This window comes from Enterovirga sp. (genome assembly GCF_035325185.1).
Taxonomy (GTDB): Bacteria; Pseudomonadota; Alphaproteobacteria; order Rhizobiales; family Beijerinckiaceae; genus Enterovirga.
In genome coordinates, this window is sequence record NZ_DAOLAJ010000004.1 from 1 (window position 1) to 56289 (window position 56289).

Sequence of the window (56289 nt, forward strand, 5' to 3'; positions counted from 1 at the left end):
CGACCGGCTCGGCATTGACGAGGATCTGCATCTTCACGAGGTCGCCCTCGCGGTAGTCGGTGAGCTGGTAGTCGAAGGAGGCGTAGCCCTTCGAGATCGATTTCAGCCGGTCGTAGAAGTCGAACACCACCTCGTTGAGCGGCAGGTCGTAGACGACCATGGCACGCTTGCCGACATAGTTGAGGTCGACCTGGATGCCGCGCCGGTCCTGGCAGAGCTTGAGGATGCCGCCGAGGTAATCGTCGGGCGTGAGGATCGTGGCCCTGATCCAGGGCTCCTCGATGGTCTCGATCCGCATCACGTCCGGCATGTCGGCCGGGTTGTGCAGTTCCTTCATCGTGCCGTCGCGCATGTTGAGGTGGTAGACGACGGAGGGCGCGGTCGAGATCAGGTCGAGGTTGAATTCGCGCTCGAGGCGCTCCTGCACGATCTCGAGATGGAGCAGCCCGAGGAAGCCGCAGCGGAAGCCGAAGCCGAGCGCGGCGCTGGTCTCCATCTCGTAGGTGAAGCTGGCGTCGTTCAGGCGCAGCCTGCCCATGGCGGCGCGCAGGTTCTCGAACTCGGCCGCGTCCACGGGGAAGAGGCCGCAGAAGACCACCGGCTGGACGGGCTTGAAGCCCGGCAGCATCGCGGCGGTCGGCCGCTTGTCCTCCGTGATGGTGTCGCCGACGGCGGTATCGGCCACCTCCTTGATGGAGGCGGTCAGGAACCCGACCTCGCCGGGCCCCAAAGCCGCGACGTCCAGCATCTTCGGCCGGAACACGCCGACCTTGTCGACGCCGTAGACCGCGCCCGTGCCCATCATGCGGATGGTCATGCCCTTTCGGAGCATCCCGTCCACGATGCGCACCAGAACGACCACGCCGAGATAGGCATCGTACCAGGAATCGACGAGGAGGGCCTTGAGGGGCGCCGTCTCGTCACCCTTCGGCGGGGGCAGGCGGGTGACGATGGCCTCCAGCACGAGGTCGATGCCGAGGCCGGTCTTGGCGGAGATCGGCACGGCCTCGGAGGCGTCGAGCCCGATCACGTCCTCGATCTGCTGCTTGACCCGCTCGGGCTCGGCCGCCGGCAGGTCGATCTTGTTGAGGACGGGCACGATCTCATGGCCCGCATCGAGGGCCTGGTAGACGTTGGCGAGGGTCTGCGCCTCGACGCCCTGGGAGGCGTCGACCACGAGGAGCGAGCCCTCGCAGGCCGCGAGCGAGCGCGAGACTTCATAGGCGAAATCCACGTGGCCGGGCGTGTCCATGAGGTTCAGGACATAATCCTGGCCGTCCCGGGCGCGGTATTCGAGGCGCACGGTCTGCGCCTTGATGGTGATGCCGCGCTCCTTCTCGATCTCCATGTTGTCGAGGACCTGCTCGGTCATCTCGCGCGCGGAGAGGGCGCCCGTCTCCTGGATCAGGCGATCGGCGAGGGTGGACTTGCCGTGGTCGATATGCGCCACGATGGAGAAGTTGCGGATCTTGTCGATCGAATGGGTGGTCATCGGGAATCCGCGCGGAGCCGGTGAGCTTTGCGCTCAGGCGGGACACGCTGTGAAGGGATAAGGCGCAGATAGCAGCCGGAAGGGGCGGCGGGAAGGGGCGGGAAGGCGCAGCGCCCCCTCCCCCCTTCCACAAACACATCTGGCGGCTTCCACCGCGCCAACCCTCCCCGCCAGCGGGGAGAGGAGCGCCCGGCGCAGGAACCCGCGCCCCGTCCTCACTCCGGCAGGCCGCGCGCCTTCAGCACCACCGTGATCTCCTCGAACACGGTCGGGTCCTCGATCGTGGCCGGCATGGTCCAGTCGTCGCCGTCGGCGATCTTCTTCATCGTGCCGCGCAGGATCTTGCCGGAGCGCGTCTTCGGCAGCTTGCCGACCGCGATCGCGAGCTTGAAGGCGGCGACCGGCCCGATCTTGTCGCGCACATGGCGCACCAGCTCGCCCTCGACCTTGGCGACCTCGCTTTCGCTCCCGGCCTTGAGCACGACGAAGCCCGCCGGCACCTCGCCCTTCAGCGCGTCCTTGACGCCGATCACGGCGCATTCGGCCACGGCCGGATGGGAAGCCAGCACCTCCTCCATCGACCCGGTCGAGAGGCGGTGTCCGGCGACGTTGATGACGTCGTCCGTCCGCCCCATCACGAAGACGTAGCCGTCCGCGTCGATGAAGCCCGCATCCGAGGTCGTATAGTAGCCGGGGAAGGTCGAGAGATAGCTCTCCTTGAAGCGGGCGTCGTCGCGCCACAGGGTCGGCAGGTTGCCGGGAGGCAGGGGCAATTTGATCGCGAGCGTGCCCATCTGGCCCGCCGGCACGGGCTTGCCGCCCTCGTCGAGCACTTCGAGGATGTAGCCGGGCATCGGCACCGTGGGCGAGCCGTGCTTGATCGGCAGGAGGCCGAGCCCGAACGGGTTGCCGCAGATGGCCCAGCCCGTCTCCGTCTGCCACCAATGGTCGATCACCGGGATGCCGAAGGTCCGCTCCGCCCAGGCGACCGTGTCGGGATCGGCCCGCTCGCCGGCCAGGAACAAGGCCCGGAACCGCGACAGGTCGTGCGCCTTCACGAAGGCCCCCTCGGGATCCTCCTTGCGGATGGCCCGGAGCGCCGTCGGCGCCGTGAAGAGCGTCACGACGCGGTATTCCTCGCAGATGCGCCAAAAGGTGCCGGCATCCGGCGTGCCGACCGGCTTGCCCTCGAAGAGAACGGTCGTCGCGCCGCAGATCAGCGGCGCGTAGACGATGTAGGAATGGCCGACGACCCAGCCGATATCCGAGGCCGTCCAGAACACCTCGCCCGGCCGGATGCCATAGAGATTGGCCAGCGACCAGGCGAGCGCCACCATGTGGCCGCCCGTGTCGCGGATGACCCCCTTCGGCCGGCCCGTCGTGCCCGAGGTATAGAGGATATAGGCCGGGTCGGTCGCCTGGACGGGCACGCAATCGGCACAGACGCCTCGGGACGCCGCATCCCGCACGGCCGCGGCCCAGTCGCGGTCCCGGCCCTCCTGGAGGCTCGCCGCGGCCTGGGGCCGCTGGAAGATCAGGCAAGCTTCGGGCTTGTGCGCCGAAATCCCGATGGCCTCGTCGAGGAGGGGCTTGTAGGCGACGATGCGGTTCGGCTCGAGCCCGCAGGAGGCGGCGAGGATGAGCTTCGGCTCGGCATCCTCGATCCGCGCCGCGAGTTCGCGCGCGGCGAAGCCGCCGAACACCACCGAATGGACCGCGCCGAGGCGCGCGCAGGCCAGCATGCCGACGAGGGCCTGCGGGATCATCGGCATGTAGATGAGGACGCGGTCTCCCTTCGAGACGCCCATCTCGGCCATCAGCCCGGCCAGGACACGGACCTCGTCCAGCATCTCGGCATAGGTGATGCGCCGCTTCTCGCCCGTGACCGGGCTGTCGTAGAGGATCGCGGCCTGGTCTCCCCGGCCGCCCGCGACGTGGCGGTCGAGCGCGTTGTGGCAGGTATTGCAGACGGCGTCCGGGAACCAGCGGCCGTAGATGCCGAGGGAGCCGTCGAAGGCACGGCTGGGCGGCGAGATCCAGTCGATCGCCCTGGCGGCGTCGAGCCAGAACCTCTCCGGGTCGCGGCGGGCCGCCTCATAAGCCTCGCGATAGCCGCCGACGGTCGTGCTCATTCCGCTCCTCCCTGTTTCCGCGCCTCTAGGTGCCGCGCCGGAGCGAAGGAGGCAAGCATTCGTCACGCATCCCACACCAGACCTTGGACTGAGACGTCTCTCACTTCTATGGGACGGGGTGACAATCGGCGGCGGAACCGGCAGAACTTTTGCGGCGCGCCGGAGTTGACGCGGAGCAAGTCGCAGTTGACCATGCAAGACGACGATCGAACGCCCCCCGGCACGAAGCTGCCCCGCGATGTCCAGGAGCATCTGGGGCGCCGCCTGCGCAACGAGCTTCAGATCGAGGCGGGAAAGCCCTCCTTCCTGGGAGAGCCGACCGTTCCCCCGCAATTCGAGTCGCTGGTTCGCAAGCTCGAGGCCGGGCAGCAGCAAGGCGAGCGGGAGGGCTACGAGGCCGTGAAGCGCGCGATCCTCGGCGAGCCCCCGCCCGATCCGCAGGCCGCCCCGCCCCGTCCATCCACCGCCCCGTCCCCGCGGCCGCGCATCCCGAAGAGATCGGGATAGGAGATTTCCGGAAAGCCGGCGGCCTCAGTCCCGCGGTTTCTCCAGCACGCAGATCGCCTGGCCCAGCATGCCTTGGCCGGACAGCACTTCTCCCCCTTCGAGCCGGACGGGCTCCTTCAGGGGCACGAAGGGGTCGGCACCGTCGCGGATCTCGACCACGGGCAGGTTCAGCCTCTGGCTCCAGCACCGGATCACCGCCCGTTCGATGAAGACGTTCAAGGGGTGGACGTTCGGCCCTCGCGTATCGTCGAGGGTCGTCTCGAAGACCGCCCAGTGGCTCGGATCGGCGAATTCCAGGAACGAGAACACGATCCGCCCGCCCGGCTTCAGCACCCGCCGCGCCTCCTCCAGGTAGAGGTAGCTGTGCTCGTGCAGGACATGGGTCAGGACGGAAAAGAAGCAGACCATGTCCGCCGATTCGTCCGCGGCGGGAATCCTCACATGGTCGACCGCCTCGAAGCGCCAGTCGGGCCGGCCGCATCGGGCCCGCGCGTAATCGAGCAGTTCCTCGACGAGATCGGTGCCGAGATATCCGCCCCGATGCTCGCGCGACAGCGGAATGGCGAGTCGGCCGGAACCGCAGCCGACATCGACCAGGTCCTGATGGGGCTCGAGGCCGTAGAAGCGCAGCATCTCGCATTCGATGATGCCGAAAGCCTCGAACTCTCCGCCGATCGCGGTCTGCAGCGGCTCCGGGAGACCCGGATGCTTGCTGAGGAGACCGACGAAGCGCGAATAGGTCTCCTTGAGATTCAGCTTCGACACGATCCTCTCCGGCGGGGCGGGGGGCCTCGGCCCTTGCCATTTCGCTGCGTCGCAGCTTCGCTCCCCGGCGGGTGCGGAGCGCGGGGAATGTCCTCTATCCCGCCGGGCCGCCGAACGGCAACTCGGGCTGCAATTCCTCGCGCGCCTTCCCGCCCGCCCAGCGCCGGCGCAGGCCCTCGAAGCCGAGATAGATCACGGGCGTCGTGTAGAGGGTGATGAGCTGGCTCAGCAGCAGCCCGCCGATGATGGTGATGCCGAGCGGGACGCGCAATTCGTGGCCGGGCCCGTGCCCGATGGCGAGCGGCACGGCCCCGAGAAGGGCCGCGAGCGTCGTCATCATGATCGGCCGGAAGCGCAGCCGGCAGGCGCGCACGATCGCCTCCAGCGGCTCGAGCCCATCCTGGCGCTCGGCCGCGAGGGCGAAGTCGATCATCATGATGGCGTTCTTCTTCACGATCCCCATCAGGAGGATGATGCCGATCAGCGCGACGATGGAGAGGTCCTGCCCGAAGGCCATCAGGGCGAGGAGCGCGCCCACCCCCGCCGAGGGCAGGGTCGAGAGGATCGTGAGCGGGTGGATGAAGCTCTCGTAGAGCATGCCCAGCACGATGTAGATCGTCACCGCGGCGGCGAGGATCAGCCAGGGCTGGCCGGCCAGCGCCCGCTGGAACTCCGCCGCGTCGCCCGAGAAGGAGGCGGTGATCGAGCTCGGCACACCGAGCTCGCGCTCGATCCGCGCGATCGATTCGACGGCCGTGCCGATGGCCGAGCCCGGCGCCACGTCGAAGGAGATGGTCGCGGCCGGGAACTGCTCCTGGTGGGCGATGGCGAGGGGCGCCGTGGTCCGCTCCAGCCGCACGAAGGTCGAGAGCGGGATCTGGGGCACGCGCGCGCCCTGGACGGTGGTCGGCGTCGCCCCATTGGCCGAGAGCGCGACCTGGAGGCTCGCGGGCAGGTAGAGCTTGGTCAGGACGTCGGGGCTCGACTGGTAGTGCGGCGCCGCCTCCAGGATGACCCTGAACTGGTTCGACTGGCCGTAGATCGTCGAGATCTGGCGCTGGCCGAAGGCGTCGCTGAGAATGTCCGTCACGGACTGGATCGTGATGCCGAGGCGGCCCGCGGTCTCGCGGTCGACGATCAGGTTCGCCCGCAGCCCGCCCTCCTGCGTCTCGAGGGCGACGTTGCGCAGGGCGGGGTCCTCGCGGAGCGCCTGGGCGAGGCGCGCGGCCCAGGCCGAGACCTCGGCGGCATCGGAGCCGGAGAGCGTGTACTGGTATTGCGAGCGGCTCGCGCGCGTCGCGATGCGGATATCCGGCACCACCTGGACATAGAGCGTGACGCCGGGGATGGCGGCGGCCGCCGCGCGCAGGCGCTCGCCGATCTCCCCCGCCGAGGCGCGGCGGCGGTCGAGCGGCTTCAGCACCGCGGTCAGCCGCGCGACGTTGGGCGTCGGGTTGAGGGCGCCGACGCCGACCGCCGCCATCACCGAGGCGACGTCGGGATCGCGCCGCGCGAGCGCCGAGACCTCCTCCTGGAGGCGCAGCATCTCGGCGAAGGAGCTGTCGGGGGCCGCCTCGACGGTGATGGTGAGCAGGCCCGTATCCTGGTCGGGCAGGAAGCCCTTCGGGATGACGAGATAGAGCCAGCCCGTGAGCGCGAGGGTCCCCGCCGTCACGAGCAGCATCAGGGCCGGGCGCCGGAGCGCCCAGAGCAGGCTCGCGTCGTAGGCGCGGCTCATCCAGGAGATCGGGGCCTCCGCCATGCGCTGCCAGCGGCTCTCGGCCTGCGGGCGGCGCAGCAGGACGGCGCACATCATTGGCGTCAAGGTGAGCGAGATCACCGCCGAGACGACCACCGCGATGGTCAGGGTGAGGGCGAATTCCCGGAACATGCGGCCGACGAGGCCCGTCATGAACAGGAGCGGGATGAAGACCGCGATCAGCGAGACGGTGAGCGAGATGACGGTGAAGCCGATCTCGCGCGCCCCCGAGAGGGCGGCCTCGAAGGGCCGCTCGCCCTCCTCGATCTTGCGCACGATGTTCTCGATCATGACGATGGCGTCGTCCACGACGAAGCCCGTGCCGATGGTCAGTGCCATGAGGGAGAGGTTGTCGAGGCTGAATCCGGCGAGCCACATCACCCCGAAGGTGGCGACGATCGAGAGCGGCAGCGCGACCCCGGCGATGATCGTCGCCCGCACGGTGCGCAGGAAGAGCAGCACCACCAGCACCACCAGCACGCAGGACAGGACCAGCGTGAGCTGCACCTCGTGGATGGAGGCGCGGATGGTCTCGGTGCGGTCCTGCACGAGGCGCAGCTCGACGCCGGCCGGCATGGCCTGGGAGAGGCGCGGCAGCTGGGTGCGGATGCGGTCGACGGTCTCGACCACGTTGGCGCCGGGCTGGCGCTGGACGTCGAGGATGACGGCGACGTCGGCGCCGAACCGTCCCGCAACCCGCGCATCCTCCAGCCCGTCGACGATGACGGCGACGTCCTTCAGCAGGATGGGCGCCGCGTTGCGATAGGCGACGGTGAGCTGGCGGTATTCTTCGACGGCCGCGAGCTGGTCGTTGGCGGCGATCGTATAGGACTGGGTGGGGCCGTCGAGCGCGCCCTTGGGGCCGGCGACGTTCGCGGCCGCGATGGCGCTGCGCAGGTCTTCCAGGCTCAGCCCGTAGGCGGCGAGGCGGGCGAGGTCGGCCTGGATGCGGATCGCGGGCCGCACGCCGCCCTGGATCGTGACCGCGCCGACGCCGGAGACCTCGGCGAGACGCTGGGCGATGAACGTGTCGGCGAGGTCCGACAGCTCGCGGAGCGACACCGTCGAGGAGGTCAGGGCCAGCGAGACGATGGCGGCATCGGCCGGGTTCACCTTGTTGTAGGTCGGCGGAAAGGGCAGCGTGCGCGGCAGGGTCGAGCCGGCCGCGTTGATCGCCGACTGGACGTCCTGGGCGGCCGAATCGATGTCGCGGTCCAGCTCGAATTGCAGCGTCACCTGCGACAGGCCGAAGCTCGAATTCGACGACATGCCGGCGAGGGCCGGGATCTGGCCGAATTGCCGCTCGAGCGGCGCGGTGATGGTCGAGGCGACGGTGTCCGGGTTCGCGCCGGGCAGGCGCGTCGTCACCTGGATCGTCGGGAAATCGACCTGCGGCAGGCTTGCCACCGGCAGCTTCAGATAGCCCAGCACCCCGCAGATCAGGATGGCGACGGCGAGAAGCGAGGTCGCGATCGGCCGCCGGATGAAGGGCGAGGAAACGCTCACGGCCGCGCCGCGCCTCCGGCAGAGGATCCGCCCCCGGCGGGGGGCCCGCTGCCTGCGGAGGGTCCGCTCCCAGCGGAGGGTCCGCTCCCAGCGGGGCCGACGCGCCGGGGCTCGCGCCCTCCTCCCCCTTCGCGTGAGCGGAAGGGGCGCTCATGCGCGGGCCGGGGTCCCGCCGCCGGGGCCGGGCTCTCCGCCGGGGGCGTCGCGGCGGGAGCCGGCGCGCCCACGGCCGGCTTGCCGGGCTTCGGGGCCTCCCCAGCCTCGGCGACCGTGACCTGCGCGCCGTCGGTGAGGCGCGCGAAGCCGGTCGTGACGACGGGCTCGGGCGGCGTGACGCCGGAGGCGAGGACGGTGATATCCTCGGTCTGCCGCGTGATCGCGACCGGCCTCAGCACCGCCTTCCCCCCCTGGACCACATAAACGAAGGGGCCGTTGGGACCACGCTGGACCGCGCCGGTCGGCACGACCACGACCTGCTTCAGGATGTCCGTCCGCAAGCGGACATTGACGAAACCGCCGGGCCAGAGCGGCAGCTTCTCGTTGGGAAAGACCGCCTTCAGCTTGACGGTCCCGGTCTGCTGGTCGACCTGGTTGTCGACCACCTCCAGCCGGCCGCGATCGATCACCGTGCGGTTGTCGGCCTCCAGCGCCTCGACCGGCACCTCGCCGCGCGCCATCGCCGCCGTGACGGCGCGCAGGTTCTGCTGGGGCAGGTTGAAGACGAGGGCGATGGGCCGCAACTGGGTGATGACCACGATGCCGGTGGCGTCGCTCGCATGGATCAGGTTGCCCTGGTCGACGAGGCGGATGCCGAGCCGCCCGTCCAGCGGCGCGCGGATGGTCGTGTAGTCGAGATAGGCTCGCGCATTGTCGATCGCGGCCTGGTCGGCCTGGACCTGGGCCTGGAGCTGGGCGACGAGCGCCTTCTGCGTGTCGGCCTGCTGGCGCGAGCCGGCATTGGTCGTGGCGAGGGCGACGTAGCGCTGGAGGTCGAGGCGCGCATTGGCCAGCGTCGCCTCGTCCTGCGCCTTCTTGGCGACCGCCTGATCGTATTGCGCCTGGTAGACGGCCGGGTCGATCCGCGCCAGGAGGTCGCCGCGCTTGACGTCCTGCCCCTCCTTGAAGGCCAGCTCGACGAGCCGGCCGTCCACCTGCGAGCGGATCGTGACGGTGTTGAGCGCCTGGACCGTGCCGACCGCGTCCAGGGTCACGGGCACGTCGGCGATGCGCGCGGGCTCCGCCAGGACGGAGGTCGGCCCCTCGGCGCCGCCGCGCCGCCCGCCGCCTCCGCGCCGGGGCGGACGGCCGTCGCCCTGGGCCACCCCGGGACTCGGGGGCGCGGAGGTCTCGCGCCAGACGAAGACGGCCGCCCCGGCCACGAGGAGGGTCAGGACCAGATAGCGGACCGCGCGCCTCATCTTGCGTCGGCCCCGATGGGGAGCGTCAGCCTGTCGACCCCTGTCGCGACGGGATCGGAGCGCGCCTGGGTGAAGCCGCCGCCGAGCGCCTGGTACAGCGAGACGGAGGCGTTGAAGCGCTGGAGCTTCGCCAGCGCCAGGTTGTCCTGGGCGCTGAACAGGGTCGTCTGCACGGTGAACAGGGTGACGACGTCGATCGTGCCTTCCTTCAGGCGCGCCTCGCTGAGATCGAGCGCCTTGCGGGAAGCGACGACCGAATCGCGCTGGCGCGCCTCCAGCTCCGCGCTCTGGCGCACGGCGACCAGCGCGTTCTCGACATCCGTGAGGCTCTGCACGATGGCCTTCTTGTAGATCGCCGCGAGTTCGGCGGTCCGTCCGCGCTCGAAATCGAGCTGGCCCTTGAGGGCGGCGCCGTCGAAGATCGGCTGGGTCAGGCCCGCGGCCACCGAATAGATGGCCGTATGCGGTCCGAACAGGCTGCGCAGGGCGGCGCTCTGGACACCGCCCGAGCCCGTGAGCTGGATCGTCGGGAAGAAGGCCGCGCGGGCGGAGGCGACCGAGGCCTCGGCCGAGGCGAGGTTCGCCTCCGCCGAGGCGATGTCGGGGCGGCGCAGGAGGAGGGCGGCCGGCAGGCCGGGGCGGGGCGCGGGAAGGCGCAGCCGGTCGAGGCTGCCGCCCTTGACCGAGAGGCTCTGCGGCGGGCGCCCGACGAGGAGGGCGAGCGTGTTGCGGTTCTGCTGCACCGCCTGGACGAGCGGGGGAATGCGCGCCTTCTGCTGCGCGACCACGCTTTCCTGCTGGGCGGTGTCGAGGGCGGTGCCCGTCCCGACGGAGAGCCGGCTTTGCAGGGCCTCGAGCACGCGGGTCGCGATGCGGACATTCTCCTCGGCGATCCGCAGGCGGTCCTGGGACGAGGCGAGGGCGAAATAGGTGTTGGCGACCGAGGCCATGGTGGCGAGCGCGACGGTGTCGCGATCGAACCTGGCGCCCCGCGCCGTTTCGTCGGCCGCGCGGGCCGCGTAGCGGTTCTTGCCGAAGAGATCCAACTCGTAGGAGGCGGTCAGGCCGAGGCCGACCCGGTTGGAGATGAGAGGGCCGGCGCCCGATTGCGTCTGCGTGCGGGAGGCGTCGGCCGTCCCGCCGAGGAAGGGGAACAGGGCCGCGCTGGCGACGACGGCCTGTGCCTCGGCCTCGTTGATGCGGGCGATGGCGGCCTCGATGTCGAAATTCTGGCCGAGCGCGCCCGCGACGAGCGCATTCAGCTCGGCCGAGCCGAATCCCGTCACCCAGTCGGGCCGAGGCGCCGGCGCAGGCACGGCCCCGCCCGCCTTGTAGGCGGCCGGAATCGGCACTCCCGTGTCGGGCGGGGTCAGGTCGCAGGCGGTGAGCGCCAAGGCCGCCGTGCCTGCGAGCAGGATGCGCAGCGGCACGGGGTGCCGGCGGAATATGAAGCGGGGCGGTTTCGGCATCAACGCAAGGGCCCGGACCGGACGGGTCCAGGGACCGAACCGTCTCATCGCAAACCCGGCCGATTTTACGGACCGGACCCACGGCTGAGAAGAGGCGGCGCCGTCACATGAAGAAGAATTAATCGTCCAGCCCGGCCCTCTCGCCGGCCCCGCTATCGCGCGCTCCCCTCCAGCGTGGCGTCGAAGGCGAGCACGGCATTCAGGAGAACCTGCGCGCCGGCGGCGCATTGGGCGGGCGTGCTCTCCTCGGCCTCGTTGTGGCTGATGCCCTCGCGGCAGGGCACGAAGATCATGGTCGTGGGCGCGACCTTCGCGACATAGACGGCGTCGTGGCCGGCGCCCGAGGCGATGTCGCGATGCGGCAGGCCCAGCCGTTCGGCAGCCTCCCGCACATGGCCGATCAGCCTCTCGTCGAAATGGACGGCGGGCGAGACCCAGATCCGCTCCAGCTCGAAATCGAGCTTTCCCTGCACGGCGGCGAGCCGCCCGCGCAGGTCCTCCTCCATGCAAGCGAGGGTCGAATCGAGGGGATGGCGCAGGTCGACGGTCAGGAAGACCTCGCCGGGCACGACATTCGTCGAGCCGGGGCGGCATTCCAGGATGCCGACCGTGCCGACCCCGTCCGGGCCGTGGGCCAGCGCGACCTCCTCGACCGCCAGGACGGCCCGGGCCGCCCCGGCCAGCGCGTCCCGCCGGTTCCGCATGGGCGTCGCCCCCGCATGGGCGTCGGCGCCCCGGATGGTCAGCTCGAACCAGCGGATCGCCTGCACGCCGGTGACGACGCCGATCGTCTTGCCCTCGGCCTCGAGGATCGGCCCCTGCTCGATATGCAGCTCGAACATGGCCGAGAAGGGCCTGCCGCCGACCGGCGCCTCGCCCCGATAGCCGATCGCCTCGATCGCCTCGGCGAAGCTCGCCCCGTCCCGGTCGCGCCGCGAGAGGACGTAATCCTCGGTGAAGACGCCGGCAAAGGCGCCCGAGGCCATCATGGCGGGGGTGAAGCGGGCGCCCTCCTCGTTGGTCCAGTTGATCACCTCCAGCGGCGCATTGGTCTCGTAGCCGATCGCATGCAGGCTGCGCAAAGCCTCGAGGCCCGCCAGGACGCCGAGCACGCCGTCGAACTTGCCCCCGGTCGGCTGGGTGTCGAGATGCGAGCCCATGCAGATCGGCGGCAGGCCCGGATTGCGGCCCTCGCGGCGCGCGAACATGTTGCCGATCCGGTCGACGGTGACCGTGCAGCCGGCCTCCTCGCAGGCGGCCTTGAACCAGTCGCGCACGCGCCGGTCCTCGTCGGACAAAGTGAGCCGCCGGATGCCGCCCTTCGCGGTCGCGCCGATCGCGGCCGTCTCCATGAGCGTGCCCCACAGCCGCTCGCCGTCGATGGTCACGTTGGTCATGCCCGCCATCCGCCGAAAACCGCTCGCCATCCTCGCCGCCGATTGCTAGCGGGTTTCGCGTCAGGTGTCTTGGTCCCTGTCCTCTCTCCGGCGCGGAGGCTTTCGATGCCGATGATCGATCCACAGGCCGGCCCCCGAACCGTGGACGAGGGCACGAGCATCGCTCAGCAGCGGACGGGAATCGTCCTCGGGCTCCTGCTCCTGCTCGCGGGGCTCTGGACCATCCACACCTTCCTGCCGGCCCTCGGCTGGGCCGCGATTCTCGCGGTCGCGACCTGGCCTCTCTACGTGCGCCTGCGGCGCGCCTTCCCGCCGCGCGGCCACGACATCCTCTGGCCCGCCCTCGCGACGCTCGCCGTCGCGCTGCTCTTCCTGATCCCGCTCGGCATCGCCGTGGTCCAGCTCGCGCGCGAGGCCCGGGTCGTGATCGCCCTGGTCGAGGAGGCGCGCCGCTCGGGCCTCGCCCCGCCGGACTGGCTCGCGAACCTGCCCCTCGTCGGACCGGCCGCGACGGCTTGGTGGGCGCAGAACCTCTCCAGCGGCACGGCGGCCTCGGGCCTGATCGAGCGCCTGAACCACGGCGCGCTGGCCGATCTGAGCCGCTCCTTCGGCGGGCAGATCCTGCACAGGAGCGTCATTTTCGGCTTCACGATCCTGACGCTGTTCTTCCTCTACCGGGACGGCGAATGGCTCGCGCGCGAGTTGCTGCGGGCGAGCCACCGCGCCGTCGGCCCCCACGGCGAGCGCGTCGGGCGGCAGATGGTCGCCTCCATCCACGGCACGGTGGACGGGCTCGTGCTGGTCGGCCTCGGCGAAGGCGTCCTGATCGGCATCGCCTATTGGCTCGGCGGGGTGCCGCACCCGACGCTGTTCGCGGCCGCGACGGCCATCGCCGCCATGATTCCCATCGGGGCCGCGATCGTCTTCTGCGCCGCCGCGCTCATCGTCCTGGCCCAGGGTTCCCTGGGAGCCGCCGTCGCCATCGTGGCGACGGGCACGGTCGTGGTCTTCCTGGCCGACCACGCCGTGCGGCCCGCCCTGATCGGCGGGGCCACCAAGCTGCCCTTCATCTGGGTGCTGCTCGGAATCCTCGGCGGCGTCGAGACCTTCGGCCTCCTCGGCCTGTTCCTGGGCCCGGCGCTGATGGCGGTGATCCACCTCCTCTGGCGGGATTGGACGAAAACGGAGAACGACGCTCCCCCGCCCGCGGAACGAAACCTCCCCCCCGCGCGTTGAGCCTTGCCCCATGGAACGCCAGCGCCGGGGAAGGTCATGCGAATCGGCAGCCGCGACGCGGCCCCGCCATCAATCGGGATCGCAGGAAGGCAGCCGCGAAAGCGGCTTGCCGTTCTCGGTGGCGCCCTCCTGATCTGCGCCGCGGCTTTCGCCGGAGCGACACCCGCGGCCGCCTTCCTCGAATTCCTCTTCGGAGGAGGCCAGGCGCCGAGCCCGGCACCCACCTACTCGGTGCCGTATTCCCGCTCTCCCCTCGACATCTCGGTCCGCCCCAAGCGCGGGGCTCACGGCCACGCGGAGCGCCCTCGCCATCACAAGCGCGAGTTGGGCCGCCGCAGCGCCCCCGGCCGTGGCGAAGCCAGGCATGCGGTCGGCGAGCAGCCCGACGGAAAATCCAGAACGGCCGGCCGCCAGCGGAGCATTGATCCCGAGAAACATCCCGACTGGTTCCTCATCGATCCCAATATCCGCCGCGGGGACATTCTCGTCCTCAAGAGCGGCCCTGTGGTCTATCTGGGCGATTCCCACGGCGCGCGGACGCGGTCCCGGGAGGATTTCGTCTCGCTCGGCCAGAGCCGCACCTTGTCGAGATCCGGGCTGCGGGACATCCGCATGAGGGTCTCGGGGGTCTGGACCCCGCCCGAGGAGGGCGCGGCGGCCGAGCCGGCGGCCGGGAAGCGCCAGCGCCGGGCGCACCGCTGAACGCCAGGCTCCGTACACCCCGGAAAGAGGGTCGCTTCCTTGACCCCGCATCGCGGCGTTCCTACCTTCGCGCTTCGCATTGCGGACCCGCAAAGGAACGTTCCATGGCAACCGTGAAGGTCACCGATCAGAGCTTCGAGACCGACGTCCTCAATTCCAAGGAGCCCGTCGTCGTCGATTTCTGGGCCGAGTGGTGCGGGCCGTGCCGCATGATCGGACCTGCCCTGGAGGAGATTTCCGCCGAGATGGCCGGGCGGGTGAAGATCGCCAAGATCAATATCGACGAGAACCCGAAGATCGCCGCCAAGCTCGGCATCCGCTCGATCCCGACGCTCTTCATCTACCGGGACGGCCAGAAGGTCGACCAGATGGTCGGCGCCAAGCCCAAGGGCGACCTCGCCCGCTGGATCTCCAAGAGCGCGGGCGCCGCGGCCTAGGGACGCCGGGAGCCCCTCCCGCTCGCCGGGGCGGCCGTGAGCGGGCGGGCGCCGCTCCTCTTCCGTGCGCTGCATGCATGGTTCCTGGTCTCGCGCGGCCTGACGCTGGGCGTGCGGGGCGCGGTGATCGACGAGGCGGACCGGGTCCTCCTGATCCGCCACACCTATGTGAAGGGCTGGCACCTTCCGGGCGGCGGGGTCGAGATCGGCGAGACGGCGCTCGACGCGCTCGGCCGCGAGCTGCGGGAGGAGGCCAATATCGAGCTGACCGCGCCGCCCGTCCTGCGCGGCATCTGCTTCAATACCCGCTCCTCCCGGCGCGACCATGTCCTCGTCTACGAGGTGCGCGCCTTCCGGCAGACCGGCCCGAAGCGCGCGGACCGCGAGATCGCCGAGGCCGCCTTCTTCGACATCGAGGCGCTTCCGGAAGGGACCACGGAGTCCACCCGGACCCGCCTCGCCGAAATCCAGGCGGATGCGCCCGTCGCCGTCCGATGGTGAGAGACGTCTCGCCTCCGGCGCGCCTCGATGGTAGAGCACGGGGGATGGGGGAAGGGCGCATGTCGCGCAGGGCGAGGCGGGCCGGACGGTCCGCGCGGTCCCCTGGAGGATGCGACGGCCGGCCGTGACGCTCGACGACCCCAATCCCGAAGCGGTCGCCATCCTGGCCTCGCCCGCGGGCGAGGCGGCCCTGATCGCCGACACGCTGAGCCAGGCCGGCCTCGCTTCCGTCACCTGCGCCGATCTCGGCTGCCTCGTCTCGCGGATCGCGCGTTCCGGCCTCGCCGTCCTGACCGGGCCCGCCATCGATTCGGCCGATCTCTACGACCTGTCCACCCTCGTCTCCGCCCAGCCCGACTGGTCGGACTTTCCCTTCATCCTGCTCACCTCCGCCGCCGGCGACGAGGCCGCCCGCGACACGGAGGCGGAGAGGCTGATCCGGCTCCTCGGCAACGTGACCGTGCTCGAATGGCCGTTCCATCCGATGACCTTCGTCAGCATCGTGCGGACGGGCCTCGCGAGCCGGCGCCGGCAATACCAGCTCCGCGACCGCATGGAGGCGCTGGAGCGCAGCCGGGCGGCGATCGCCGAGGGCGAGGAGCGGCTCAAATTCGCGGTGGCGGCGGGGCGCCTGGGCCTCTGGGAGCTGAGCCTCCCCGACCACCGCCTCCTCGCCTCGCCTCTCTGCAAGGCGAATCTCGGCCTCCCCGCCGACGCGCCGCTCGACTACGAGGGGCTGCTCGCGATCATCGAGCCGGAGGACCGCGAGCGGCTGCTCCGGGCGGCCCAGGCGGCCATCGAAAGCCGGGCCGACTATGCGGTCGAATGCCGCCTCTCGACCGGAAGCGGCCTGCCGCGCTGGGCGGAGATCCGCGGCCGGGCCACCTATGACGGCGACCGCCCGACCGGGCTGGTCGGCCTCTGCCTCGACATCACCGAGCGCAAGGATGCGGAGGACCGCCAGCACCTCCTGATCCGCGAGCTGCACCACCGGGTGAAGAACACGCTCTCGACCGTCCAGGCCATCGTCGGCGCGACGGCGCGAGGCGCCACGAGCATCGACCAGTTCTATCACGACTTCACCGGCCGGATCATCTCCCTCGCCAACACGCATACGATCCTCACCGAGGAATACTGGCAGAAAGCCTCCATCCACGAGCTTCTCGCCAAGGAGCTGGACCTCTACGACAACGGCAGCGCCCGGGTGCGGGTGAGCGGCCCCGTGCTCGAACTGCCCTCGGGCTATGCGGTGCCGCTCGGCATGGCCTTCCACGAGCTGACGACCAATGCCGCCAAATACGGCGCGCTCGCCCATGGCCAGGGCTATGTCGCGGTGGATTGGACGGTCCAGGCCGAGACGGAGCCCGCGCGGGTGCATCTCGCCTGGACCGAGCATGACGGCCCGCCCGTCGCGCCGCCGACCCGCCAGGGCTTCGGCACGCGGCTCCTCCAGCGCATCCTGACCGCGCAGATGAGCGCCGAGGTCGGCATCGATTACGATCCCGGCGGTTTGCGGGTATCGGTGACCTTTCCCCTGCCCGACGCGGGACAGGGCGGGGCAGCTTAGGGGTTCTCATGGATCGGGAGGAACGGCGGGGGCCGCTCGCCGGGATCAAGGTCGTCGAGCTGGGCCAGCTCATCGCCGGGCCCTATGCCGGGCGGCTTCTGGCCGAGTTCGGGGCGGATGTCGTCAAGATCGAGCCGCCGGGCATCGGCGACCCCTTGCGCAAATGGCGCGTCATGCACGGCGATACCTCGCTCTGGTGGTATCTCCAGGCCCGCAACAAGCGCTCGGTGACGGCCGATCTCAGGACGCCGGAGGGGCAGGAGATCGTGCGCCGCCTCGCCGCCGAGGCCGATATCCTGATCGAGAATTTCCGCCCCGGCGCCATGGAGAAATGGGGCCTCGGCTGGGAGGCCCTGTCCGCCCTCAATCCGCGGCTCGTGATGCTGCGCATCTCGGGCTACGGGCAGACCGGGCCCTATGCGGAGCGGCCCGGCTTCGGCGTGATCGGCGAGGCGATGGGCGGCATCCGCTACACGACCGGCTCGCCCGACCGGGCGCCGTCCCGCGCCGGCATCTCGATCGGCGACACCCTCTCCAGCCTCTACGGGGTGATCGGGGCGCTGATGAGCGTGATCCACGTCGTCAGGAACGGCGGCAAGGGGCAGGTGGTGGACGTGGCGCTGACCGAGAGCGTCCTCTCGGTGATGGAGAGCCTGATCCCGGAATACGGCGTCGCGGGCACGATCCGCGAGCGCTCGGGCGGGGCGCTCCCGGGCATCGTGCCGACCGACGCCTACCCTTGCGCGGACGGCTACGTGCTGATCGCCGGCAACGGCGACAGCATCTTCAAGCGCCTCATGGTCCGGGTCGGCCGGCCCGACCTCGCCGAGGATCCGCGCCTCGCCCGCAACGACGGCCGCGTGGCGCAGGTCGCGGCCATCGACGCGGCGATCGCGGACTGGACGCGCGGGCGGAGCATCGCCGAGGTCATCGAGGCGATGACCGAGGCGTCCGTGCCCGTGGGACGCATCTACAACGCAGCCGACATCGTGGCCGACCCGCATTACCGGGCGCGCGACATGATCGTCGAGGCGAGCCTGCCGGACGGGACCGCGATGCCCGTTCCGGGCATTTCCCCGAAGCTCTCGGCGACGCCGGGCGCCATGCATGCGCTCGGCCCCGCCCTCGGCGCTCATACGGACGAGGTGCTCGTCGAACTCGGCTATCGCGCAGACGAGATCGCCCGGATGCGCCGGGAGGGAATCGTCTGATGGCCGGGCCGGAGGCGCCGCGCGTCGCGCTGCACGAGGTCGCCCCCCGCGACGGCCTCCAGATCGAGCCCGTCTTCGTGCCGACCGAGCGGAAGATCGCCTGGATCGACAGCCTGTCGGAGACGGGAATCGCAAAGATCGAGGCGACGTCCTTCGTCTCGCCGAAGCACGTGCCCGCTCTCGCCGACGGCGAGGAGGTGCTGCGGCGCATCCGGCGCAGGCCGGGCGTCCGCTACGCGGCCCTGATCCCGAATGCCCGGGGCGCGGAGCGCGCCGCCGCCGCGAAGCCCGACGAGGTGAACGTCGTCATCTCCGCCTCGGAGACGCATAATCGCGCGAATCTGCGCATGCCGCGCGCGGCCTCCTTCGCCGCCCTTGCGGAGATCCGGCGGGCTCTCGAGGGGTCGGGCGTCGACCTCACCTCGAGCGTGGCGACAGCCTTCGGCTGCCCCTTCGAGGGCCGCGTCGATCCGAAGGCGGTGCTCGACCAGGTCACCCGCCTCCTGGACGAAGGCTGCCTCGCCGTCACGCTCGCCGACACGACCGGCATGGCCAATCCGCTCCAGGTGAAGCGGCTCGTCGGCGAGGTGCTGGCGCGCCATCCCGGCCTCCCCCTGACGCTTCATTTCCACAACACCCGCGGGGTCGGCCTCGCCAACGCGCTGGCGGCCTGGGAGGCGGGCGCGACGCGGTTCGACGCGGCGCTCGGCGGACTCGGCGGCTGCCCCTTCGCGCCCGGCGCGACGGGCAATGTCTGCACCGAGGATCTCGCCAGCATGTTCGAGGAGATGGGCGTCGCGACGGGCATCGACCTCGACCGCCTCGTCGCCCTCTCGCAGGAGCTTCCGGGGCTCGTCGGCCACGACGTTCCCGGACAGGTCCGGGCGGCCGGCCGGCCGATGAAGCTCCACCCGCCCCCGGCCTACGCCGCCTGAGCCGCGGCCCGTCCATTCTGCCACAGGCCCGCCGGCACGGCTTGACGGCAGCGTCTTCGCGGCGCGAGGGTCACGCCCCCATGTTCCGCTTCGCCCACCTGACCGATCCCCATGTCGGCCCCCTCCCGCGGCCCGCCCTCAGGCAACTCCTGGGCAAGCGCCTGACCGGCTACGTCAACTGGCGGCGCGGCCGGCACACGGCCCATTGCATGGACGTCCTCGCGGCCCTCGTGAAGGATCTGCGCGAGCAGGAGCCGGACCACATCGTCTGCACGGGCGACATCTGCAATCTCGGCCTCGCCGGCGAATGGTCCTCCTCGCGCATCTTCCTGGACGGCCTCGGGACGCCCGAGACCGTGAGCTTCGTGCCGGGCAACCACGACGCCTATGTGCCGGGCTCCCTTGCCGGACTGCTGCTGGCGGTCGATCCTTTCACCCGCGGCGACGAGCCGGGAGCACACCGCTTCCCCTATGTCCGGCGGCGCGGGCCGGTCGCCTTCCTGGGCCTGTCCTCCGCCGTGCCGACGGCGCCCTTCATTGCGAGCGGCCGGCTCGGGCGGCGCCAGATCGAGGAGGCGGAGGCGATGCTCGCCGCGCTCGCCCGCGAGGGCCTCGCGCGCGTCGTCATGATCCACCATCCGCCGCATGTCGGGGGCGCACCCGCGACGCGCAACCTCGTCGATGCCGATCGCTTCGAGGCCATGATCGGCCGGGTCGGCGCCGAGCTGGTGATCCACGGCCACAACCATGTCGGCTCGGTCGCGATCCTGCGCGGGCCCGCCGGCCCCGTGCCCGTGGTCGGGGCTCCCAGCGCCTCCGCGCGCGGGGGGATCGTCGTCCACCGGGCCGGCTACCACCTGTTCAGCGTCGAGGAGGCCGGGGCGGGATTCGCGATCACGGCGGAGCTGCGGGGCCTCGGCCCCACGGGAAGCTTCACCTCGCAGGGCGCCGTCGACCTCACCACCGGCAGCGGCTGGGGCAGCCGCCGGCCCCGCCGCCGGCCCGCCTTGGCACCTGCCGCCTCGCCCTGAGGCGCGTTTGACGTCCCGGGCCGGGCGGGACACTAAGCGCCATGGATGCCTCCTCCCGGCGCTCGCCCGTCCCGATTCCCGCCGCCGACCCGGAACTGGAGGCGAGGCTGCGGGACGCCGTCGCGGCCAAGGCGAAGCCGCCCGGCTCGCTCGGGCGGATCGAGGATCTCGCCGTCCGGCTCGGAACGATCCGCGGCAGCGCCCGCCCCGCCGCCGGGAAGGCGACCCTGCTCCTCTTCGCGGGCGATCACGGCCTCTGCGAGGAGGGCGTCTCGGCCTATCCGCAGGCGGTCACGGCCGCCATGGTCGCGACCTTCCTCTCCGGCCGGGCCGCGGCCTCCTGCTTCGCCCGCACGGTCGGGGCGGAGGTCGTCGTGATCGATGCCGGCGTCGCGGCCGACCTGTCCGGGATGGCAGGCCTCGTCCACGCCAAGGTCCGGGCGGGTACGCGCAACGCCGCCCGCGAGCCGGCGCTCACGCCCGCCGAGGTCGAGGAGGCGCTGGCGCGCGGCGCGGCGGAGGCCCGGCGCGCGGTGCGGGACGGCGCCGACATCCTCCTGGTCGGCGAGATGGGGATCGGCAACACCGCCTCCTCGGCTCTCCTGATGCATCGCCTGCTGCCGGCCCCGCTCGCGCTCTGCATCGGCCGCGGCGCGGGCCATGACGAGGCCGGGCTCGCCCGCAAGCGCGCCGCGATCGAGAAGGCCGCCGCGCGCAGCGCCGCCACGGACCCGCTTCGCGTGCTGGCCGAATTCGGCGGGCTCGAGATCGTCATGATGGCCGGCGCGGTGCTGGGAGCGGCGACGGAGCGGCGGCCGGTCCTGGTCGACGGCTTCATCGCCAGCGTCGCCGCGCTCGCGGCTTTCCGGCTCGCGCCGGAGGCGGAGGCGAGCCTCTTCTTCGCCCACCGCTCGGCCGAGGCCGGGCACGACCTGCTCCTGCGCACGCTCGGCGCCGCGCCCCTGCTCGATCTCGGGCTGCGGCTTGGGGAGGGAACGGGCGGGCTCCTGGCCCTGCCGCTGCTGCGGGCGGCGGCCGCGATGCTGGCGGAGATGGCGACGCTCGACGAGGTCCTCGCGGGAGCCCCCGGTGGGGGTTGATCTGGCAGGAGAGGCCCGGCTGCTCGGCGCAGCGCTGACGACCCTGACCCGGTTGCCGTGCCCCTTGCCCCGGCTGCGGGCGGATTGGCTGGCCCGCGCCGCCAAGTTCTTTCCCTTGGTCGGCGCGCTCGTCGGCGCGCTCGCGGGCGCGGCGATGTGGGGGGCGGCGCTGCTCTGGCCGAGCCCCGTCCCGGCGCTCCTCGGCATCGGGGCGGCCCTTCTCCTGACCGGGGCTCTGCACGAGGACGGGCTGGCCGACGTCGCCGATGCCGCGGGCGCGCGGGAGCGGGAGCGCAAGCTCGCCATCATGAAGGATCCGCGGCTCGGCGTCTTCGGGGGGCTCGCGCTGATCGTGGTTCTCGGCCTGAAGGTCGCGGCGCTGTCGAGCCTGCCGCCCGAGCGCGCCGCGGCCGCGCTCGTCGCCGCCGGCGCCGCCTCGCGTCTCTGGGCCGTGGTCGTGATGAGCCGGGCCGGCTATGCGGGCAACCGGGACCTCGCGAAGCTCGACCACGGCATCGAGGGCCCGCGGACAGGCGAGGTCGCCCTCGCGGTCGCCTTCGCGCTCCCGCCCCTTCTCCTTCTCGGAGAGAAGGCGGCCCTCGGCGGCCTCGCCCTCTCCGCGCTCGCGGCGGGGCTCGTGGCCGTGCCCGTCTGCCGGGCGCTCGGGGGCTATAGCGGGGACGTGCTGGGCGCCGTGATCGCGACGAGCGAGACGGCCTTCCTCCTCGGCGCCGCGATCCGGCCGTGAGCCGCCTCCTCGTCTGCCCGACCGCCCATGCCGCCGCCGTCGCGCAGGAAGAGGCTCCTTCGCACGAAGCGGGCTTCGCCGCGCCGGGCGATCTTCCGGCCCCGCCGCGCGCAAATCCGGCCGGGACGCGGCGGCTGGACCTCGTCTTCCACGACATTGCCGAGCCCCGGCCGGGCCTTCTCACCCCGGCGCGGGCCGACATCGCCGCGCTGCTCGCCTTCGGGCGCTCCTGGGATGAAGCGCGCCCGCTTCTTCTTCATTGCCGCATGGGGATCAGCCGCTCGACCGCGGGCGCGCTGATCCTCGCGGCCGCCGCGCGGCCGGGGACGGGCGAGGAGAGGCTGGCCGCCGCCCTGCGCGCCGCCGCTCCCTGCGCCACCCCCAATGCGCGGATGATCGCGCTGGCCGACGACCTCCTCGGCCGGAGCGGACGCCTGATCGCCGCCGTGTGCGCGATCGGGCGCGGCGCGGATTACGCGCCCTACCGGATGCTCGCGCTCGACCTGCCCGCCAGGGACTGAGCCCAGGCGAGGGCGCGCTCCAACCGGTCATTGCCCCAGAACAATTCGCCGTCGGCGGCCACGAAGCTCGGGGCGCCGAAGATGCCGCGGGCGACGGCCGCCTCGTTCTGCGCGCGCAATCCCGCCTTTGCCTCCTCGGCCTGCGCTTGCGCGAAGACCGCATCCGCATCCTGGCCGGCCTCCTCCAGCGCCGCGCGCATCACCTCGGGCTCGGCGATGGAGCGGCCCTCGCCGAATTCCGCCCGGAACAGGGCGCGGGTGAAGGCCGGCCCCCAGTTCTCCTGCCCGAGGAGCGCGATCCGGGCCGCGAAGAGCGAGTTCTGGGGAAAGGGCGCGGGCCGCCGCAGCGGCAGGCCGAGCGCCTCGGTCTCGCGCTCCATGTCCCGCCACATGTGCCGGCCCTTGGCGGGGTAGAGGTTGAAGGGCGAGGTGTTCCAGCCCTGCTGCACGAAGATCGGGCCGAGAAGGAAGGGCCGCCAGAGCAACGCGACGCCCGCCTCCTCGGCGAGCGCCCCGATCCGCATGGCGGCGAGATAGGAATAGGTCGAGGCGAATTCGTACCAGAATTCGAGGGTGGGCTTCGCGGTCATCCAGGAGCCTCGGGGTCCGAAGGCGTCCGGCTTGGAACGGATGGGAGGCCCAGTCAAACCCCTGTCATTTTCGCTCCGGCCGAGGATGACAGAGGAGTCCCCGCCGCCGGGAAGGCGGCGGGGATGATGCTCAGTTCAGCGTCGCCCCTGCGGGACGCTTCTCCCCGCTCACCGTCACGTCGCCGATCATGAGCCCGGCCGGGCCGAGCTTGACCGGCACCGTCTCCCCGTCGTGGATCTCCCCGCCGAGGATCAGCTCGGCGAGCGGGTCCTGGACCGACTTCTGGATCACGCGCTTGAGCGGGCGCGCGCCATAGGCCGGGTCGTAGCCCTTCTCGGCCAGCCAGCCGCGGGCGGTGGGGTCGAGCTGGAGCGTGATCTTGCGCTCGTCCAGGAGCTTCTGGAGGCGGGCGATCTGGATGTCGACGATCGCCCCCATCTCGCTCCGCTTGAGGCGGTGGAAGAGGATGATCTCGTCGATCCGGTTCAGGAATTCGGGCCGGAAATGGCCGCGCACCACCGCCATGACCTCGTCGCGGACCGCATCCGTGTCCTGCCCCTCGGGCTGGGTCACGAGGAATTCGGCGCCGAGATTCGACGTCATGATGATGAGCGTGTTCCTGAAATCGACCGTCCGGCCCTGCCCGTCCGTCAGGCGCCCGTCGTCGAGCACCTGGAGGAGGACGTTGAACACGTCCGGGTGCGCCTTCTCGATCTCGTCGAACAGCACCACCTGGTAGGGCCGGCGGCGGACGGCCTCGGTGAGGGCGCCGCCCTCCTCGTAGCCGACATAGCCGGGAGGCGCGCCGATCAGCCGGGCGACCGAGTGCTTCTCCATGTATTCCGACATGTCGATCCGCACCATCGCGTTCTCGTCGTCGAACAGGAACGAGGCGAGCGCCTTGGTCAGCTCCGTCTTGCCGACGCCGGTCGGCCCGAGGAACATGAAGGAGCCGATCGGCCGGTGCGGATCCTGGAGGCCGGCGCGGGCGCGGCGGACGGCGGTCGAGACCGATTTCACGGCCTCTTCCTGCCCGACCACGCGCTTCGACAGCGCCCCCTCCATGCCGAGCAGCTTCTCCCGCTCGCCCTCCAGCATCTTGTCGACCGGGATGCCGGTCCAGCGCGAGACGACGCCGGCGATGTGGGAAGGCGTCACCGCCTCCTCCATCAGGCCCGAGCCGTTGCCGCGCGAGCCGTCCTCGCCGCGGGCCTCGATCTCCGCCAGCTCCTTCTCGATGCCGGGGATGATGCTGTAGGCCAATTCGCCCGCCTTCTGGTACTGGCCGGCGCGCTGCGCCTGGGCGAGGTCGTTGCGGGCCTCGTCGAGCTTCTTCTTCAACTCCGCGGCGCGGCCGAGCTTGTCCTTCTCCGCCCTCCAGCGGGCCGTGATGGCGGCCGACTGCTCCTCGAGATCGGCCAGTTCCTTCTCGAGCCGCCCGAGCCGGTCCTTCGAGGCCGCGTCGGTCTCCTTCTTCAGCGCCTCGGCCTCGATCTTCAGCCGCACGACCTCGCGGTCGATATTGTCCAGCTCCTCGGGCTTCGAATCGACCTGCATGCGCAGGCGCGAGGCCGCCTCGTCGACGAGGTCGATCGCCTTGTCGGGCAGGAAGCGGTCGGTGATGTAGCGGTTCGACAAGGTCGCCGCCGCGACGAGCGCCGAATCCTGGATGCGCACGCCGTGATGCTGCTCGTATTTCTCCTTGATGCCGCGCAGGATCGAGACGGTGTCCTCGACCGAGGGCTCGGAGACGAAGACGGGCTGGAAGCGCCGCGCCAGCGCCGCATCCTTCTCGACATGCTTCCTGTATTCGTCGAGCGTGGTCGCGCCGACGCAATGCAGCTCGCCGCGCGCGAGGGCGGGCTTGAGCAGGTTCGAGGCGTCCATCGCCCCGTCCGCCTTGCCGGCGCCGATCAGCGTGTGCATCTCGTCGATGAACAGGATGATGCCGCCCTCGGCCGCCGTGACCTCGGAGAGCACACCCTTCAGCCGCTCCTCGAACTCGCCGCGATACTTGGCGCCCGCGATCAGCGCGCCCATGTCGAGCGCGAGCAGCTTCTTGTCCTTGAGGCTCTCGGGCACGTCGCCGTTGACGATGCGCAAGGCGAGGCCCTCGACGATCGCCGTCTTGCCGACGCCGGGCTCGCCGATCAGGACCGGGTTGTTCTTGGTGCGGCGCGAGAGCACCTGGATGGTGCGGCGGATCTCCTCGTCGCGGCCGATGACCGGGTCGAGCTTGCCCTCGCGCGCCGCCTCGGTGAGGTCGCGGGCATATTTCTTCAGCGCGTCATAGGCGTTCTCGGCCGAGGCGTTGTCGGCCGTGCGTCCCTTGCGGAGAGCGTTCACGGCGGCGTTGAGATTCTGCGCGGTCACGCCGGCGGCCGACAGCATGCGGCCGGCATCGGTGTCCTTCTCGATGGCGAGCGCGAGCAGCAGGCGCTCGACAGTGACGTAGCTGTCGCCGGCCTTCTTGGCGATCTCCTCGGCCGTGTCGAAGACGCGCAGGATCTCGCGCGTCGCCTGGGGCTGCGACGCATTGCCCGAGACCTTGGGCTGTTTCGCGAACCAGAGGTCGACGGCCTTGCGCGCTTCCGCGGAACTCCCTCCCGCGCGATCGATCAGGCCCGCGCAGAGCCCTTCCGGGTCGTCCAGCAGCACCTTCAGGAGGTGAGCCGGCTGGAACTGCGGATGGCCCTCCCGCATGGCCAGCATCTGGGCGGACTGGATGAAGCCCCGCGCGCGCTCGGTATATTTTTCGATGTTCATGGAAACCCCTCGCCCGGCGAGCCGCCCGAACGAGGCACGGATCGCCGTACAAAGATGCCCGGCCGGCAACCGTGGCCCCGGACGAGCGCCGGCCCCGATGGGCGCCGGCTCGATACATCTGGTGTGTCCTTGAAGCTACACAAGGCCCCGCCGCGACAATCCTTCCCCGCCAGCACCTTGCGGATCTCTCCCCCTGTCATCCCGGCCGGGGATGACAGGGGGGATCTCGAACACCGTGGTGGACCGCTCGGAGCGCTTGCGGCGGCGGGCGGCTCGGCGCTAGTTTGCCCGGCCCGCGAGACCGGGCTGGACGGGACCCCCGAATGGCCGCCGACGCCGAGATGATCGCCGACCGCCGCAGGCTGCGGCGGAAGCTGACCCTGTGGCGCGTGCTCGCGGTGCTCGCGCTCATGGTCGCCGTCGGCACGGTCGGCCTCGTGGCGAGCGGCCGGGCGCGGGAGATCGGGCAGGGCAAGCAGATCGCCCGCATCAGCGTGTCGGGGATGATCACCGGCGATTCCCGCATGGCCGACCTCTTCCGGCGGGTCGGCGACAGTGCCGCCGTGTCCGGCGTCGTGATCTCGATCTCCTCGCCCGGCGGCACGACGACGGGGTCGGAGGAACTCTATCGCGGCATCCGCGTCCTCGCCGGCAAGAAGCCCACCGTCGCCTTCGTCGACGGCACGGCGGCCTCCGGCGCCTATATCACCGCGCTCGCGGCGGACCGGATCGTGGCGCGGGAGACCTCGCTCGTCGGCTCGATCGGCGTCCTGTTCCAGTATCCGGACGTCTCCAAGCTCCTCGGCACCCTCGGCGTCGGGGTGGAGGAGGTGAAGTCGAGCCCGCTCAAGGCCGAGCCCTCGGGCTTCAAGCCGACCTCGCCCGAGGCGCGCGCCGCCCTCCAGGCCGTGGTCAACGACACCTATGCCTGGTTCAAGGATCTCGTGAAGTCGCGCCGCGGCCTCACCGACCAGCAGCTCGCCGCGGTCTCGGACGGGCGCGTCTTCAGCGCCCGCCAGGCCATGCCGCTCAAGCTGGTCGACGAACTGGGCACCGAGCGCGACGCGATCGCCTGGCTGGAGCGCGAGCGGAAGGTCCCGGCCAACCTCCCCGTCCGCGACTGGAAGGCGACGGGGCCGTCCCGGTTCTCCCTGTGGTCGGCTGCGGCCTTCGGGGCCGACGCCGCAGGGCTCGCGGGGCTCGCCGAGGCCATCCGCACGGCCGCCGACCCGGCCGGCCGGGTCGAGATGAGCGGGCTTCTGGCCCTCTGGCAGCCCCGGCTCGACCCGTGAGGAGCGAAAGATGATCAAATCCGAGCTCATCCTCCGGGTCGCGGCCCGCAATCCGCACCTTTACCAGCGCGACGTCGAGACGATCGTCGGCGCGATCCTCGATACGATCGGCGACGCCCTCGCACGGGGCGACCGGGTCGAGCTGAGGGGCTTCGGCGCCTTCTCGGTGAAGAAGCGCGACGCGCGGGCCGGCCGCAATCCCCGCACCGGGGCCGCGGTCGAGGTCGGCGAGAAGCGGATCCCGGTCTTCAAGACCGGCAAGGACATGCGCGAGCGGCTCAACGCCGCCTCGCGCTAGAGCATGATCCCCAAAAGTGGATGCCGGTTTTTGGAAAAGATCATGCTAAAACAAAAAGATGGAGCGCGATGACGATTCAGCGAAGCGTCGTCGCGCTCCAGGACAACTCCAGCCCGCCGGACCGAACATGATCCAACTCCTCAAAGCCCTCCTGCTGCTGCCGATCGCACTGGTCCTCATCCTGCTCTCGGTGGCCAACCGGGCTCCGGTCCTGTTCTCGCTCGATCCCTTCGACCGCGGCACGCCGGAACTCGCCTTCCACATCCCGCTCTACATGCTTCTGCTCGGCGCGCTCGTGCTCGGCGTCCTGCTCGGCGGGACCGGCGCGTGGCTCGCGGGCGGCCACCACCGCCGCCGCGGCCGCGCCTCGCGGCGCGAGGTCAGCCGCCTCAAGCAGGAGACGGACCGGCTGCGCACCCATCTCTCCGCCACGCGCGCCGAGGCGCTGCCGCCGCCCGGCCGCCTCGCCTGAGCCGTGCGGCCGGACCCGGCCGCCGATCGGAATCGCGACGTGTCACGCACAGGCTCCGGCGCCTCCCGCCCGGCTTCGACCCTCCTCGCCGCCGAGGTCGACAAGTTCGACCGGCTGGCGCGCGAATGGTGGGATCCGGCCGGGCCCATGCGCCCCCTGCACCGCCTCAATCCGGTGCGGCTCGCCTTCCTGCGCGAGGAGGCGTGCCGGCATTTCGGCCGCGAGCCGCGCACGCCCTTCCCCCTGGCGGGGCTGATGGTGCTCGATGTCGGCTGCGGGGCGGGCCTCCTTTCCGAGCCCGCGGCGCGGCTCGGGGGCACGGTGACGGGCCTCGATCCCGCCCCCGGCATGATCGAGGCGGCGCGACGCCACGCCGCGGAATCGGGGCTCGCGATCGATTACCGGGCCGGCACGGTCGAGATGCTCGCCGCCGAGGGCGCGCAATTCGACCTCGTGGTCGCGATGGAGGTGGTCGAGCACGTGGCCGACGTGCCGCTTTTCCTGCGCGCCTGCGCCCAGGTGCTGCGGCCCGACGGCCTTCTCCTCCTCTCCACGATCAACCGCACCCTGCGCGCCTTCGCGCTCGCCATCGTCGGGGCGGAATACGTGCTGCGCTGGCTGCCGCGCGGCACGCATGACTGGGAGAAATTCGTCACGCCCGCCGAATTGCGCGAGGCCGCCGAGGCGGCCGGGCTCACGGATTTCCGCACGCGCGGCATGGCCTTCCATCCGCTCGAGGATGCCTGGCGCCTCTCGGGCGACACGGCGGTCAACTATCTCGCCGGCGCCGCGAAGCCCGCCGCGCCATGATCCCGGTCACCGCGCGCATCTCGCTCGACGAGGGCGAGATCGAGGAGAGCTTCGTGCGGGCCTCCGGGCCCGGCGGGCAGAACGTCAACAAGGTCTCGACCGCCGTCGAGCTGCGCTTCGACGCGGCGCGCTCGCCGAGCCTGCCCGAGGGGGTCCGCGCGCGGCTGCGGGGCCTCGCCGGGCGGCGCATGACGCGCGAGGGGATCATCGTGATCGACGCCCAGCGCTTCCGCACCCGCGAGCAGAACCGGGCGGATGCGCTGGAGCGGCTGCTCGAACTGATCCGGGCGGCGAGCATTGTCCCGAAGACGCGGCGGCCGACGCGCCCGACCCTCGCCTCCAAGGAGCGCCGCCTCGCCGGCAAGGAGAGGCGGGGCCGCATCAAGACGCTCCGCCAGTCCCGGCCCGAGCGGCACGACTGATCCTTCGAGAGCGTGACGGCGCTTCCTTGAAGCGCCGTCACGCTCTCTCTTGTTATTTTAGCATGGTCTTTTCCAAAAACCGGTATCCACTTTTTGGGATCATGCTCCAGGAGATCGCGACATGAGCGACGCACTGATCCTCTACACGAACCCGCAATCGCGCGGGCGCATCGCGCGCTGGATGCTGGAGGAGGTGGGGCGGCCCTACGAGACGGTGCTGCTCGACTACGAGACCACCATGAAGGCCCCGGACTATCTTTCCATCAACCCGATGGGAAAGGTCCCCGCCCTCCGCCACGGCGACGCGGTCGTGACGGAGACCGCGGCCATCTGCGCCTATCTGGCCGACGCCTTCCCGGAAGCCGGCCTCGCGCCGCCGCATGGCGATCCGGCGCGGGGCCCCTATTATCGCTGGATGTTCTTCGCGGCCGGGCCGCTCGAGGCGGCCGCCACCAACAAGGCCCTGGGCTTCGAGCTGCCGCCCGGCCGCGAGCGCATGGCCGGCTACGGCACCCTGGCGCTTGTCCTCGACACGCTCGAAGCCATGCTCTCGCAGGCCGAATATGTCGCGGGCGGGCGCTTCTCGGCCGCCGATCTCTATCTCGGCTCGGGGCTCGGCTGGGGCATGCTGTTCGGGACGGTCGAGAAGCGGCCGGCCTTCGAGCGCTATTGGGAGCGCCTCGCCGCGCGCCCCGCCTATAAGCGCGCCGCCGAGATCGACGACGCCCTCGCCGCGGGAGCCTGAGGGCGCCCTTCCTGCGCCGACCGGATCATCCGCCAAGCCACGGAGACATTTCCATGGACATCAAGCGCGCCGAGCAGAAGCCCACCAGTCGCGCCTCCGCCGACTGGTTCACCGGGATCGTCTGGCATGAGCCGGTCGTCGAGACGCCGCCCCCGGCCCGCACGCGCGCGGCCCGCGTCGCCTTCGCCCCCGGCGCGCGCACGAACTGGCACACGCATCCCCTGGGCCAGACGCTCTATGTCCTGCACGGCATCGGCCATGTCCAGAAGAAGGGCGGGCCGGTCGAGGTGATCCGTGCGGGCGACACGGTCTATATCCCGCCGGACGAGAAGCACTGGCACGGCGCTTCTCCCGGCCACGGCATGGTGCATCTCGCCATCCAGGAATTCGACGGCGAGAAGCAGGTGACCTGGATGGAGCCCGTCACCGACGAGGAATATGCCGTCGCTCCCGGGCCCTGATCCGAAGTCCGGCCGGCCGGGGCGGCCCGTCTCGTCGCGAGCGGGGCCGTTCGACCCCGCCGGCCTTCGAGAGAAGCCGCCCATGCCCGCCCGCCGGATCGAGGTCCCTTGCGTCCGGCCGGGCGATGTCGTCCCAGTGCTGGGGCAGGCTCCCCCGTCATGAACATCCTTTATCTCTCCGCCTTCCGGGCCATCATGCTGACCGGCACCGTCAGCGCCGCGGCGGAGCTTCTGGGCCGGAGCCAGCCTGCCGTCAGCCGCCTTCTCGACAAGCTCGAGCGGGAACTCGGGGTCGCCTTGTTCGAGCGCCGGCGCGGCCTGATCACGCCGACCTCGGTCGCGCAACTGCTTCTGGACGAGATCGAGAGGGCCTATGTCTCCCTGGATTCGCTGAAGAGCTTCGCGGCGCGGGTCGCCGAGGGAGAAAGCAGCCGCATCCTCACGGCCGCCATGCCGGCGCTCGCCCTTCAGTTCCTCCCGCGGGTGCTCGGCGAGTTCCGCAAGGAATGGCCGAACACCAAAGTCCTCATGAACGTGACCCTGTCCGTCAAGGTCGAGGAATGGGCGGCTTCCCAGCAGATCGATCTGGGCCTTGCGGAGACGCCGTTTCGCAGGTCTGGCTTCCGCGCCGAGACTTTCAGCGACTTCCCCTATGTCGCGGCCGTGCCGGCCGGCCATCCCCTGGCCGGCAAAGCCCGCCTGGAGCCCGCCGATCTCGCCGATTTTCCCTTCATCTCCTGGGCGCCGTTCACTTCCGCCGGCCAGCTGGTCGCCCAGGCGTTCCGGTCGTGCGGCGTCAAGCACGAGCCCGCCTATGAGACGAATGTCTCGGCGGCCACCTACGAAATGGTCAAGCAGGGCATCGGGGTCGCGCTGATCGACCCCTATACGGCGGTGGCGGGGCTCGACGAGCGCGTGCGCCTGATCCCCTTCTCCCCCGCGATCCCGTTCAATGTCGGCCTCCTGAGACCGGAATCGCGGCCGGCCAACCGGGCGCTGGAGGCATTGCTCGACCTGATGGCCGCCGAGCGCGACCGGCTCATGACGCGTCTGCCGCGCTAGAGGCTGCCGACATGCCTGATCGTCCCTCGAGGATCCTCATCGTCGGAACGGGCCGCCTCGCCGAAGTGCTCGCGCGGGCGAGCGTTCGCGCGGCCCCCTCGAGCGAGGTCGCGATCCTGGGACGCAATCCGGTCGCCCGGGACAATCTTCTCGCGTCCATTCCCGGCCTTTTGCCGGGGAGCGTCGCCTTCGCCTCCCGTGCCGAGTTGATCGTGCTGGCCGTCCTGCCGCAGGCTTACCGGGACGTCGTCCTGTCCCTCGCGCCTCACCTGTCCCCCTCGGCCATCGTGACGAGCGTGACCAACGGCGTCGCTCTCGACGAGATCGGGCATTGGACGCGCAATCCCGTCGTCAAGGTCATACCGACCATCGCCCAGTCGATCGGCCGGGGCTCGGCGCCGGTCGTCGCCGGGCCGCGCGCGACGCCGGGCGATCTCGCTCTCGTGTCGGGCTGGCTCGGAGGGTTCAGCCTTCCCGTCGCCGTCGAGGAGCAGGATATCCGCCTCGCCTCGAACGTCTCCGGATCGGCCGTGGCGATCGTCGCCCGCTTCGCCCGGGCCTTCGTCGACGCCAATGCGCGGCGCTCCTCCTCGCTCGGGCGGAGCGCCCTCGACGCGATGATGGCGGAAACCCTGGTGGCGGTCGGAGAACTGATGCGCGCGGGCGTCGATTTCGAGCAGGCCGTCGAGGCGACGGCGACGCCGGGCGGCGTGACCGAAGCGATGCTCCGCCCCCTGGCGGCATCCGTCGACGCGCTGTGCCGGGACATGGTGGATGCCGGTTTCTCGCAGCAGGCCCTGATGCAGGGCGGGACGCTCCCGGCCGATGGCGACGGACCGGTCGCCGCGACGTGATCATCCAGCCGCAGTTGCGGGCCCCCCGGCCCGGGGCGCGCGCCGCGCAGGGGCGGCCGTTCTTCCCGCCATATACTTTTTTAGCATAACGATCTCCGATAATTCGATTTTGAGCATTTCAATTTTGACGCTTAACTCTCTGGGCCGGCCTCTCGGAGAGCCGCCCGCAGGGCATGACGTTGGAATTCACCGCCCGAAACAGCTTCGATGTCGTCGTCATCGGCGGCGGCATCAACGGGACGAGCGCCGCGCGGGAGCTTGCCGCGTCTGGCTTCCGCATCCTGTTGGCCGAACAGGCGGATCTCGCCGGCGGCGCCTCGGGCCGATCCTCGCGCATGCTCCATTGCGGGCTGCGCTATTTCGAGACGCGCCATCCCGTCAGGACCTTCGCCCGCTTCCCCTCGCGGCTGGCGGGGGCGATCGGCATGGCGCGGGCCGCCATGCAGGCGCGCGCGGAACTCGTGCGCGTGCAGCCCGAGCGGTGCAAGCCGCTCACGATGTGCTTTCCGCTCTATCGGGGGGAGGAGGTCCGGGGCTGGCACCTCGATCTCGGCTTCGCCCTCCTCGGACGCCTCGGCCCGCCGGCGCCTCCCCTCGACTACCGCCGGGTGAGGAGCGCGATCGAGCGGCAGGTCCCGCTCGCGGCCGACCTGCGGGACCGGCAGAAGCTGGCCTCGATCGCGACCTATCGCGAATACATGATCGACTGGCCGGATCGGATCTGCGTCGATGCCGCTCTCGACGCCGAGCGGAACGGGGCGGAGCTTCGCCTGTTCACGCGGGCGAAGCTCGGCGAAAGGCGGGACGACGGCTGGACGGTCGACTTGACCGGCCGATCGGGAGAGACCGAGACCATCCGCGCACGCGTGGTCCTGAACCTGGCAGGGACCTGGATCGACGAGGTCTGCCCCCCGGCGCGGCGGAAGGCCGATTCGCCGCTGGTCCTGGGCACGAAGGGTGCGCATATCGTCGTGCGCCTGCCGGACCGCTACAGGGGGCACGGCGTCGCCACGCTCCACCGGCAGGGGATGCCGTTCTACTGTCTTCCCCTCGATGACGACTTCTTTTTCTTCGGCCCGACCGAGACATCTTTCACGGGCGACGCGGGCGAGGCGCATGCGACGCCCGCGGATATCGATTTCCTTCTCGGCGAGGCCAACCATCTCCTCCCCGGCCTGGGCCTGACCCGGCGGGACGTCGCCTTCACCTGGGCCGGCGTGCGGCCGCTGACCTACGATCCCGGGCAGCCCATGGGGCGCAGGACGCGCGAGATCCACGACCTCGGCACCGCCGGATTGCCGGGAATCCTCGCCATGACGGCGGGGCCGGTGATGAGCCACCGGAGCGCAGGCCGGGAGTTGCGGGACGCCGCCGCGGCCTTGCTCGGAGGCGAGCGCCCGAGCCCTGCCGCGCGGGCTTCGGAGAGCGCCGCGCCCGTGCCCGCCGCCGGGAGCAGGCCGTTTCCGCGGGATGCCTTCCGGCGGGCGGTATCGGCGGAACATGCGCGGGACCTGCCGGGTATCCTGTACACGCGGACGGCCTATGCCTGGGGGCGGCATCTTGGCCGCGACGAGGTCGAGGAGGCGGCCGACTGCGTCGCCGACCTGCTCGGCTGGGACGCCGACGAGGTGTCCGGGCAGGTCTCGGCGTTCCTCGCATACCAGGATCGAACGTTTCCCAAGGGAGGCGTCGACAAGAGCCCCGGCTCGCGAGCCGGGATCGCATGAGAGAGGGGAGACACAGGATGGCAACGACGCAATTTTCGGGGCGCTTCTGCGCCATGGCTGCCGCGCTCGTCGGATCCCTATGCCTGCTGGGCGCGGGACAGGCGCAGGCGGATGAAGGCCGTCTGAAGGAGATCCTCGACCGCGGCACGGTGAGGGTCGGCGTCCAGGGCGCGTTCAAGCCCTGGTCGTTCCCCGCCCCGGACGGCTCGCTCCAGGGCATCGAGGTCGATCTCGGCAAGAGCGTGGCCGACACGCTCGGCGTGAAGTTCGAGCCCGTCGTCGTCACCTCGGCGAACCGGATGCAGATGCTCCAGCAGGGCAAGATCGACCTGATCCTGGGCGGCATGTACGACACCGCCGAGCGCCGCAAGATCGTCGGCATCATCGAGCCTGCCTATTGGACCTCCGGCCCGAGCCTGCTCGCCAGGAAAGGCGTGATCAAGGACTGGAAGGACATCGCCAACAAGCCCGTCTGCGGCAAGCAGGGCAATTACTACAACAAGCAGATCGAAACCGAGCTGAAGGCCAAGCTGACCGCCTTCGCCGGCAACACGGAAGGCAAGGAAGCCTTGCGGGCGGGCAAATGCATCGCCTGGGTCTATGACGACGTCAGCATCATGGCCGATCTCGAATCCCCCGACTGGAAGGACTACGAGATGCCCGTGCCCGTGCTCTACAACAATCCCTGGGCCGCCGCCGTGCCGATCGAAGAAGTGAACAAGGGCTGGGGCGTCTTCATGACCGGCATGGCGTATCGCTGGCAGGCCGAGGGCAAGCTCATCGACCTGGAGAAGAAATGGGGGACGAAGCCCTCGGCCTGGTTCGTCGAGCAGCAGAAGAAGCTGAAGTGGGATACGACCTATCTCGCTCCGAAGAACTGACCGCATTCCCGGCAGCGCTCGTCCCTCATCGACGCCATGCTCAATCTCATCGCTCCATACTTCAAGCAGCTCCATGAGAGGACGGGGCTGAATTTCAATATTTTCTACGATCAATACGAATACGATCGTTTCATGACGGGCGCGAGCAATTCGCTGCAACTGATCTTCTGGTCGCTCTTGCTCTCGCTCGTCATCGGCGTGCTCGGCGCCTGGGCGCAAACCGCCCGGCGCCGCGCCGTGCGGATCGGCATGGACGCGTATATCCAAGCGTTCCGCAATACCCCGCCGATGATCCAGCTTCTGTTCTTCTTCTTCGGACTCGGGGCGTTCACGCCTTCGATCGACATGGGCGGCTATTCGCAGCCGATCATCTCGTCCTTTGCCTGGGCGGTCATCTCGCTCGGGATTTTCGGCGGCGCCTTCAACGTCGAGATTTTCCGCTCCGGCCTCGAGGCCGTGCCGGACTCGACCCTGGAGGCGGCGGAAAGCCTGTGCTTCTCGAAATGGCAGACCTATCTCTACATCACGCTGCCCCTGGCTTTCAGGATCAGCCTGCCGGCGCTGACGAATAACCTCGTCAGCCTCGCCAAGACGACATCGCTCGCCTACGTCATCGCCGTCCCGGAGATGACCTACGTCCTGAACCAGGTCTGGTCGGACAACGTCAATGTCCCCGAGATGATGCTGGTGCTGTTTCTCTTCTACATCACCGTCGTGACGCTGCTGGCGAGCGCCCTGCATTTTCTCGAGCGGAAGCTCGTCCTCCCGGGATACGGGCAATGACCCGGACGCCCTATCGCCTGAACCGCGAATGGCTCGGCGAGGCGCGCCTGTCGTCCTTCGTCGACGGGCGCCTCGGTCTCTGCCTGGCTCTCGCCTTCGGATTGTCCCTCGCCTCGGCCTCGGCACAGTCGGCGGGCGCCGCCCCGCCGTCCGCGCTCGAGACGCTGCTCGTGTGGCTTCCCTTCATCCTGAAGGGATTCGTGCTCAATCTCGTCATGAGCGTCTTCGCCATGGTGCTGGCGACGTTTTGCGGCATCGGCCTCGGGCTGATGCAGATCAGTCTCCTGTGGCCGGTCCGAACCTCGTCCCGCTTCGTGACGCATCTGCTGCGCAATTCCCCCTGGATCGTGATCCTGTTCATCGTGATGTACATGCTGCCGGCGGAGATCCGCATGCCGGGAGGCGCCAAGGTCGCGATCCCGGACTGGATCAAGGCCACCGTCGCCTTCGCCCTGCCGGTCATGGGCAGCATCAGCGAGATCGTCCGCGGCGCGGTGCGCTCCATCCCGACCGGGCAATGGGAATCCGCCGAAGGGCTCGCCTTCACGCGGGGGCAGACGCTGCGCCTGATCATCCTGCCGCAATGCGTGAGGCGGGCGATCCCGCCCTGGATGAACTGGTATGCGCTCCTGACGCTCTCGACGCCGATGGCCTCGATCTTCAGCGTGCACGAAGCCGTTTCGAACGCGCAGGCGGCGATGGAGGCGGCGGGAGCGAGGCCGGAACTGCTCTTCCCGTTCTACCTTTTCCTGCTCTGCCTCTTCTTCGCCTATATTTATCCCATCGCGCTTTGGACGCGAAGGCTCGAGCGTAAATATGCCGCCTGACAGCAAACCGGCCGTCTCGCCCCGCGCCTGGCCCGCGGACAAGCCGATCGTCTCGCTGCGGGACGTCCACAAGTCCTTCGGCACCGTCGAGGTCATCAAGGGCATCAGCTTCGACGTCGCCAAGGGCGAGGTCGTCTGCATCATCGGGCCCTCGGGCTCGGGCAAGTCGACCCTGATCCGCTGCGTCAACGGGCTGAGCCCGTTCCAGCGCGGCTCGATCACGGTCGAAGGCCAGGAGGTCAACGATCCGAAGCTGGACAAGCTCGCCCTTCGGCGGAAGGTCGGGATCGTCTTCCAGCAATACAACCTGTTTCCGCACAAGACCGTGCTGGAAAACGTCATGATGGCGCCGGTCAAGGTCCTGCGCGAGCCGAAGGCCGAGGTCGAGGAGCGGGCGAGGGCGCTCATCAGGAAGGTCCGGCTGACGGGCAAGGAGAATGCCTATCCGGGCCAGCTCTCCGGCGGCCAGCAGCAGCGGGTGGCGATCGCCCGCAGCCTCGCCATGCGTCCCGACGTGATGCTGTTCGACGAGGTCACGGCCGCGCTCGACCCCGAGACCGTCAAGGAAGTGCTCGTGACCATCAAGGAACTGGCCGCGGAGGGCATGACCTGCATCCTCGTCACGCATGAAATGGGCTTCGCGCGCGAAGTCGCCGACCACATCTATTTCACCGATGGAGGTGTCATCGTGGAGCACGGACCTCCGGCCGAATTCTTCACCAACGCCAAGGATCCGCGGACGAGGCAGTTCCTCAGCCAGGTTCTTTGAGCCGAAGCCGCCCGCAAATTCTTCAGATCACGGACAGGCCGTCAGGAAAGGGCTGGCGCCGGGAGGGGCTCCGCCCCCGGCGGCCTGCCGAGCCATGGAGGCGCATGTGTACGATTTCGATCCCGCGATCGTCGCCAGGGACCCGCTGCTGCAACCTTTTTCCATCAAGCACGTGACCTTCCGAAACCGCATCATGAGCACCAGCCATGCTTGCGGCCTCGAAGTGAACGGCATGCCCGAGGAAGCCTATCAGCGCTATCACGAGGAAAAGGCCAAAGGGGGCGTCGGTCTTTCGATGTTCGGCGGCTCCTCGAACGTCGATATCGACTCGCCCAATATCTTCCGCCAGCTCAATGTGGGCACCGACGCTATCATCCCGCATCTCCAGCGCTTCAGCGCGCGGATGCACGGGCGGGGCGCTGCGCTGATGTGCCAGATCACCCATCTGGGGCGGCGCGGCGATCCCTATGGCGGGGACCGCCTGCCGACGATCGCGCCTTCGCCGGTCCGCGAGACGGCCCACAGAAGCATCCCGAAGGAGATGGACGAGCACGATATCGACCGCGTGGTGCGAGCCTATGCCGCCGCCGCCCGGCGCTGCAAGGAGGGGGGCCTCGACGGCATCGAGACCCTGGCCGGCGGGCATCTGATCGGCCAGTTCCTCTCTCCCGCGACCAACCGGAGGACGGACAGGTTCGGGGGCTCCCTCGAGAACCGCTGCCGCTTCGCCCTCATGGTCCATGACGCGATCCGCAAGGCGGTGGGCGACGACTTCCTGGTCGGCATGCGCTTCGTCGTCGACGAGGGCCCGGACGGCGCGCTGCGCTTCGACGAATGCGTCCGCATCGCCCTGGTCCTGAAGGAGGCGGGCGGGATCGACTTCTTCAACGCCATCTACGGCACCATGGACACGCTCGCCGCGCTCACGGTCTACAACATGCCGGGGATGGGCTCGCCGCTGGCGCCCTGGGTCGAGCCCGTCGGGGCGTTCCGCCGCGAGGTCGGGCTGCCGGTCTTCCACGCCGCCCGCATCGCCGATCTCGCCTCGGCGCGGTTCGCCGTGCGCGAGGGCAAGCTCGATATGGCCGGCATGACGCGGGCGCAGATCGCCGATCCCCATATCGTGGCCAAGCTGGCGAGCGGCCGCGAGGAGGAGATCCGGCCCTGTGTCGGCGCCACGCATTGCCAGTCGCAGCACAGGCCGTCCTGCCTGCACAACCCGGCGACGGGGCGCGAGCTGACCTTCAGCCATGTCGTCGCGAAGACCCGAGGCCCGGCGCGCAGGGTCGTCGTGATCGGCGGCGGGCCGGCCGGCCTCGAAGCGGCGCGCGTGAGCGCGGAGCGGGGGCACGACGTGTCCCTCTACGAGGCGGCGTCCGAATTCGGCGGCCAGGTCCTGATCGGCGCCACGGGATCGTGGCGGCGCGACCTCAAGGGCATCGTCGAATGGCGGGTCGCCGAATTGCAGAGGCTGGGCGCCACGCTCCGCACCGACGCCTATATGGAAGGGGAGGACATCGCCGCCCTGAACCCCGACGTCGTCATCATGGCGACGGGGGGCCTGCCGCTGGCCGATCTGGAGCGGGGCGCGGAACTCTGCACGACGACATGGGACGTGCTGACCGGCCAGGCCGCGCTCAGCGGCGAAGTCCTCGTCTTCGACGGCACCGGGCGCCATCCGGGCCCGCTGGCCGCGGAGCGGGCGATCGGGATGGGCGCCCGGGTCGAATATGTCTCGATCGACGCGCAACTGGCGGAGGAGCTGACCTATGCCGAGCGCACCCGCTGGAAACGGCTCTTCCTCCGCTTCGGCATCCGGCCGGTCCCCGAGACGCGGCTGGTAGCCGTCCGGCGCCAGGACAATCGCCTGCTGGCGACGCTCGCGAGCGACGTCTCGGGCGAGGTCTCGACGCGCCTCGTCGATCACGTCGTGATCGAGCAGGGGACGATCCCCCTCGACGAGGTCTACCGGGACCTTCGGAGCCGTTCGGCGAATGACGGGGTCAGCGACCTGGCCGCGATGGTTCGTGCGGCGCCGCAGCCCCGGGGCGATCGCGAGGGGTTCGAGCTGCACCGGATCGGCGACGCCGTGGCGAGCCGGAACATCCACTCCGCCATGCTGGATGCGCTGCGGATCTGCAGCGCCCTCTGACGGCGCGTCGCCTACCGGCCGATGCGGTCGAGGAACTGATACCAGCCCGCCACCATGCGCACGGCGGGCTCGCGCAAAAAATAGAAGGGGATGGCCTCGGGGCGCGCGCGCCGCATCAGCCCCAGATCCGTTTCCTCTCCTAGGACAAGGTCGAGAACATGCCGGCCCAGCAGACTGGCCATCGCGATCCCGGTGCCGTTATAGCCGACCGAAAAGGCGGTGCGGGAATCGGCGAGCCCGATCTGCGGGAGGCTGTCCATCGTCATCGCGACGAGCCCCGACCAGCGATGCGTCACCGTCTTCCCGGCCAGTTGCGGGAAGATGTCCTTCATGGCGGCTTCCAGCGCGAGGAAGGCGCTCGCGGAATCGGATTTTCCGAAAGCGCCGCGGCCCCCGAACAGAAGCCGGTCGTCGATGCGGCGGAACCACCGCATCATCCGGCGGGTCTCGCTGTAGCTTCGGCCGTGCGGCACCAGCGTCTCGAAGAGGTCCGGCGGCAGCGGCTCCGTCGCCACCATCGCGCTGCGGAACGGGATCACCGCCCGGCCGACGGCCGCGCTTCCCGGGGCGAGGTCCGAATAGGCGTTCGTGGCGATGACCAGCCGGTCGGCGCGGAGCCTCCCCTGCGCCGTGGCGAGTTCCACGCCCGCCGGGCTCCGGCTCACGGCGACGACCGCGGATTGCTCGTAGATCTCGCCGCCGTTCCTGCGGACCGCCTCGGCCAGGCCGCGGACATAGTTGAGCGGGTGGATGACGCCCGCATGGCTGTTCAGGACGCCGCCGACAAAGGCCCCGGACCCCGTTTCGTGGCGGGTCTCGGCGGCGTCGAGAACCTTCAGGCAGGTCTCGCCGAAGGTCTCCCCGACGGTCCTCGCCTCCTCCACCAGCGCGGCGAGCGCGTGCGCGTTGTGGGCGCAGCGCAGGTTCCCGGTCTTCGCGAAGCCGGCCGCCCGGAGATCGAAAGCCTCGACATAGCGCTCGACGCAATCCATCGCGTCGTGTCCCAGCCGGCTCATCCGCCGGGCGCGCTCGACGCCGTGGTGCTTCGCCATGTCGCTTAGCGAGACGCGATACTTGGTCGAGACGACCCCGCCATTGCGCCCCGAAGCCCCGAAGCCGACCTCGCAGGCTTCCAGGACCACGGGCTTCAGGCCGCGCTCGATCGCCCGCAGGGCCGCGGACAGGCCCGTATATCCGGCGCCGATGATGGCGACGTCGGCGCTCGCCGCCCCGCTCAGGGAGCGAGGAGGAGGGGCCGGCGCCGCGGTCTCCCGCCAGAGGGAGCGCGGGGGCGTCAGGTTCGGCATTCGGAGGCTTTCCATCGCGGGCCCGCGGCCGGCCTCACTCCTTCTCCACCGCGTCCGCCAATTCGCGCAGCGTCGAGAAGTGGAAATCCGGCTTCGTCACCTCTTTCGGAACCGGCGTGCCGCCGAATCCCTGCTGTCCCTTGCGCCTTTCGATCCAGCACACCTTGTAGCCGAGTTCGCGGGCGACGCCGATATCGTGGTATTGGCTCTGGGCGACGTGCAGGATTTCCTCCTGCTTGTATCCGAAGGCCGATTGCCGGCCGAGGTTATAGGAGAAGAAGCGGGGATCGGGCTTCGGATATTGCGCCTCGTCGACCGTGACGCTGTCATGGAACGGCTGCCCGAGCTGGTTCGCGCATGCAGTATAGCCCACGCGGTCGAAATTGGTCATGGCCACGAGCCTGAACCGGCGCCTCAGCCTCTTGAGCGCCTCGGCGGAATCCTCGAAGGCCGGGAAATTGAAGAAGTGCCGCATGAAGGCGTCGCCGGCCGCATCGTCATGGGGAAGGCCGAGTTCCCGGGCGGCATGGAGATAGACGTTCCGCATGACGACGCTGGAGCGCCCCGGAAACTTTTCCCGCCCCACGAGATACGGCTTGAAGATCTGATCGTCGGTCAGCTTCCCGGCCGCCTCGCCGCCGATCGCGCGGAAGCCGTCGAGAATCCCTTTCTCGAAGTCGATGCATGTTCCGACGATATCGAATGTCAGGACCTTGAAATCGGCAAAGGACATGGGTCGCGCCTCTTCGCTCGGACAGTCGAGCGGATGCCAGGGGAAGGGTTCGCGGGCGACGATAGCCGTCGCGCGCGCATCCGCAATTCCACAAATAGTCAGCGAGGGGGTTACATTTTGTCATGTCCGAGCTTCGGCGCCTGCTCCCGTCCCTGAACACGCTGGTGGCCTTCGAGGCTGCGGTCCGCTGCGGCAGCTTCGCGCGGGCGGCGAAGGAACTCGGCGTCACGGGTCCGGCCGTGAGCCGGACCATCGGCCGGCTCGAACTCCATCTCGGCATGCCGCTCTTCCACCGGACCCCGTCCGGGGCCGTCCTGACGAAGGACGGAGCCGTGCTGTTCTCCGGGATCTCGAACAGCTTCGGCGAGATCGAGCGCACCCTGACGCAACTGAGGCGCGACAGGGTCGCGCTCCGGCCCGTCGTGCTTTCGGTCTCGTCGGCCTTCGCGACGCATTGGTTCATGCCTCGCCTTGCGAAATTCCAGTCGCTTTTCCCGGAAGAGGAGATCCGGTTCCACCTGATCAACGGCCCGCTTCAAGGCCCCGTCGAGGGGGCCGACATCGCGATGCGCTTCGATCCCCGGCCCGACGACCGGCACGCCGTCTATCCGCTCATGCCGGAACTGCTCCTGCCGGTCTGCGCGGGCCACTCCGCCGGCGCGAGGAGGGAGGCGGGCGCCTTGCTGCCGGCGGCCGCGAAAATGATCACGCTCAGCGGCTCCCCGTTCCGCTGGGCCGATCTGCTCGCGCCGGAATGGATCAGGAGCACGACCGCCGAAATCCTGCTCGGCGACTACACGCTCGTCGTGCAGGCAGCCCTCGTCGGACAGGGAATCGCCGTCGGCTGGTTCAACGTGATCTCGAGCCTGCTCGCCGAAGGCGCCCTCGTCCCCGCGGCATCCCACGTCGTGCGGACGGAGCGCCGCTGCGATCTCGTCATCAGGAAACCGCGCCCCAAGGTGGTCGACGACATCTGCGATTGGATCGCGAGCGAATATCGCGAGGATGCGATGCTCGTCGGGAAAGCCTATCCCGAGATCGGAGCGAGCCTGCGGTCTCACATGGCGAAAGGCGATTAATCCCCCATCCGCTCGCGCCATTGCCTCTCGCCGACCAGGCAATCGGCCGGCGGGCCGCTCTGGCGGGCGGGGACGACGAGGCTCTCGCGCAACGGCGCGGGGACGGGGCGCTCGGCGATCTCCATGATGATCTTGGTCTTCACCGCCTCGACGAACTGGTCGCGGCTGCGGACGGGCACGAGGAAGGCGCCCGTCCCGCCGATCACGCAGGCCCGGTAATAGCCGGCGAGGTCGGGGATATCGAAGACCCCGCTCGTCTTGAGCATGAGCGGCAGGCCGTTGATGGTGACGCCTCCCGCGAGCGCCTCGTCACGGGCGAGGATCACGGGCCGGCCCTGGTTGTTGGGGCCGTCGCCGGAAATGTCGACGACACGGCGGGAGGCTTGGAAGTCGCCCTCGGCGAGGAGCCTCGCGGCGAAGTCGATCGCGCCGGAGATCGAGGTGCGCGAGGCGCGGCGCGTCGGCTGCTGGGCGAGGCTCGCCGCGAAGGCCAGCGCCGCCTGCGGCCCGTCGATCATCGTCCAGGGCAGGATCACGCGCTGGTCGGCGGCCCCTGCCCATTCGACATAGGCGACGCCGATCCGGCCGAGCACGCCCCGTCCGATCGCGGCCTGGACCTCCTGCGAGCGGAAAGCCTGGATGAAGCCCTCGCGCTGAAGCTGCTGCTCTTCGGGATCCATCGAATAGGAGATGTCGACCGCGATCACGAGCGCGAGATCGACCTCCGTCTGGGCTCTCGCCGGAAGGGCGCAGAGCCACGCGGCGCCCGCAAGGCACAGGGCCGGCCAGCCCGAATTGAACCAGGAGCGTCGCAAGGCAGCCTCCGCGGCCCGACGGTCGGGACGGGGAATGTCGGTCCTGCGCGCGGCTTGCGCAAGGCCGGGGCCGCCGCCCGCGTCAGGCGCGCAGGCGCTTGCGCTCGCTCGCGGGCTGATAGGCGAGCCGGCAATGCACGAGGCAATAGGGCAGGCCGGTGGCGGTGCGGGCGCCGCAGAAGCCGAATTCTGGATTTTGCGGATCGCCGAGCGGCCAGCGGCACATGGTCTCGCGCAATTCGAGGATCGAGACCCGCTGCGAGACCGGAATCTCCGCCGCCTCGGCGGCGGGCGGCGCCTCCGGCACGGAAGGCGGAGCGAAGGCGGCCGGGAGGGCGGCCACAGGCACCGCGGCGAGGATGCGGGGGCGGGGCGGCTCGGGGGCCGCCGGCGCGGTGGCGGGCGGCCGTGCCTTGGCAGGCCGCGCGGCGGGCGCCGGCTGGCCGGCTTTCGTCCGGCCGGACAGGCCGAGGCGATGCACCTTGCCGATCACTGCATTGCGGGTGACGCCGCCGCCGAGGAGAGCGGCGATCTGGCTCGCGCTCAGCCCTTCTCCCCAAAGCTTGCCGAGAAGCTCGACGCGCTCGTCCGTCCAGCTCGTTGCCGCATCCGCCATTCCACCTCCTCATCCCCTCCTTCGAATCCGCATGCCCGCGGTCGAACCGGGGGGTCCGGCCGCGTGAACGAGCTCGCCTGGAGTTCGGGATCGCCGGACGAAAACGCCTGTCCGACGGGCGGGAAATTACCGCTACCCTGGACTCGGGCGCAAGAGTCCCCGAATCGCCGTCCCCGACAATCCCGACGGTCCCGCCTGGAGCCGGATGCCGCAGCCGTGCGCCTGTGGCCCGATCGCAACGCTCCGGAGGGGGGCGCGGAGGCACGGAACGCCGGTTCGAGGCTCGCGCGCATCGCGGATCTGCCCTACGAGGCGGCGGCCCCGGCGCGGGGCGTCGCGCCCGAGGAGAGGACATGAGCCGGCCCGAGCCCCCGGCCGAGGAGGAGGATCCGGCCGCCGGGGAACCCCTGCGCCTCGCCCTCCTGCGCGGCGAAAGAGCGCGCACCCGGCGCCGCCGCCTCTCCGTCCTTGGCCCGGCCGGCTTCTGCCTCGTCCTGGGCGGGGCGGCCGGATGGCATGCCCGCGATTTCGCCGGGGGGCCCCATCCCACGGCCGGGCGGGCCTGGGCGGCGCTGGCCGGCGACGCGCTCGCCGCCTACCGGGCCTATGCGCCCGAGACCGCCCATCCGGTCGAGGCCGGGGCCGGCGAGGCGCATCTGGCGCAATGGCTGTCGCAGCGCCTCGGATTCCCGCTCCTCGTTCCCGACCTGTCGGAGCCGTTCGGCCTCGCCCTCGTCGGCGGCCGCCTCCTGCCCGCCGGTCCCGGCCTCGCCGCCTTCCTCATGTATGCGGATGCGTCCGGCCGGCGCGTCATCCTTTATGTCCGGCCGGGCGAGCGGGGCGAGGCGGCCTTCAACTTCCTGCGGGAGGGCGAGGTTTCGTCCTTCTCCTGGATCGAGGGGGGCACGGGCTACGCGGTCGCCGCCGCGACGGACCGCGAGCAGCTCCTCAAGCTCGCCCGCGCGCTGCTCCGGGACTACGAGCTGGAGGCGGCCCGCCGCAGGAAGGCGCTTTGACGGAGGCGGTGCGGCCGGACCGTCGCTTTGTTGACAAGTCGCGGTGCGACAATAGAGTCCACAGAGCGCCGCCGTGGAGGCGGCGCTTGACGTTTTGGGCCCGAGCGCCCGAATGCGGAGAAGCCCCGTGACCTCGTCGATCCTGCCCGTCTATGCGCGCGCACCCCTCGCCTTCGAGCGGGGCGAAGGTGCCTGGCTCGTGGCGGAAGGGGGCCGACGCTATCTCGATTTCGGCTCCGGCATCGCGGTGAACGCGCTCGGCCATTCGCATCCCCATCTCGTCGCGGCGCTGACCGAGCAGGGGGCCAAGCTCTGGCACATCTCGAACCTGTACCAGAACCCGCTCGGCGAGAGGCTGGCGAAAAGGCTGGCGGAGGCGACCTTCGCCGATGTCGTCTTCTTCTCCAATTCCGGCGCGGAGGCCCTGGAAGCCTCCATCAAGATGGCGCGCAAATACCATGCGGCGAGCGGCCACCCGGAGAGGAACCGCATCGTCACCTTCGAGGGCGCCTTCCACGGCCGCACCCTCGCCACCATCGCGGCGGGCGGACAGCGCAAATACATGGAGGGCTTCGGCCCGGACATGCCCGGCTTCGACCAGGTGCCCTTCGGCGACGACGCGGCGCTCAAGGCCGCGATCGGCCCGCAGACGGCGGCGATCCTGCTCGAGCCGATCCAGGGCGAGGGCGGCGTCCGGCCCGTGCCGCCGGAGCGCCTGCGCGCGATCCGCGCCCTCTGCGACCAGCACGGCCTCCTCCTGATCCTGGACGAGGTCCAGTGCGGCGTCGGGCGTACGGGCAAGCTCTTCGCCCATGAATGGGCCGGCATCGCGCCGGACATCATGGCGGTGGCCAAGGGGATCGGCGGCGGCTTCCCGATGGGCGCCTGCCTCGCGACCGCCGAGGCGGCCAAGGGCATGGTGCCGGGCACGCACGGCACGACCTTCGGCGGCAACCCGCTCGCCATGGCGGTCGGCAATGCGGTGCTCGACATCGTGCTGGCGGAGGGCTTCCTCGACCATGTCCGGCAGACGGCGCTCCTGCTCAAGCAGCGCCTCGCCGAGATCAAGGACCGCCATCCGGCCGTGGTCGCCGAGGTGCGGGGCGAGGGGCTGATGATCGGACTCAAGCTCCACGTCCCGAATACCGACCTCGTCAAGGCGGCCGAGGCGGAAGGGCTCCTCGTGATCGGGGCCGGCGACAATGTCGCGCGCCTCCTGCCGCCGCTCACGATCGGCGAGGAGGAGGTGGCGGAGGCGATCGCCCGGCTCGACCGGGCCTGCGCGCAGGTCGAGGCCGGGATGAAGGCGCAGACCCAGGCCCCAGCCGCCAAGATCGTGGGGGCTGCGGCATGAGGAACGGCCATTCCGAACCGCGGCACTTCCTCGACATCGCCGATTTCACGGGCGCCGAGCTGCGCCGCCTGCTCGATTCCAGCGCGGCTCTGAAGGCACGCCGGCGCCGTGGCGAGGTGCCGGCGGAGCGTCCCCTCGCCGGCAAGATGCTGGCCATGGTCTTCGACAAGCCCTCGACCCGCACGCGCGTCTCCTTCGACGTCGCCATGCGGGAGCTCGGCGGCGAGACGATCATGCTGACGGGCGCGGAGATGCAGCTCGGGCGCGGCGAGACGGTCGCCGACACCGCGCGCGTCCTCTCGCGCTATGTCGACGCGATCATGATCCGCATCCTCGAGCAGGACATGCTGGCCGAGCTTGCCGCCCATGCCACGGTGCCGGTGATCAACGGCCTGACCAAGGTCTCCCATCCCTGCCAGATCATGGCCGACGTCATGACCTTCGAGGAGCACCGGGGGCCGATCACGGGCCGGACCATCGCCTGGACGGGCGATTCCAACAACGTGCTGGCCTCCTGGATCCAGGCGGCGGCGCGGCTCGGCTTCCGCATGCGGGTCGCCACCCCGGCGGAGCTGGCGCCGGGGCTGGACCTCGTCGACTGGGCCGCGCGCGAGGGGGCCGATCTCGCCGTCTCCCGCGACCCCTTCGAGGCGGTGGCCGAGGCGGATGCGATCGTGACCGATTGCTGGGTCTCGATGGGCGACGAGGACGAGAGCCATCGCCACAACCTGCTCGCACCCTACCAGGTCAACGAGCGGCTGATGGCGGCCTCCTCGCGCGATCCGATCTTCATGCATTGCCTCCCCGCCCATCGCGGCGAGGAGGTCACCGACGCGGTCATGGACGGGCCGCATTCGGTCGTCTTCGACGAGGCCGAGAACCGCCTCCACGCCCAGAAGGGCATCCTCGCCTGGTGCCTCGGCGCGGCCGGCTCCCGATGAGCGAGGTCCCCCTCGAGGGCCGGGACGACGTCGTCCTGCCCTTCGCGGTCGAGGCTCTCGACCTGCGCGGCCGCGTCGTGCGCCTCGGAGACGCGATCGACACGATCATCGCGCGGCACCGCTACCCGGATGCGGTCGCGCGCGCGATCGGGGAGGCTGCCGCGCTCGCGGTCCTCCTCGGCTCCGCGCTCAAGTTCAGCGGCCGCTTCCAGCTCCAGACGAAATCGGACGGGCCCGTGGACATGGTGGTGGTCGATTTCGACGCCCCCGACCGGCTGCGCGCCTATGCCCGGTTCGACGAGGCGCGCCTCGCCGCGCTCGGCGAGCATCCGCGCACGGGTGAATTGCTCGGCCGGGGCATCCTCGCCATGACCATCGACCAGGGCAGCCAGGCGAGCCGCTACCAGGGCGTGGTCTCGCTGGACGGCCAGGGCCTGGAAGAGGCCGCCCACCTGTATTTCCGGCAATCGGAGCAGATTCCGACGCAGGTGAAGCTGGCCGTGGCCGAGGAATATTCCGAGGGCCGGCGCCGCTACCGCACCGGGGGCCTGATGGTGCAGTTCCTGCCGGCCGCGCCCGAGCGGGCGCGGGGTTCCGATTTCCATCCGGGCGACGCGCCGGCAGGTCACGCGCCCGAAGGAGAGCCGGCCGAGGACGATGCCTGGACCGAGGCGCGCGCCCTCGCCGCCACGATCGAGGATCACGAGCTGGTCGATCCGCAGGTCTCCAGCGAGCGCCTTCTCTACCGCCTCTTCCACGAGCGCGGCGTGCGCGTCTTCGAGGAGCAGCCGATCCGCGAAGCCTGCCGCTGCTCGCGCGAGCGCATCATGGCCATGATGCGCAATTTCTCCGCCCAGGACCGGCGCGACATGGTCGGCGAGAACGGCCGCATCGGCATCACCTGCGAATTCTGCTCCCGCCATTACGACCTCGACCCGGCCGAGGTGGAGGCGGAGATCGCGGCGGCGCCGGAGGCGCCCTGAACCGCCCGTCATGGCGGGCAGGAGCTTCTCCCCGGCGGTCGGTCCCAGGTTCCTGCTTCGCAGGCCCCACGATGCGGGTGAAGCGCTCCCCTTGTCGTCCCCGGCCGGAGCACAGCGGAGGGGAAGGGGATGACAGGAGAAGCTTCGAACGCCTCGCGTCCGTCAACCGGACTGACGACATTGGCTTTTCAACAACCTGTCGAGACGTCTCAGTACCGCTGCGGGACGAGCTTATACGGATAGTCGGGCTCCTCGTAGCCGTGGGCCTTCTGGCGGTCGGGAAGCGTGACCTTCTTGCGCTCGACCTCCTCGTAGGGGATCAGGCCGAGGAAGTGCCTGATGCAGTTCAGCCGGGCGCGCCGCTTGTCGTTGGCCTGCACCACGTACCAGGGGGAGATATCCGTGTCGGTCGCCGCGAACATGGCATCGCGCGCCTTCGAATAGTCGTACCAGCGCCGGTGCGATTCCAGGTCCATCGGGCTGAGCTTCCAGGTCTTGCGCGGATCGTCGATGCGCTGGGTAAAGCGCCTGGTCTGCTCCTCCTTGCTCACCTCGAACCAATATTTGATGAGGATGATGCCGGAATCGATGATGTCCTTTTCCCAGGCCGGGGTGATGCGCAGGAACCGCTCGTATTGCTCGTCGGTGCAGAATTCCATGACCCGCTCGACGCCGGCGCGGTTGTACCAGCTCCGATCGAAGATCACGACCTCGCCCGCGGCGGGGAAGTGCTCGATATAGCGCTGGAAGTAGATCTGGCTGCGCTCCCGCTTGGTCGGCGCCGGCAGGGCTACGACGCGGAAGCTGCGCGGGCTCACCCGCTCGGTGAGCCGCTTGATGACGCCGCCCTTGCCGGCCGCGTCCCGGCCCTCGAAGACGACGACGATCCGCTTGCCGGCTTCCTTGATCCAGAACTGGAGCTTCACCAGCTCCGCATGCAGCTTGGCGAGATCGGCCTCGTATTCGGAGCGTTTCATCTTCTCCCGCGGCGCATCGGCCTCGGCGGCGGGGAGAGCAGCCTCGGCGGCCTGCCCCGCCTCGTTATTCTTCTTTTTCTTCCCCATGATGCTCCTCGCCTTGTTGATCTGGCGCAAATCCTTGCATGGATCTGGCAATAACCCGCGATAGACGAGCGATTTCCTTGAATTTTTCTATCAAATCGCTGGCCAGCCGGAAATTGGAGACATCCGCGCCGCTGGTCAACTGAAGTTTACTCAGCACGGCATTGCGGGCAGCTTCCGCCAGCTTTTCGATCTCCGCCTTGGCATCGACGACCCGGCGCGCGACCGCCTCGTCCGGCCGCGCGACCAGGCGCACGGCCTCGCCGAGATTCGCGATGACCGCATCGGCATAGGCGAAGGTGCTCTCGTCGCTCAGTTGCGCCGCGTCGACCCCGCTCGCCTGCCAGCGCCGGCCGATGCCCACCAGATTCGTCGTGATCACCTCGCCGATGCCGTCGAGGCTGGTGACGACCTGCGCGAGGGCGATCATCCGCTCGCCCTCCACCTGGGAGTGCTCGACCTGCGACAGGCGGCCGAGATAGCCGAGAATCGCCGTGAACAGGCGGTCCGCCTCGTGTTCCCGCGCGAGCAGCGCCTCGATCTCGGTCCCCTCGCCGTTGAGGAGCACCTCGCGGCCGCGTTGGACGAGATCCGTCACGTGCAGCCCCAGGCGCTCGGTCTCCATCTGGACCTGCTTGATGCCCAGCGACGGGAGGATCAGGGCGTCGTCGTCCAGATAGGCGGGATCGCCGATCTTCTCCATTTCGTCGGCGGGGGACGGGGGCACGATGCGCTCGGCGAGCCGGGCGATGGGGGTCGTGAACCAGATCAGCACCAGCGTGCCCGCGACGCTGAAGATGGTATGCGCATTGGCCACCTGCCGCGGCGTCTCGGCGGCGAGCCGGGCCGTGCCTTCGAGTCCGGGAGCAGCAGGCGAGATGAAGCGCACGAAATCGGCGAATTGCGGGATGATGAAGACGAACAGCAAGACGCCGAAGACATTGAACAGGAGATGCACCACGCCCACCTGCGCGGCTTCCGGCGGCTTGCCGATGGCGGCGAGCAGCGCCGTCCCGCAGGTGCCGACATTCGCTCCCAGGATCAGCGCGATGCCGGATTCGAGCGGGATCAGCCCCTGGCTCGCCAGCGCGATGATGATGCCGAGGGTGGCGGCCGAACTCTGCACGACGGCGGTGAAGATCGCCCCCGCGGCGATGCCGAGGAGCGGATTGCTCATGTTCTGCATCGCGTCGATGAAGGGTTGGAAGGTACGCAGGGGCCGCGTCGCATCGCCCATGAACTGGATGCCGAGGAACAGGAGGCCGAGCCCCAGCACCACCCCACCGAGCTGCCGCACGAGCGGGCGCCCGGCGAAGGCATAGGAGAAGAAGCCGAGCGCCAGCATGAAGGGCGTGAGCCGCGAGACGTCGAAGGCCATGATCTGGGCAGTCAGCGTCGAGCCGACATTGGCCCCCATGATCATGGGCACGGCCTGACCCAGCGTCATCAGCCCGGCCGAGACGAAGCCGACCAGCAGCACCGTGGTGATGGTGGAGGAGTTCAGGAGCGCCGTCACGCCCGCCCCCGCCAGCACGCCGCGAAAGCGGTTGGCGGTGAGCTTGCCGAGCAGGCTCTGCAAGCGCGCCCCGGCAATGGCCTTGAGGCCGTCGGTCATCAGTTCCAGGCCGAAGAGGAAGAGCGCCAGCCCTCCCGCGAGCAGTCCCAGGATCTGGATGAGGTTCAGTTGCAAGGCGGTCGCGGACCCTTCTGGTTCTTCGGGGAGGCAGTGCTCAGGTCACCGGCACGCTGTCGTTCAGCGCCTTGATCTCCTCCGAGAGGCGCTGGAAATCCGGCGTGCCGGGCGCAGCGTAGTTCAGGTTCTTGAACAGGCCCGTCATCTTGACGAAGAAGGTCCGGATATCCTCCTTGCTCGCGAATTCGTAGCGGCTGGTCGCGATCGCATAGACCTGGTTGAACGTCTGCTTCTGCCGCTCCAGCGACACGGAGCTGTCGACGGCGTCGAAGGCGTCCTGCTGCAGGAACACCATGTCCACGAACTTCGCCGCTTCCGAGGCCAGGTAGTCGTCCGAGCTGATGCCCTCCTCGCCCGCCACCTGCTCCATGCGCTGGATCTCGTCGCCGCGATTGAGGAGGGAGATCATCTCGTCGACGCGCGCCATCCAGTCGGGGCCCATATGCTCGGCCGACCACGCGGCGAGCTGGTTGCGGTAGCGCGACCAGGAGGTGAGCGGGTCGATCGCCGGATAGAAGCGCTTGTAGGCGCGGTCATAGGACAGGCCGAGGAAGCACTTCACCGCCGCGAGGGTGGATTGCGTCACCGGCTCCTCGAAATTGCCGCCGGCCGGCGACACGGCGCCGATGATGGTGAAGGCGCCGACCGAGCCGTCATTCGTCTGGATGACGCCGGCGCGCTCGTAGACGCCCTTGATGGCGCTGTCGAGATAGGCGGGGAAGGCTTCCTCGCCGGGGATCTCCTCGAGCCGGCCGGAGGTCTCGCGCATGGCCTGGGCCCAGCGCGAGGAGCTGTCCGCGATCATCAGGGTGCGCAGGCCCATCTGCCGGTAATATTCGCCGAGCGCAATGCCGGTATAGATGGAAGCCTCGCGCGAGGCGACCGGCATCGAGGAGGTGTTGCAGACGATCACCGTGCGATCCATCAGCGATCCGCCGGTCCGCGGATCCTTCAGCCGCGGGAAATCGGTGATGGTCTCGACCACCTCGCCGGCGCGCTCCCCGCAGGCGACGAGGATCACGACGTCGACGTCCGAATGGCGCGCGATGAGGTTCAGCAGGACCGTCTTGCCCGCGCCGAAGGGGCCCGGAATGCAGGCCGCGCCCCCCTGCGCCACGGGGAAGAAGGCGTCGATCAGCCGCTGCGTCGTGATCATGGGCTCGGAGGGATAGAGCCGGGTGGAATAGCCCCGCCGCAAGAGGTGGCGCGGCAGCGCCTGGCGCACCGCCCAGTCCTGCGCCAGGGTCACGTTGCGCACGGCGCCGGAGGCCGTCTTCAGCCGCGCCATGGGCTCGTCGACCGTCATGCTTCCGTCGCGGATCCAGTCAATGGTCCAATCCTCGTCGAGCGCGAAGGGCACCATGATCTTGTGCAGGATCGGCCCCTCGGGGACGGTGGCGAGCACGTCGCCCGCACGGACGCGCTCGCCGACGCGGCGCGTGGCGGTGACGGTCCATTTCGCCCCCGGCGGCAGGGCCGGGGCGGCCACGCCCTTCGGCAGGAAGGTGCCGTGCCCCTGGGCGAGGGCCTCGAGCGGATTCTGAAGGCCGTCATACACTTGGCCGAGGAGGCCGGGGCCCAGGCGGATGGACAGGAGAAGGCCCGTCTGCTCCACCTCGTCGCCGAGGCCGACGCCGGCGGTGCTCTCGTAGACCTGCGCGTCGGCCTGGTCGCCGAGGACCCGCAGAACCTCCGCCTTCAGCCGCTGCCCCGGCGCGCGGGCCGGGCGGATATAGACCACCTCGTTCTTCATCAGGCGGCCGCGGGCGGGGTCGATCAGGCGCAGGCGGACGATGTCCTCCTGCACGGCCACGATGGTGGCGGTGGCTTCGACGGTCATGGATTCGTTCCGATGGGGAATGCGACGTCGGCGGTCGCGGCGTCGAGAAGTTCCGAAAAGCGCGTGGTGGCGGCGGCGACGTCGTAGCGCGCCCAGCGGTCGACGAGGGACCAGCGCACGACGTAGAAGGCGACGGCCTCGAAATCGAAGACATGCCCGTCCGCATAGCGGGCGGCGGCGTCCCAGGCCGCCTTGAGCAGGATTCGCTCGAGGCCGGCCGAATCGCCCGCCTCGAGCCTCTCGCGCGCCTTGGCGAGCCAGGGGAAGGAGCGGCCGACCCCGAAATCGGGCTGCGCCCAATTGGCCCGGATCACCTCGACGAAGCGCCCGTAGCCCCAGCGCTCGCCCGCGGGTGGCGCCTCCTGCCCCGCCGCGCGCCGCCGCAGGGCGGCGGCCAGGGTGCGCAGCTCCAGCCGGTCACGGACCGCATCGCGCAAAATCGGGCTCCGCAGCCGCGCGATCGCCGCATCCATGCGCGCGAGAAAGGTGCCGTCGTCCTCGCCGAGGGCGAGCCGGCTCCAGGACAGGCCCGCGCGCAACGCGTCGAGATCGGCCCGGTCGCGCGGGTCGAGGTAGCCGAGGCGCTCCTCCAGCCGCGTCGCCGTGATCGCGGGCGCCTGGCTGCCGAGCAGGGGGCCGAGAGCCGGCAGGCTCGCCATCAGCATGATGTAGGGCTCGGCCGTCCCTCCCATCATCGAATGATGCCCTCCAGCATGGCGCGGAAGCGGGGCTGGAGATGCGACAGGATGATCTGCGCGACCGCCTTGTCGGTCAGGTCGATGCTGACGCCGCGGTCGAGAAGCTGGAGCCGGATGCCACCCTCCTCGTCCTCGGAGCGGGCGAGCGTCACGCCCTCGCGCAGCATGGCCCCGGCCGAGGCGGCGGCGAAATGCACCAGCGAGCCTTCCACCAGCTCCTCCGGCCTGCGGCGCAGGTCGTCGAGGCCCACCGCCTCGCGCGGCAGCTCGACCACCGCCTCCGCGGACCGGTCGATGCCGCCCTCCTCCCGCGCGCGCCCCGCGACCGCGAGGATCATCCGCTTCAGCAGGTCCTCGTCCTTCATGGCGCCGGAGACGGTCTTGGCCACCTCCTCGGCGAAGCGGCGGGTCAGCCTGTCCTTCAGGTCGAGCACCGCGTCGCGGGCGGCGATGTTCAGCGCCTCCTGCCCGGCGCGGCGCAGGGCCTCGGCCTCGGCGGCGGCCCGGGCGGTGCGGGCCTCGGCGGCGGCCTCGGCCTCCCGCAGAATCTCACGCGCATGAGCCTGCGCGTCCCGCACGAGGCGCTCGGCCTCGCGCCGGCCGGCGCCGACCCCCTCGTCGCGCAGGCGGGAGATCAGCCCGTCGACGCCGGAGGAGGTGCGCAATTCGTTCGGCTGCTCGGCCATGGGCCTTCTCCCGGATCAGATGCTGCGCGCGAGGACCAGTGCGAACACGAAGGTGAAGACCGCGAAGCCCTCGACGATGGCGGCCGGCGCGAGGCTGAGGCCGAAGATCTCGGGCTTGGTCTTGGAGGCGGCGATGGCGCTGGCGCAGGCCCGCCCCTGCCAGACCGCGGTCTGGAGCAGCACGAGGCCGGCGATGATGCCGATGCCGAACAGCGCGCCCGCCTTCTCGGCCGTCATCGGCTGCTGGAGCGAGAACATCACGACGAGGCCGTAGATCACGTTGGAGGACGGGATCACCGAGACGCCGATATAGCGCCCGTAGCCTCCGTCGGTCTCGACCATCGCTCCGATCGCCGCCTGACCGGCGATCGACACGCCGATCGCGCTCCCGAGCGCGCCCAGGCCCATCGGCGCGAAGACGCCGAGCCAGCCCAGGGCGATGACCAATTCGTTCATAAGGGCGTCTCCCTCTTGGAAAATGCACGGAACGGGTAGCCTTCCTCGGTAAGGCCCCATCCGAAGAACTCGATGAAATTGAGCCGCAGCCCGTGGACGACCCCGCTCATCAGGCCGAGCAGGAAATTGATGCCGTGGCCGAGCGCGAGAATGAGGATGGCGAAGAGCACGCCGAGGCCCGGATGGGTGGCGCGCATGTCGGTCGCGAGCGCGTTGAAGGTGCCGGCGAGCGAGGCGCTGGCGAGCCCGAGCGCGAAGAGGCGCAGATAGCTGAGGAGGTCGCCGAAGAGCTTGGTGGCGCCGGTCAGCGCCACGGCGCCCGCCCCGAGGCGCCGCGCCCAGTCGAGCGGCTCCTTGACCGGATGCTGCACGGCGGCGCCGGCGAAGACCGCGCAAAGCCCGCCCGCGAGCCCGAGCGAGGCGAGGATCTCGGCCGCCCGGCCTTCCGACTGCCAGAGCAGCATTCCCGACCAGATGCAGGCGATCCAGCCGAAAGCGGTGACGCCGCGCCCGCTCGTGCGGTTGAGCCAGGCGACGGCGCCGAGCGCGATGGTCAGGTGCAGCGCGCCGATCGCGACGGAGAGCAGCATCATCGCGTCGAAATTGGTGACGTCGATGAAGGCCAGGGCCGCGAGGAAGCCGCCCGCGGGCGGCTTCACGCCGAAATAGGAGCCGCAGGCGATCCCGTAGACGAGGGCCGTGCCCGCGATGGCCGCGAGCATGGTGCGGGCGCGCCGGCCGGCCGCGCTCTGTCCGAGGCGCCGCCAGAAGATCGCGGTGCCGGCGGCGATGACCGCCGCATAGCCCGCATCCCCCAGGATCATCGCGAAGAACAGCGCGAAGGAGCCGAAGACGACGAAGCTCGGATCCCAGGAGCGATAGCCGGGGCTGGTATAGAAGAAGGTGAGGTCGCTGCCGCTCGCGACGCCTTCGGGGACGGTCAGCAGCGTCGGGGGCGAATCCTCGGCCGAGGGCGCCTCGACGACGAGCGCGAGGCCCCGCTCGGCGGCGAAGGCTTCCACCGCGGCGACGGATTCGGCCGGCGCCCAGCCCTGCGCGGCGAAGACCTCGTCGTGGTCGAGCGTCTGCTCGCCCGCCGCGCGCAGATCTTCCCGGTCGGCGGAGGCGGCGAGGCAGGCGCCGATCAGGGGGCGCCAGCGCGTCAGCTCCGCGCGGGCCGCCTCCGCCTGCTCGGTCGCGATGAGGGTGTCCTCGAGCTCCCGCTTCAACTGGCTGCGCGGCACCGCGCCCGTATGGACGCGCGGCACGGGCAGCAGGTCTTCCGGCGGCTCCTCGGGGGAGATCACGGCCACCTGGAGATTCGTCGGCCCCTTGCCCAGGATCTGCCAGGGCAGGTCCACCCGGTCGAGGGCGGCGCGGTCGCGGATCGGCAGCAGGTAGAACCACAGGCGCTGGCCGCCCATCTCGTCGAGCGGGGCGAAGGCGAGATCGCCCCAGGGGGCCAGGTCCTCGATGCGCTTCTGGAGGTCGTCGCGGCGGTCGCGCAGCGCGCGCAGCCGCGAGCGGTTGTCGAGGGTCTCGGCCACGACGGCATCGAGGTCGAAGGGGGTGCCGGCGCGATAGGGCAGGCGTCTGTCGGAGGCCTCCGTGAGGTGGCGGAAGGCGGTCTGCGTCCGGTGGATCTGGGTCGGATCGACCGGGGTG

Annotated in this window: 52 protein-coding genes (1 of these 52 only partly in view); 32 read left to right on the plus strand and 20 right to left on the minus strand. The window is 70.2% G+C overall.

The features are described 5' to 3' along the window. Window positions 1-1492, minus strand: a 1492-nt coding sequence (lepA, locus tag PKD06_RS01405) for a translation elongation factor 4 (protein WP_324376997.1), incomplete at its 3' end; no start/stop codon positions are given. A gap of 215 nt (window positions 1493-1707) precedes the next feature. Next, window positions 1708-3624 carry a propionyl-CoA synthetase gene (locus tag PKD06_RS01410; protein WP_324377000.1) on the minus strand — a complete coding sequence of 639 codons (1917 nt, stop codon included), beginning with the start codon at window positions 3622-3624 and terminating at the stop codon, window positions 1708-1710. A gap of 186 nt (window positions 3625-3810) precedes the next feature. Between PKD06_RS01410 and PKD06_RS01415 the strand changes: the two genes are divergently transcribed. Continuing rightward, the gene (locus PKD06_RS01415) at window positions 3811-4131 is read left to right on the plus strand and encodes a hypothetical protein (RefSeq protein WP_324377002.1); all 321 of its coding nucleotides are present in this window, start codon (window positions 3811-3813) and stop codon (window positions 4129-4131) included. 24 nt (window positions 4132-4155) lie between these two features. On the opposite strand, the gene PKD06_RS01420 is transcribed toward PKD06_RS01415, so the two are convergent. From PKD06_RS01420 to PKD06_RS01440, 5 genes are all read right to left on the minus strand, one after another. After that, on the minus strand, window positions 4156-4896 hold the full coding sequence (locus PKD06_RS01420; RefSeq protein WP_324377004.1) for a class I SAM-dependent methyltransferase: 741 nt from the start codon (window positions 4894-4896) through the stop codon (window positions 4156-4158). Between the two features lie 94 nt (window positions 4897-4990). Next, window positions 4991-8161 carry an efflux RND transporter permease subunit gene (locus tag PKD06_RS01425; protein ID WP_324377006.1) on the minus strand — a complete coding sequence of 1057 codons (3171 nt, stop codon included), beginning with the start codon at window positions 8159-8161 and terminating at the stop codon, window positions 4991-4993. Next, entirely contained in the window at window positions 8158-9579 is a 1422-nt protein-coding gene (locus PKD06_RS01430; RefSeq protein ID WP_324377008.1) for an efflux RND transporter periplasmic adaptor subunit, read from the minus strand. The genes PKD06_RS01425 and PKD06_RS01430 overlap by 4 nt, the downstream gene beginning before the upstream one ends. Next, window positions 9576-11009, minus strand: a complete 1434-nt coding sequence (locus tag PKD06_RS01435; RefSeq protein ID WP_324377010.1) for an efflux transporter outer membrane subunit — start codon at window positions 11007-11009, stop codon at window positions 9576-9578. Before PKD06_RS01435 ends, PKD06_RS01430 begins: the two co-directional genes overlap by 4 nt. Window positions 11010-11200: 191 nt before the next feature. After that, window positions 11201-12445: a M20 family metallo-hydrolase gene (locus PKD06_RS01440; protein WP_324377012.1), complete on the minus strand. Its 1245-nt coding sequence runs from the start codon at window positions 12443-12445 to the stop codon at window positions 11201-11203. A 105-nt stretch (window positions 12446-12550) separates the two neighbouring features. On the opposite strand from PKD06_RS01440, the gene PKD06_RS01445 reads away from it, so the two are divergent. The 11 genes from PKD06_RS01445 (at window position 12551) to PKD06_RS01495 (ending at window position 22434) form a co-directional block, all read left to right on the plus strand. Next, the gene (locus PKD06_RS01445; RefSeq protein WP_324377014.1) at window positions 12551-13681 is read left to right on the plus strand and encodes an AI-2E family transporter; all 1131 of its coding nucleotides are present in this window, start codon (window positions 12551-12553) and stop codon (window positions 13679-13681) included. 36 nt (window positions 13682-13717) lie between these two features. Further along, complete coding sequence (locus PKD06_RS01450) at window positions 13718-14383, plus strand: hypothetical protein (protein ID WP_324377016.1); 666 nt, start codon at window positions 13718-13720, stop codon at window positions 14381-14383. A 104-nt stretch (window positions 14384-14487) separates the two neighbouring features. Then, window positions 14488-14820, plus strand: a complete 333-nt coding sequence (gene trxA, locus PKD06_RS01455) for a thioredoxin (RefSeq protein ID WP_324377018.1) — start codon at window positions 14488-14490, stop codon at window positions 14818-14820. A gap of 36 nt (window positions 14821-14856) precedes the next feature. Continuing rightward, window positions 14857-15321, plus strand: coding sequence for an NUDIX domain-containing protein (locus PKD06_RS01460; protein WP_324377020.1), 465 nt, complete (start codon window positions 14857-14859; stop codon window positions 15319-15321). Between the two features lie 124 nt (window positions 15322-15445). Then, entirely contained in the window at window positions 15446-16888 is a 1443-nt protein-coding gene (locus PKD06_RS01465; RefSeq protein WP_324377022.1) for an HWE histidine kinase domain-containing protein, read from the plus strand. Window positions 16889-16896: 8 nt separating this feature from the next. Then, window positions 16897-18099, plus strand: a complete 1203-nt coding sequence (locus PKD06_RS01470) for a CaiB/BaiF CoA-transferase family protein (protein WP_324377024.1) — start codon at window positions 16897-16899, stop codon at window positions 18097-18099. Further along, entirely contained in the window at window positions 18099-19034 is a 936-nt protein-coding gene (locus tag PKD06_RS01475; RefSeq protein ID WP_324377026.1) for a hydroxymethylglutaryl-CoA lyase, read from the plus strand. Before PKD06_RS01470 ends, PKD06_RS01475 begins: the two co-directional genes overlap by 1 nt. Window positions 19035-19114: 80 nt before the next feature. Then, complete coding sequence (locus PKD06_RS01480) at window positions 19115-20065, plus strand: metallophosphoesterase (RefSeq protein WP_324377029.1); 951 nt, start codon at window positions 19115-19117, stop codon at window positions 20063-20065. Window positions 20066-20106: 41 nt separating this feature from the next. Beyond that, window positions 20107-21165 (plus strand): nicotinate-nucleotide--dimethylbenzimidazole phosphoribosyltransferase, encoded by a 1059-nt coding sequence (gene cobT / locus PKD06_RS01485; protein ID WP_324377031.1) that lies wholly within the window; start codon window positions 20107-20109, stop codon window positions 21163-21165. After that, the gene (cobS, locus tag PKD06_RS01490; protein WP_324377032.1) at window positions 21155-21913 is read left to right on the plus strand and encodes an adenosylcobinamide-GDP ribazoletransferase; all 759 of its coding nucleotides are present in this window, start codon (window positions 21155-21157) and stop codon (window positions 21911-21913) included. Before cobT ends, cobS begins: the two co-directional genes overlap by 11 nt. Continuing rightward, window positions 21910-22434: a tyrosine protein phosphatase gene (locus PKD06_RS01495; RefSeq protein WP_324377034.1), complete on the plus strand. Its 525-nt coding sequence runs from the start codon at window positions 21910-21912 to the stop codon at window positions 22432-22434. The genes cobS and PKD06_RS01495 overlap by 4 nt, the downstream gene beginning before the upstream one ends. Here the strand turns inward: PKD06_RS01495 and PKD06_RS01500 are convergent. Together PKD06_RS01500 and clpB are read right to left on the minus strand one after the other, a co-directional pair. Beyond that, window positions 22395-23024, minus strand: coding sequence for a 2-hydroxychromene-2-carboxylate isomerase (locus PKD06_RS01500; protein WP_324377036.1), 630 nt, complete (start codon window positions 23022-23024; stop codon window positions 22395-22397). The genes PKD06_RS01495 and PKD06_RS01500 overlap by 40 nt on opposite strands. Window positions 23025-23154: 130 nt before the next feature. After that, on the minus strand, window positions 23155-25791 hold the full coding sequence (clpB, locus tag PKD06_RS01505; protein WP_324377038.1) for an ATP-dependent chaperone ClpB: 2637 nt from the start codon (window positions 25789-25791) through the stop codon (window positions 23155-23157). A 323-nt stretch (window positions 25792-26114) separates the two neighbouring features. On the opposite strand from clpB, the gene sppA reads away from it, so the two are divergent. From sppA to PKD06_RS01580, 15 genes are all read left to right on the plus strand, one after another. Beyond that, the gene (gene sppA, locus PKD06_RS01510) at window positions 26115-27083 is read left to right on the plus strand and encodes a signal peptide peptidase SppA (protein ID WP_324377040.1); all 969 of its coding nucleotides are present in this window, start codon (window positions 26115-26117) and stop codon (window positions 27081-27083) included. Between the two features lie 10 nt (window positions 27084-27093). Next, window positions 27094-27381, plus strand: a complete 288-nt coding sequence (locus PKD06_RS01515) for an integration host factor subunit beta (protein WP_324377042.1) — start codon at window positions 27094-27096, stop codon at window positions 27379-27381. Between the two features lie 127 nt (window positions 27382-27508). Beyond that, window positions 27509-27853: a lipopolysaccharide assembly protein LapA domain-containing protein gene (locus PKD06_RS01520; protein ID WP_324377044.1), complete on the plus strand. Its 345-nt coding sequence runs from the start codon at window positions 27509-27511 to the stop codon at window positions 27851-27853. 39 nt (window positions 27854-27892) lie between these two features. Then, window positions 27893-28663: a bifunctional 2-polyprenyl-6-hydroxyphenol methylase/3-demethylubiquinol 3-O-methyltransferase UbiG gene (gene ubiG / locus PKD06_RS01525; protein WP_324377046.1), complete on the plus strand. Its 771-nt coding sequence runs from the start codon at window positions 27893-27895 to the stop codon at window positions 28661-28663. Continuing rightward, window positions 28660-29085 (plus strand): alternative ribosome rescue aminoacyl-tRNA hydrolase ArfB, encoded by a 426-nt coding sequence (gene arfB, locus PKD06_RS01530; protein ID WP_324377049.1) that lies wholly within the window; start codon window positions 28660-28662, stop codon window positions 29083-29085. Before ubiG ends, arfB begins: the two co-directional genes overlap by 4 nt. A gap of 121 nt (window positions 29086-29206) precedes the next feature. Continuing rightward, a complete protein-coding gene (locus PKD06_RS01535) occupies window positions 29207-29830 on the plus strand; it encodes a glutathione S-transferase family protein (RefSeq protein ID WP_324377051.1) in 624 nt (207 codons plus the stop codon). 53 nt (window positions 29831-29883) lie between these two features. Next, on the plus strand, window positions 29884-30291 hold the full coding sequence (locus PKD06_RS01540) for a cupin domain-containing protein (protein ID WP_324377053.1): 408 nt from the start codon (window positions 29884-29886) through the stop codon (window positions 30289-30291). Window positions 30292-30450: 159 nt separating this feature from the next. Further along, on the plus strand, window positions 30451-31353 hold the full coding sequence (locus tag PKD06_RS01545; protein WP_324377055.1) for a LysR substrate-binding domain-containing protein: 903 nt from the start codon (window positions 30451-30453) through the stop codon (window positions 31351-31353). Between the two features lie 11 nt (window positions 31354-31364). Further along, the gene (locus PKD06_RS01550; RefSeq protein WP_324377057.1) at window positions 31365-32207 is read left to right on the plus strand and encodes a pyrroline-5-carboxylate reductase dimerization domain-containing protein; all 843 of its coding nucleotides are present in this window, start codon (window positions 31365-31367) and stop codon (window positions 32205-32207) included. 173 nt (window positions 32208-32380) lie between these two features. Then, window positions 32381-33934: an FAD-dependent oxidoreductase gene (locus tag PKD06_RS01555; RefSeq protein WP_324377059.1), complete on the plus strand. Its 1554-nt coding sequence runs from the start codon at window positions 32381-32383 to the stop codon at window positions 33932-33934. 53 nt (window positions 33935-33987) lie between these two features. After that, complete coding sequence (locus tag PKD06_RS01560; RefSeq protein ID WP_324377140.1) at window positions 33988-34815, plus strand: transporter substrate-binding domain-containing protein; 828 nt, start codon at window positions 33988-33990, stop codon at window positions 34813-34815. Between the two features lie 36 nt (window positions 34816-34851). Next, complete coding sequence (locus PKD06_RS01565) at window positions 34852-35598, plus strand: amino acid ABC transporter permease (RefSeq protein WP_324377060.1); 747 nt, start codon at window positions 34852-34854, stop codon at window positions 35596-35598. Beyond that, the gene (locus PKD06_RS01570) at window positions 35595-36425 is read left to right on the plus strand and encodes an ABC transporter permease subunit (protein WP_324377062.1); all 831 of its coding nucleotides are present in this window, start codon (window positions 35595-35597) and stop codon (window positions 36423-36425) included. The genes PKD06_RS01565 and PKD06_RS01570 overlap by 4 nt, the downstream gene beginning before the upstream one ends. Then, on the plus strand, window positions 36415-37194 hold the full coding sequence (locus tag PKD06_RS01575) for an amino acid ABC transporter ATP-binding protein (RefSeq protein WP_324377064.1): 780 nt from the start codon (window positions 36415-36417) through the stop codon (window positions 37192-37194). The genes PKD06_RS01570 and PKD06_RS01575 overlap by 11 nt, the downstream gene beginning before the upstream one ends. A 106-nt stretch (window positions 37195-37300) precedes the next feature. Further along, window positions 37301-39346 (plus strand): NADH:flavin oxidoreductase, encoded by a 2046-nt coding sequence (locus PKD06_RS01580; RefSeq protein ID WP_324377067.1) that lies wholly within the window; start codon window positions 37301-37303, stop codon window positions 39344-39346. A gap of 11 nt (window positions 39347-39357) precedes the next feature. On the opposite strand, the gene PKD06_RS01585 is transcribed toward PKD06_RS01580, so the two are convergent. Both PKD06_RS01585 and PKD06_RS01590 read right to left on the minus strand, forming a co-directional pair. Further along, entirely contained in the window at window positions 39358-40653 is a 1296-nt protein-coding gene (locus PKD06_RS01585) for an FAD-binding oxidoreductase (RefSeq protein ID WP_324377069.1), read from the minus strand. A 34-nt stretch (window positions 40654-40687) separates the two neighbouring features. Next, window positions 40688-41386 (minus strand): HAD-IA family hydrolase, encoded by a 699-nt coding sequence (locus PKD06_RS01590; protein ID WP_324377071.1) that lies wholly within the window; start codon window positions 41384-41386, stop codon window positions 40688-40690. Between the two features lie 122 nt (window positions 41387-41508). On the opposite strand from PKD06_RS01590, the gene PKD06_RS01595 reads away from it, so the two are divergent. Continuing rightward, window positions 41509-42465 (plus strand): LysR family transcriptional regulator, encoded by a 957-nt coding sequence (locus tag PKD06_RS01595; protein WP_324377073.1) that lies wholly within the window; start codon window positions 41509-41511, stop codon window positions 42463-42465. On the opposite strand, the gene PKD06_RS01600 is transcribed toward PKD06_RS01595, so the two are convergent. Then, window positions 42462-43280, minus strand: a complete 819-nt coding sequence (locus PKD06_RS01600; protein ID WP_324377075.1) for a DUF1194 domain-containing protein — start codon at window positions 43278-43280, stop codon at window positions 42462-42464. The two genes, PKD06_RS01595 and PKD06_RS01600, sit on opposite strands and share 4 nt — an antisense overlap. Before the next feature lie 82 nt (window positions 43281-43362). Further along, window positions 43363-43896: a GcrA family cell cycle regulator gene (locus PKD06_RS01605; protein WP_324377077.1), complete on the minus strand. Its 534-nt coding sequence runs from the start codon at window positions 43894-43896 to the stop codon at window positions 43363-43365. Between the two features lie 353 nt (window positions 43897-44249). Between PKD06_RS01605 and PKD06_RS01610 the strand changes: the two genes are divergently transcribed. From PKD06_RS01610 to PKD06_RS01625, 4 genes are all read left to right on the plus strand, one after another. After that, complete coding sequence (locus PKD06_RS01610) at window positions 44250-44912, plus strand: anti-sigma factor (protein ID WP_324377078.1); 663 nt, start codon at window positions 44250-44252, stop codon at window positions 44910-44912. Between the two features lie 127 nt (window positions 44913-45039). Further along, window positions 45040-46266: an aspartate aminotransferase family protein gene (locus PKD06_RS01615; RefSeq protein ID WP_324377080.1), complete on the plus strand. Its 1227-nt coding sequence runs from the start codon at window positions 45040-45042 to the stop codon at window positions 46264-46266. After that, window positions 46263-47207 (plus strand): ornithine carbamoyltransferase, encoded by a 945-nt coding sequence (gene argF / locus PKD06_RS01620; protein ID WP_324377082.1) that lies wholly within the window; start codon window positions 46263-46265, stop codon window positions 47205-47207. The genes PKD06_RS01615 and argF overlap by 4 nt, the downstream gene beginning before the upstream one ends. Beyond that, window positions 47204-48190: an Hsp33 family molecular chaperone gene (locus PKD06_RS01625; protein WP_324377084.1), complete on the plus strand. Its 987-nt coding sequence runs from the start codon at window positions 47204-47206 to the stop codon at window positions 48188-48190. The genes argF and PKD06_RS01625 overlap by 4 nt, the downstream gene beginning before the upstream one ends. A gap of 209 nt (window positions 48191-48399) precedes the next feature. Here PKD06_RS01625 and ppk2 read toward each other — a convergent pair whose 3' ends face one another. The 7 genes from ppk2 to PKD06_RS01660 form a co-directional block, all read right to left on the minus strand. Further along, window positions 48400-49167, minus strand: a complete 768-nt coding sequence (gene ppk2 / locus PKD06_RS01630; protein ID WP_324377143.1) for a polyphosphate kinase 2 — start codon at window positions 49165-49167, stop codon at window positions 48400-48402. A gap of 64 nt (window positions 49168-49231) precedes the next feature. Continuing rightward, the gene (locus PKD06_RS01635; protein ID WP_324377085.1) at window positions 49232-50941 is read right to left on the minus strand and encodes a Na/Pi cotransporter family protein; all 1710 of its coding nucleotides are present in this window, start codon (window positions 50939-50941) and stop codon (window positions 49232-49234) included. 40 nt (window positions 50942-50981) lie between these two features. After that, a complete protein-coding gene (locus PKD06_RS01640) occupies window positions 50982-52784 on the minus strand; it encodes a V-type ATP synthase subunit A (RefSeq protein ID WP_324377087.1) in 1803 nt (600 codons plus the stop codon). Then, window positions 52781-53479 (minus strand): hypothetical protein, encoded by a 699-nt coding sequence (locus tag PKD06_RS01645; RefSeq protein ID WP_324377089.1) that lies wholly within the window; start codon window positions 53477-53479, stop codon window positions 52781-52783. Before PKD06_RS01645 ends, PKD06_RS01640 begins: the two co-directional genes overlap by 4 nt. Continuing rightward, window positions 53476-54168, minus strand: coding sequence for a hypothetical protein (locus PKD06_RS01650; protein WP_324377091.1), 693 nt, complete (start codon window positions 54166-54168; stop codon window positions 53476-53478). Before PKD06_RS01650 ends, PKD06_RS01645 begins: the two co-directional genes overlap by 4 nt. 15 nt (window positions 54169-54183) lie before the next feature. Continuing rightward, the gene (locus PKD06_RS01655) at window positions 54184-54624 is read right to left on the minus strand and encodes an ATP synthase subunit C (protein WP_324377093.1); all 441 of its coding nucleotides are present in this window, start codon (window positions 54622-54624) and stop codon (window positions 54184-54186) included. Further along, window positions 54621-56289: the 3' portion of a hypothetical protein gene (locus tag PKD06_RS01660; protein WP_324377094.1), read on the minus strand. 125 nt of this gene lie beyond the right edge of the window; the window shows 1669 of its 1794 coding nt (coding positions 126-1794); its start codon lies off the right edge, out of view; it ends in the stop codon at window positions 54621-54623. Before PKD06_RS01660 ends, PKD06_RS01655 begins: the two co-directional genes overlap by 4 nt.

Excerpts from the sequence above, each read along its gene's own strand:
- PKD06_RS01410 (WP_324377000.1), bottom strand. The coding sequence starts at position 3,624 with ATGAGCACGACCGTCGGCGGCTATCGCGAGGCTTATGAGGCGGCCCGC.
- PKD06_RS01430 (WP_324377008.1), bottom strand. The coding sequence starts at position 9,579 with ATGAGGCGCGCGGTCCGCTATCTGGTCCTGACCCTCCTCGTGGCCGGG.
- PKD06_RS01440 (WP_324377012.1), bottom strand. The coding sequence starts at position 12,445 with ATGACCAACGTGACCATCGACGGCGAGCGGCTGTGGGGCACGCTCATG.
- PKD06_RS01445 (WP_324377014.1), top strand. The coding sequence starts at position 12,551 with ATGCCGATGATCGATCCACAGGCCGGCCCCCGAACCGTGGACGAGGGC.
- PKD06_RS01450 (WP_324377016.1), top strand. The coding sequence starts at position 13,718 with ATGCGAATCGGCAGCCGCGACGCGGCCCCGCCATCAATCGGGATCGCA.
- trxA (WP_324377018.1), top strand. The coding sequence starts at position 14,488 with ATGGCAACCGTGAAGGTCACCGATCAGAGCTTCGAGACCGACGTCCTC.
- PKD06_RS01470 (WP_324377024.1), top strand. The coding sequence starts at position 16,897 with ATGGATCGGGAGGAACGGCGGGGGCCGCTCGCCGGGATCAAGGTCGTC.
- PKD06_RS01475 (WP_324377026.1), top strand. The coding sequence starts at position 18,099 with ATGGCCGGGCCGGAGGCGCCGCGCGTCGCGCTGCACGAGGTCGCCCCC.
- PKD06_RS01480 (WP_324377029.1), top strand. The coding sequence starts at position 19,115 with ATGTTCCGCTTCGCCCACCTGACCGATCCCCATGTCGGCCCCCTCCCG.
- cobT (WP_324377031.1), top strand. The coding sequence starts at position 20,107 with ATGGATGCCTCCTCCCGGCGCTCGCCCGTCCCGATTCCCGCCGCCGAC.
- PKD06_RS01500 (WP_324377036.1), bottom strand. The coding sequence starts at position 23,024 with ATGACCGCGAAGCCCACCCTCGAATTCTGGTACGAATTCGCCTCGACC.
- clpB (WP_324377038.1), bottom strand. The coding sequence starts at position 25,791 with ATGAACATCGAAAAATATACCGAGCGCGCGCGGGGCTTCATCCAGTCC.
- sppA (WP_324377040.1), top strand. The coding sequence starts at position 26,115 with ATGGCCGCCGACGCCGAGATGATCGCCGACCGCCGCAGGCTGCGGCGG.
- PKD06_RS01515 (WP_324377042.1), top strand. The coding sequence starts at position 27,094 with ATGATCAAATCCGAGCTCATCCTCCGGGTCGCGGCCCGCAATCCGCAC.
- PKD06_RS01520 (WP_324377044.1), top strand. The coding sequence starts at position 27,509 with ATGATCCAACTCCTCAAAGCCCTCCTGCTGCTGCCGATCGCACTGGTC.
- arfB (WP_324377049.1), top strand. The coding sequence starts at position 28,660 with ATGATCCCGGTCACCGCGCGCATCTCGCTCGACGAGGGCGAGATCGAG.
- PKD06_RS01535 (WP_324377051.1), top strand. The coding sequence starts at position 29,207 with ATGAGCGACGCACTGATCCTCTACACGAACCCGCAATCGCGCGGGCGC.
- PKD06_RS01540 (WP_324377053.1), top strand. The coding sequence starts at position 29,884 with ATGGACATCAAGCGCGCCGAGCAGAAGCCCACCAGTCGCGCCTCCGCC.
- PKD06_RS01545 (WP_324377055.1), top strand. The coding sequence starts at position 30,451 with ATGAACATCCTTTATCTCTCCGCCTTCCGGGCCATCATGCTGACCGGC.
- PKD06_RS01550 (WP_324377057.1), top strand. The coding sequence starts at position 31,365 with ATGCCTGATCGTCCCTCGAGGATCCTCATCGTCGGAACGGGCCGCCTC.
- PKD06_RS01555 (WP_324377059.1), top strand. The coding sequence starts at position 32,381 with ATGACGTTGGAATTCACCGCCCGAAACAGCTTCGATGTCGTCGTCATC.
- PKD06_RS01560 (WP_324377140.1), top strand. The coding sequence starts at position 33,988 with ATGGCTGCCGCGCTCGTCGGATCCCTATGCCTGCTGGGCGCGGGACAG.
- PKD06_RS01565 (WP_324377060.1), top strand. The coding sequence starts at position 34,852 with ATGCTCAATCTCATCGCTCCATACTTCAAGCAGCTCCATGAGAGGACG.
- PKD06_RS01570 (WP_324377062.1), top strand. The coding sequence starts at position 35,595 with ATGACCCGGACGCCCTATCGCCTGAACCGCGAATGGCTCGGCGAGGCG.
- PKD06_RS01575 (WP_324377064.1), top strand. The coding sequence starts at position 36,415 with ATGCCGCCTGACAGCAAACCGGCCGTCTCGCCCCGCGCCTGGCCCGCG.
- PKD06_RS01585 (WP_324377069.1), bottom strand. The coding sequence starts at position 40,653 with ATGCCGAACCTGACGCCCCCGCGCTCCCTCTGGCGGGAGACCGCGGCG.
- PKD06_RS01590 (WP_324377071.1), bottom strand. The coding sequence starts at position 41,386 with ATGTCCTTTGCCGATTTCAAGGTCCTGACATTCGATATCGTCGGAACA.
- PKD06_RS01595 (WP_324377073.1), top strand. The coding sequence starts at position 41,509 with ATGTCCGAGCTTCGGCGCCTGCTCCCGTCCCTGAACACGCTGGTGGCC.
- PKD06_RS01605 (WP_324377077.1), bottom strand. The coding sequence starts at position 43,896 with ATGGCGGATGCGGCAACGAGCTGGACGGACGAGCGCGTCGAGCTTCTC.
- PKD06_RS01610 (WP_324377078.1), top strand. The coding sequence starts at position 44,250 with ATGAGCCGGCCCGAGCCCCCGGCCGAGGAGGAGGATCCGGCCGCCGGG.
- argF (WP_324377082.1), top strand. The coding sequence starts at position 46,263 with ATGAGGAACGGCCATTCCGAACCGCGGCACTTCCTCGACATCGCCGAT.
- PKD06_RS01625 (WP_324377084.1), top strand. The coding sequence starts at position 47,204 with ATGAGCGAGGTCCCCCTCGAGGGCCGGGACGACGTCGTCCTGCCCTTC.
- ppk2 (WP_324377143.1), bottom strand. The coding sequence starts at position 49,167 with ATGAAACGCTCCGAATACGAGGCCGATCTCGCCAAGCTGCATGCGGAG.
- PKD06_RS01640 (WP_324377087.1), bottom strand. The coding sequence starts at position 52,784 with ATGACCGTCGAAGCCACCGCCACCATCGTGGCCGTGCAGGAGGACATC.
- PKD06_RS01645 (WP_324377089.1), bottom strand. The coding sequence starts at position 53,479 with ATGATGGGAGGGACGGCCGAGCCCTACATCATGCTGATGGCGAGCCTG.
- PKD06_RS01650 (WP_324377091.1), bottom strand. The coding sequence starts at position 54,168 with ATGGCCGAGCAGCCGAACGAATTGCGCACCTCCTCCGGCGTCGACGGG.
- PKD06_RS01655 (WP_324377093.1), bottom strand. The coding sequence starts at position 54,624 with ATGAACGAATTGGTCATCGCCCTGGGCTGGCTCGGCGTCTTCGCGCCG.